At 61.7% G+C, this 57,671-nt stretch carries 45 protein-coding genes (1 of these 45 running past the window's edge); 25 read left to right on the top strand and 20 right to left on the bottom strand.

What is annotated here, in order from left to right:
* From HDC30_RS23555 to HDC30_RS23495, 13 genes are all read left to right on the top strand, one after another.
* Positions 1 to 1,170, top strand: partial view of a D-arabinono-1,4-lactone oxidase gene (locus tag HDC30_RS23555; RefSeq protein ID WP_183785361.1) — the 3' portion only. The gene continues 159 nt to the left of window position 1, outside the view; only the last 1,170 of its 1,329 coding nucleotides appear in the window; the start codon falls outside the window, past its left edge; it ends in the stop codon at positions 1,168 to 1,170.
* Between the two features lie 74 nt (positions 1,171 to 1,244).
* Positions 1,245 to 2,453 carry a DSD1 family PLP-dependent enzyme gene (locus HDC30_RS23550; protein ID WP_183785359.1) on the top strand — a complete coding sequence of 403 codons (1,209 nt, stop codon included), beginning with the start codon at positions 1,245 to 1,247 and terminating at the stop codon, positions 2,451 to 2,453.
* Positions 2,454 to 2,736: 283 nt separating this feature from the next.
* On the top strand, positions 2,737 to 3,348 hold the full coding sequence (locus HDC30_RS23545; protein WP_007969141.1) for a transposase: 612 nt from the start codon (positions 2,737 to 2,739) through the stop codon (positions 3,346 to 3,348).
* Positions 3,349 to 3,405: 57 nt separating this feature from the next.
* Positions 3,406 to 5,004 carry a ShlB/FhaC/HecB family hemolysin secretion/activation protein gene (locus HDC30_RS23540; protein ID WP_183785272.1) on the top strand — a complete coding sequence of 533 codons (1,599 nt, stop codon included), beginning with the start codon at positions 3,406 to 3,408 and terminating at the stop codon, positions 5,002 to 5,004.
* Positions 5,005 to 5,016: 12 nt separating this feature from the next.
* On the top strand, positions 5,017 to 6,816 hold the full coding sequence (locus HDC30_RS23535) for a DUF2341 domain-containing protein (RefSeq protein WP_183785270.1): 1,800 nt from the start codon (positions 5,017 to 5,019) through the stop codon (positions 6,814 to 6,816).
* A gap of 11 nt (positions 6,817 to 6,827) precedes the next feature.
* Positions 6,828 to 7,253 carry a biopolymer transporter ExbD gene (locus tag HDC30_RS23530; RefSeq protein ID WP_003224462.1) on the top strand — a complete coding sequence of 142 codons (426 nt, stop codon included), beginning with the start codon at positions 6,828 to 6,830 and terminating at the stop codon, positions 7,251 to 7,253.
* Positions 7,254 to 7,256: 3 nt separating this feature from the next.
* Positions 7,257 to 7,961 carry an energy transducer TonB gene (locus HDC30_RS23525; protein ID WP_027613761.1) on the top strand — a complete coding sequence of 235 codons (705 nt, stop codon included), beginning with the start codon at positions 7,257 to 7,259 and terminating at the stop codon, positions 7,959 to 7,961.
* Between the two features lie 39 nt (positions 7,962 to 8,000).
* On the top strand, positions 8,001 to 9,698 hold the full coding sequence (locus tag HDC30_RS23520; protein WP_150368097.1) for a putative porin: 1,698 nt from the start codon (positions 8,001 to 8,003) through the stop codon (positions 9,696 to 9,698).
* 18 nt (positions 9,699 to 9,716) lie between these two features.
* Positions 9,717 to 10,346: a DNA repair protein gene (locus tag HDC30_RS23515; RefSeq protein WP_183785268.1), complete on the top strand. Its 630-nt coding sequence runs from the start codon at positions 9,717 to 9,719 to the stop codon at positions 10,344 to 10,346.
* A gap of 17 nt (positions 10,347 to 10,363) precedes the next feature.
* Positions 10,364 to 10,834, top strand: coding sequence for a YbjN domain-containing protein (locus tag HDC30_RS23510; RefSeq protein WP_027613758.1), 471 nt, complete (start codon positions 10,364 to 10,366; stop codon positions 10,832 to 10,834).
* Positions 10,831 to 11,778 carry a peptidylprolyl isomerase gene (locus tag HDC30_RS23505; RefSeq protein WP_183785266.1) on the top strand — a complete coding sequence of 316 codons (948 nt, stop codon included), beginning with the start codon at positions 10,831 to 10,833 and terminating at the stop codon, positions 11,776 to 11,778. The genes HDC30_RS23510 and HDC30_RS23505 overlap by 4 nt, the downstream gene beginning before the upstream one ends.
* 166 nt (positions 11,779 to 11,944) lie before the next feature.
* On the top strand, positions 11,945 to 12,925 hold the full coding sequence (locus HDC30_RS23500; RefSeq protein ID WP_183785264.1) for a LysR family transcriptional regulator: 981 nt from the start codon (positions 11,945 to 11,947) through the stop codon (positions 12,923 to 12,925).
* 191 nt (positions 12,926 to 13,116) lie between these two features.
* Entirely contained in the window at positions 13,117 to 13,626 is a 510-nt protein-coding gene (locus HDC30_RS23495) for a GNAT family N-acetyltransferase (RefSeq protein WP_027613755.1), read from the top strand.
* A gap of 20 nt (positions 13,627 to 13,646) precedes the next feature.
* On the opposite strand, the gene HDC30_RS23490 is transcribed toward HDC30_RS23495, so the two are convergent.
* Positions 13,647 to 14,339 carry an aspartate/glutamate racemase family protein gene (locus HDC30_RS23490; RefSeq protein WP_027613754.1) on the bottom strand — a complete coding sequence of 231 codons (693 nt, stop codon included), beginning with the start codon at positions 14,337 to 14,339 and terminating at the stop codon, positions 13,647 to 13,649.
* Between the two features lie 205 nt (positions 14,340 to 14,544).
* Here HDC30_RS23490 and HDC30_RS23485 point away from each other — a divergent pair, with 205 nt between their 5' ends.
* The gene (locus tag HDC30_RS23485) at positions 14,545 to 15,036 is read left to right on the top strand and encodes a hypothetical protein (protein WP_027613753.1); all 492 of its coding nucleotides are present in this window, start codon (positions 14,545 to 14,547) and stop codon (positions 15,034 to 15,036) included.
* A 130-nt stretch (positions 15,037 to 15,166) separates the two neighbouring features.
* Here the strand turns inward: HDC30_RS23485 and HDC30_RS23480 are convergent, their stop codons facing one another.
* A complete protein-coding gene (locus tag HDC30_RS23480) occupies positions 15,167 to 15,385 on the bottom strand; it encodes a hypothetical protein (protein WP_027613752.1) in 219 nt (72 codons plus the stop codon).
* Positions 15,386 to 15,403: 18 nt separating this feature from the next.
* Positions 15,404 to 16,831, bottom strand: a complete 1,428-nt coding sequence (gene ccoN / locus HDC30_RS23475) for a cytochrome-c oxidase, cbb3-type subunit I (protein ID WP_183785262.1) — start codon at positions 16,829 to 16,831, stop codon at positions 15,404 to 15,406.
* A 349-nt stretch (positions 16,832 to 17,180) separates the two neighbouring features.
* Here ccoN and HDC30_RS23470 point away from each other — a divergent pair, with 349 nt between their 5' ends.
* The 3 genes from HDC30_RS23470 to HDC30_RS23460 all read left to right on the top strand — a co-directional run bounded on the left by HDC30_RS23470 (position 17,181) and on the right by HDC30_RS23460 (position 20,612).
* The gene (locus HDC30_RS23470; protein ID WP_183785260.1) at positions 17,181 to 18,854 is read left to right on the top strand and encodes a nitrite/sulfite reductase; all 1,674 of its coding nucleotides are present in this window, start codon (positions 17,181 to 17,183) and stop codon (positions 18,852 to 18,854) included.
* Positions 18,851 to 19,330, top strand: a complete 480-nt coding sequence (locus HDC30_RS23465) for a DUF934 domain-containing protein (RefSeq protein ID WP_096797324.1) — start codon at positions 18,851 to 18,853, stop codon at positions 19,328 to 19,330. The genes HDC30_RS23470 and HDC30_RS23465 overlap by 4 nt, the downstream gene beginning before the upstream one ends.
* 307 nt (positions 19,331 to 19,637) lie before the next feature.
* The gene (locus HDC30_RS23460) at positions 19,638 to 20,612 is read left to right on the top strand and encodes a hypothetical protein (protein ID WP_096797325.1); all 975 of its coding nucleotides are present in this window, start codon (positions 19,638 to 19,640) and stop codon (positions 20,610 to 20,612) included.
* Positions 20,613 to 20,744: 132 nt separating this feature from the next.
* Here the strand turns inward: HDC30_RS23460 and HDC30_RS23455 are convergent, their stop codons facing one another.
* Positions 20,745 to 23,105 (bottom strand): tetratricopeptide repeat protein, encoded by a 2,361-nt coding sequence (locus HDC30_RS23455; protein WP_183785258.1) that lies wholly within the window; start codon positions 23,103 to 23,105, stop codon positions 20,745 to 20,747.
* Positions 23,106 to 23,317: 212 nt separating this feature from the next.
* Between HDC30_RS23455 and HDC30_RS23450 the strand changes: the two genes are divergently transcribed.
* Positions 23,318 to 23,989 (top strand): DUF3313 domain-containing protein, encoded by a 672-nt coding sequence (locus HDC30_RS23450; RefSeq protein WP_103367474.1) that lies wholly within the window; start codon positions 23,318 to 23,320, stop codon positions 23,987 to 23,989.
* 48 nt (positions 23,990 to 24,037) lie between these two features.
* On the opposite strand, the gene HDC30_RS23445 is transcribed toward HDC30_RS23450, so the two are convergent.
* The 16 genes from HDC30_RS23445 to HDC30_RS23370 all read right to left on the bottom strand — a co-directional run bounded on the left by HDC30_RS23445 (position 24,038) and on the right by HDC30_RS23370 (position 44,066).
* Positions 24,038 to 25,042 (bottom strand): DUF3829 domain-containing protein, encoded by a 1,005-nt coding sequence (locus HDC30_RS23445; protein WP_285375694.1) that lies wholly within the window; start codon positions 25,040 to 25,042, stop codon positions 24,038 to 24,040.
* Entirely contained in the window at positions 25,039 to 26,667 is a 1,629-nt protein-coding gene (locus HDC30_RS23440; RefSeq protein ID WP_183785256.1) for a J domain-containing protein, read from the bottom strand. The genes HDC30_RS23445 and HDC30_RS23440 overlap by 4 nt, the downstream gene beginning before the upstream one ends.
* 100 nt (positions 26,668 to 26,767) lie before the next feature.
* The gene (locus tag HDC30_RS23435; protein ID WP_183785254.1) at positions 26,768 to 29,272 is read right to left on the bottom strand and encodes a fused MFS/spermidine synthase; all 2,505 of its coding nucleotides are present in this window, start codon (positions 29,270 to 29,272) and stop codon (positions 26,768 to 26,770) included.
* 193 nt (positions 29,273 to 29,465) lie between these two features.
* Complete coding sequence (locus HDC30_RS23430) at positions 29,466 to 31,055, bottom strand: arylsulfatase (protein WP_183785252.1); 1,590 nt, start codon at positions 31,053 to 31,055, stop codon at positions 29,466 to 29,468.
* A 71-nt stretch (positions 31,056 to 31,126) separates the two neighbouring features.
* Positions 31,127 to 32,149 carry an HAD family phosphatase gene (locus HDC30_RS23425; RefSeq protein WP_115989900.1) on the bottom strand — a complete coding sequence of 341 codons (1,023 nt, stop codon included), beginning with the start codon at positions 32,147 to 32,149 and terminating at the stop codon, positions 31,127 to 31,129.
* The gene (locus HDC30_RS23420) at positions 32,146 to 33,579 is read right to left on the bottom strand and encodes a BatD family protein (RefSeq protein WP_183785250.1); all 1,434 of its coding nucleotides are present in this window, start codon (positions 33,577 to 33,579) and stop codon (positions 32,146 to 32,148) included. The genes HDC30_RS23425 and HDC30_RS23420 overlap by 4 nt, the downstream gene beginning before the upstream one ends.
* Positions 33,576 to 35,156, bottom strand: coding sequence for a VWA domain-containing protein (locus HDC30_RS23415; RefSeq protein ID WP_183785248.1), 1,581 nt, complete (start codon positions 35,154 to 35,156; stop codon positions 33,576 to 33,578). Before HDC30_RS23415 ends, HDC30_RS23420 begins: the two co-directional genes overlap by 4 nt.
* Before the next feature lies 1 nt (position 35,157).
* Positions 35,158 to 36,150, bottom strand: a complete 993-nt coding sequence (locus HDC30_RS23410) for a VWA domain-containing protein (protein WP_183785246.1) — start codon at positions 36,148 to 36,150, stop codon at positions 35,158 to 35,160.
* Positions 36,137 to 36,736 carry a DUF4381 domain-containing protein gene (locus HDC30_RS23405; RefSeq protein WP_183785244.1) on the bottom strand — a complete coding sequence of 200 codons (600 nt, stop codon included), beginning with the start codon at positions 36,734 to 36,736 and terminating at the stop codon, positions 36,137 to 36,139. The genes HDC30_RS23410 and HDC30_RS23405 overlap by 14 nt, the downstream gene beginning before the upstream one ends.
* The gene (locus tag HDC30_RS23400; protein ID WP_183785242.1) at positions 36,733 to 37,668 is read right to left on the bottom strand and encodes a DUF58 domain-containing protein; all 936 of its coding nucleotides are present in this window, start codon (positions 37,666 to 37,668) and stop codon (positions 36,733 to 36,735) included. Before HDC30_RS23400 ends, HDC30_RS23405 begins: the two co-directional genes overlap by 4 nt.
* A complete protein-coding gene (locus tag HDC30_RS23395; RefSeq protein WP_027613737.1) occupies positions 37,665 to 38,645 on the bottom strand; it encodes a MoxR family ATPase in 981 nt (326 codons plus the stop codon). Before HDC30_RS23395 ends, HDC30_RS23400 begins: the two co-directional genes overlap by 4 nt.
* 22 nt (positions 38,646 to 38,667) lie before the next feature.
* Positions 38,668 to 39,618 (bottom strand): transporter, encoded by a 951-nt coding sequence (locus HDC30_RS23390; protein ID WP_027613736.1) that lies wholly within the window; start codon positions 39,616 to 39,618, stop codon positions 38,668 to 38,670.
* A gap of 12 nt (positions 39,619 to 39,630) precedes the next feature.
* A complete protein-coding gene (locus tag HDC30_RS23385) occupies positions 39,631 to 41,034 on the bottom strand; it encodes a DUF1254 domain-containing protein (RefSeq protein WP_183785240.1) in 1,404 nt (467 codons plus the stop codon).
* A 13-nt stretch (positions 41,035 to 41,047) separates the two neighbouring features.
* Positions 41,048 to 42,499: a DUF1254 domain-containing protein gene (locus tag HDC30_RS23380; protein ID WP_183785239.1), complete on the bottom strand. Its 1,452-nt coding sequence runs from the start codon at positions 42,497 to 42,499 to the stop codon at positions 41,048 to 41,050.
* Positions 42,500 to 42,509: 10 nt separating this feature from the next.
* Entirely contained in the window at positions 42,510 to 43,301 is a 792-nt protein-coding gene (locus tag HDC30_RS23375; RefSeq protein WP_183785237.1) for a hypothetical protein, read from the bottom strand.
* A 339-nt stretch (positions 43,302 to 43,640) separates the two neighbouring features.
* A complete protein-coding gene (locus HDC30_RS23370; RefSeq protein WP_183785235.1) occupies positions 43,641 to 44,066 on the bottom strand; it encodes a YciI family protein in 426 nt (141 codons plus the stop codon).
* A gap of 364 nt (positions 44,067 to 44,430) precedes the next feature.
* Between HDC30_RS23370 and tpx the strand changes: the two genes are divergently transcribed.
* From tpx to HDC30_RS23335, 7 genes are all read left to right on the top strand, one after another.
* Positions 44,431 to 44,931, top strand: a complete 501-nt coding sequence (tpx, locus tag HDC30_RS23365) for a thiol peroxidase (protein WP_041066982.1) — start codon at positions 44,431 to 44,433, stop codon at positions 44,929 to 44,931.
* Positions 44,932 to 45,106: 175 nt separating this feature from the next.
* Entirely contained in the window at positions 45,107 to 46,414 is a 1,308-nt protein-coding gene (locus tag HDC30_RS23360) for an MdtA/MuxA family multidrug efflux RND transporter periplasmic adaptor subunit (protein WP_027613731.1), read from the top strand.
* Complete coding sequence (locus HDC30_RS23355) at positions 46,411 to 49,506, top strand: MdtB/MuxB family multidrug efflux RND transporter permease subunit (RefSeq protein WP_183785233.1); 3,096 nt, start codon at positions 46,411 to 46,413, stop codon at positions 49,504 to 49,506. The genes HDC30_RS23360 and HDC30_RS23355 overlap by 4 nt, the downstream gene beginning before the upstream one ends.
* 142 nt (positions 49,507 to 49,648) lie before the next feature.
* On the top strand, positions 49,649 to 52,756 hold the full coding sequence (locus HDC30_RS23350; protein WP_027613729.1) for an efflux RND transporter permease subunit: 3,108 nt from the start codon (positions 49,649 to 49,651) through the stop codon (positions 52,754 to 52,756).
* The gene (locus tag HDC30_RS23345) at positions 52,753 to 54,222 is read left to right on the top strand and encodes an efflux transporter outer membrane subunit (protein ID WP_183785231.1); all 1,470 of its coding nucleotides are present in this window, start codon (positions 52,753 to 52,755) and stop codon (positions 54,220 to 54,222) included. Before HDC30_RS23350 ends, HDC30_RS23345 begins: the two co-directional genes overlap by 4 nt.
* 288 nt (positions 54,223 to 54,510) lie before the next feature.
* On the top strand, positions 54,511 to 56,592 hold the full coding sequence (locus HDC30_RS23340) for a bifunctional diguanylate cyclase/phosphodiesterase (RefSeq protein WP_027613727.1): 2,082 nt from the start codon (positions 54,511 to 54,513) through the stop codon (positions 56,590 to 56,592).
* 153 nt (positions 56,593 to 56,745) lie between these two features.
* Positions 56,746 to 57,492, top strand: a complete 747-nt coding sequence (locus tag HDC30_RS23335; protein ID WP_007968514.1) for an SDR family oxidoreductase — start codon at positions 56,746 to 56,748, stop codon at positions 57,490 to 57,492.
* The last annotated feature ends 179 nt before the right edge of the window (positions 57,493 to 57,671 follow it).

The following is a 57,671-nucleotide window of genomic DNA, read 5'->3' as shown; positions in this document are numbered from 1 at the left end:
CGCCCGGTCGGTTCGGCGCATTCGTTCAGCGCACTGGTGCCCACCGACGGCACTTTGCTGTCGCTGAGCTACTTCACCGGGCTGCTCGACCACGATCCGAACACCCTGCAGGCCGAATTCGGCGCCGGTACGCCAATGTCGCGCATGGGCGTACCGCTGAAGGACGTCGGCCAGGCCCTGCAGAACATGGCCGATATCGATTACCAGACTCTCGCCGGGGCAATTTCCACCTCGACCCACGGCACCGGGAAAACCTTTCCGTCGTACTCGGCGCATGTCTGCGGCCTGCAACTGGTGACGGCCAACGGCGAGGTGCTGGACTGCGACAGTCAGCGCCACCCGGAAGTGTTCAATTCCGCCCGGGTATCCCTTGGGGCACTGGGCGTGGCGACGAAAATCCGTCTGCAAAATCGCCCGGCCTACCGCCTGCGTGAGCGTCAATGGATTGCCAAGACCGAAGAGCTGCTGGAAGACCTCGACAAAAACACCCGGGAAAACCAGCACTGGGAAATGCTCGTCGTCACCCATTCCGACTACGCGCTGTCCATCGCCCTCAACGAAACCAGCGACCCGGCCACGCCGCCGATCCCGCCCGAAGAGGAGGGCGGCAATGAGTTCGTGACCCTGATCGAGAAAATCGACAAATACGGCAGCGACTTCCCCGAGCTGCGCCGCACGCTGCTCAACAGCCTGCGGCATCTGGCGAGTTTCGATGATCGGGTCGGCGACTCGTTTGACATCTACGCCAACGTGCGCACCGTGCGCTTCAACGAGATGGAATACTCGGTGCCCGCCGAACACGGCCCGGCGTGTCTGCGTGAAATCCTCAAGCTGATTCAGGACAAGGACCTGCGCACCTGGTTTCCCATCGAGTACCGCTACGTCAAGGCCGACGACATTCCGCTGAGCATGTTCGAGGGCCGCGACAGCTGTTCGATCTCGGTGCACCAGCATTACCAGATGGATCATCACAACTTCTTCGCCGCGGTCGAGCCGATCTTCTGGAAGTACAACGGTCGCCCGCACTGGGGCAAGTTACACACGCTCAACGCGAAGAATCTGCAACCGCTGTATCCGCGCTGGCGCGAATTTGTTGACGTGCGCCAGGCGCTGGATCCGAGCGGGCGTTTTCTCAATGCGCATCTGTCGTCGATTCTGGGGGTGAGCTGATGGCGGTCAATCGACGCAATTTTCTCCTCGGCACGCTGGGTGTCGGCGCTTTGTTAGTGGGCGTGGGCGCCTGGCTGCGACCGAGTGATCGTGGTGGCCCGTACAGCGAGTATTTTCGCGCGCTGAATAAAGAGTTGAAGGACAACGGCCCGATGCGCCCGGTGCTGTTGATCGATCTGGATCGCCTCGATCACAACATCGACGTGGTGATGAAGTCGGTCAAACGTGGCGGCAAGCAATTGCGTCTGGTGGAAAAATCCCTGCCGTCGCCGGGCTTGTTGAGCTACATCGCGCAACGGGCCGGGACGCAAAAACTCATGTCGTTTCACCAGCCGTTTCTCAATCACGACGCCGTCACGTTTCCCCAGTCCGACATCCTGCTCGGCAAGCCGTTGCCGGTGCGTTCGGCCGAGCTGTTTTATCAGACTCACAAAGGCCCGTTCGATCCTTCCAGGCAACTGCAATGGCTGCTCGACGGGCCTGTACGGCTGCAGCAATACCTGGCGTTGGCGCAAGGGCTGGGCACGCGGATGCGCATCAACATCGAACTGGATGTCGGCCTGCATCGCGGCGGGGTCAGTGATGTGAATGTGTTGGGGCAGATGCTCGCGCTGATCAGCGCCAACCCGCAGCATCTGCAGTTCGCCGGGTTCATGGGCTACGACCCGTTTGTGGGCATGGGCGTGCCGGGGATTCTCGGATCGCCAGAGGAATTGTTCGCCAAGGTGATGGTGATTTATCAGCGCTGCGTCGATTTCACCCGCCAGCAGTATCCGACGTTGTGGAATGACAACCTGTGCCTGAACACCGCCGGCAGCCCGAGTTATCGCATCCATGAAAACGAGCAGTTGAGCACCGAGGTTTCGGTGGGCACGGCGATGCTCAAGCCGACGCATTACGACCTGCCTTCTCTGGTTGACCACGTGCCGGCGACCTACATCGCCACGCCTGTGTTGAAGAGTACGGGGGCGGTGAACATTCCGGCGCTGGATGACAATTCCAAATTGTTTTCGTGGTGGGACCCGAATCAGCGGCAGACTTATTTCATCTATGGCGGCAACTGGATGGCCGAGTTCGAATCGCCGCCGGGGTTACAGAGCAATGGTGTGTACGGACGCAGCTCGAATCAGGAGATGGTCAACGGCTCCAACGCCGTGGGCCTGACCATCGAAGATCAAGTTTTCCTGCGCCCGGCCCAGACTGAAGCCGTCCTCCTGCAATTCGGTGATCTGCTGGCAGTGCGTGGCGGCAAGATTGTCGACACCTGGCCGGTCTACACCTGACCCGCAGCCACCACAAATTTCCTCTGTAGGAGTGAGCCTGCTCGCGATAGCGTCCTGTCAGCTGAACTGTATTTTGCTGATCCAACGCCATCGCGAGCAGGCTCACTCCTACATTAGATTGATGTACACCTGACATCCCGCGCCATCTCCCACATTCTGTAATGAAGCTTTTATGACAAAAGTTCGGTAGCACATAGCCAGTCCGGTCATGCCTATGGAACGCGCTTGAGGGGCCCAACGGGGCGCTTTTCACAAGCCGAGGCGGGACGCCGGGAGTGAGGCAATGGGGACTATGGAACGCTACTCGAAAGTGGGCATGCAGGAACTCGATCAGCGCCTGTCGAAGATCGTCGAGGCCGCGCGCAAGAAGCCGGTTTCGGTATATCGCTACGGCGCGCCGTGGGTCTGGATCGTCTCGCAGGATGACTGGCAGGGCGCCTTGAAAGAGGTCTCCAGCTACATTCCGCCAGGCCATTCGCTGGTATTGCTGCGCCCGCAGATCGACGACTTGCTCGACGCCCACCAAGGCCTGTTGCACGAGCTCAACGCCGAGCCGGGCATGCTCATCCCCGCGCAAACCGTCATGCACATCCTGCTCCTGCAACTGCTGTATTCGGTGCCCAGCGAGCAGCAACTGTATGAACAACTCAATTACAACCTGCTGTTTCGCTGGTTCGTCGGGCTTGGCCTGAACCAGAAAGTCTGGAGCTTCAACGTCCTCAGTCGCGACATCGCCACGCTGCTCAACAACCCGCGTGCGGTGCAGCTCATTCAAAAAATCATCGGCGAAGTGTTCTGCGGTGCCTTGCTGCAAATGCCCGAGTTCTCGTTGAACTTCGCGCTGCTGCACACCTGGCTCGGCAAGCACAGCGGTGCCTCGACAGTCAGCAACTGACGCAACACACAAGGCGCGCAACAGCGCCAACAGGTCATCGCGAATTCAGGGGGTAGTGTGGATCAGATTTTCACGTCACGGCTGGCGCTGTGGGGCTGGCTGCTAGTGACGGCCGGCGCGCAACCGGCATTCGCCGAAGAGGCCGCCCAAGGCGCCGCGCCGCAACGTCTGGTGGACGTCAACGAATACTTCGTGCGCGGCAACACCGTGCTCGACGCCCGGGCAATTGAAGAGGCGGTGTATCCGTTTCTCGGCCCGCAAAAAGCCATGACTGACATCGAAGGCGCTCGTGATGCCTTGCAGAAGGCTTATCAGCAGCGCGGCTACCAATCGGTGTTCGTCGAACTGCCGGAGCAAGCGGTAGCGGACGGCATCGTCTATCTGCAAGTCAGCGAAACCAAGGTCGGCCGGGTGCGTGTGGTCGGCGCCAAACACTATTCGCCGCTGGACATCCGCGACAACGTGCCGGCGCTGAAAGAAGGCGAGGTGCCGGATTTCGCCAAGGTTCAGGGCGAACTGGCGCAGCTCAATAAAACCCCGGGCCGCCAGGTCATGCCGCTGGTGCGCGAAGGTCAACGCCCCGGGACCATGGACGTCGATTTGCAGGTCGAAGACCAGAACCCGTGGAGCGCCAGCGTCGGCCTCAACAACGACTACAGCGCTGACACCGAGAAACTGCGCGCCGTCACCAGCCTCGGCTACAACAACCTCTGGCAACTCGGCCACAGCATTAACCTGACGTACTTCACCGCACCGCAGGACACCGACAACGCCAAGGTCTGGTCGGCTTCCTACACCGCGCCGCTGACCGAGCGCTGGAGCGTGCAGTTCTCCGGTTATCAGTCCGACAGCAACGTCGCCACCATCGGTGGCAGCAACGTGCTGGGCAAGGGCCATTCCTATGGCGTGTCGGCGATCTACACGCTGCCGTCCAGTGGCAACTGGTCGAACTCGCTGTCGGCCGGTATCGACTTCAAGGACTTCGACGAGCGTCTGACCCTGTCCGGCGAGAGCGACAAGGTGCCGCTGAAATACGCGCCGTTCACCTTCGCCTACAACGGCTTCCGCTACACCGAAAAGAGTCAGCTCGGCCTCGGCCTGAGCCTGGTCGCGGCCACCCGCAGCATTTTCGGCTACGGCAGTTCCGACGAAGACTTCGATTACAAACGCTACCGCGCCAACCCGAGTTTCGCCGTGGTCAAGGGCGACAGCAACTTCACCTGGACCTTCGACAACGACTGGCAGAGCGCGAGCAAAGGCGCGTTCCAATTGGCGTCGGGACCACTGGTGTCCAACGAACAGTTTTCCGCTGGCGGCGCGACCTCGGTGCGCGGCTATCTGGCGGCCGAGCGCACCGGCGATGACGGCGTGCTGCTCAGTCAGGAGCTGCGCACCCCGTCGCTGGCGAAATACGCCGGCAGCTGGATGCAGGAATGGCGCTTCTACGCCTTTGCCGAAGGCGCGCAACTGTATCTGCGTGACGAGTTGCCGGACCAGGACGCCAGTTATGCCCTGGCCAGCGTCGGCCTCGGCACCCGCGCCAGCCTGAGCAAATGGCTGTCCGGCAGCCTCGACTGGGGCTTCCCGTTACTCGAAGGGCCGAACACCTCGAAACAGGAATCGCGCCTGCACTTCAACCTTCAAGCCACTTTCTAAAGGAGCACGTTCATGCAGCGCCTCATTCTTTCGTTGTTGATCTGCCTGGGCTTCGTGCTCCCGGCCACGGCGCAGGCCTGGTGGCAGGACGACTGGCATTACCGCAAACAGATCGCCGTCGACACCACACCGCAGGGTGCCGGGATCAATCAGGCGCTGGGCCGCACCGCATTGCTGGTACGCCTGCACACTGGCAACTTCACCTTCGACGGGGTCAAGGAAGACGGCGCGGATTTGCGCTTCGTCGCCGCCGATGACAAAACCGTGCTCAACCACCAGATCGAAAGCTTCGACGCGCTGATGGGCATGGCGCTGATCTGGGTCGATGTGCCGAATGTCGAGGGCGGCCAGCGTCAGGACATCTGGATGTACTACGGCAATCAGAAGGCGCCGGCGACCGGCAACGGCCAGTTGACCTTCGACCCGAATTACACCGCGCTGTATCACTTCGACGGCGCCACCGGCACCCCGGCCAAGGACACCACCGCTTACGGCAACACCGCACAAAGCGCCACCGGCGCGGCGATTGACGGCGTGGTCGGGCGCGCCTTGCAGTTCAGCGGCCAGCCGTTGCTGCTGCCGGCCAGTCCGTCGTTGCAGCACAGCGCCGGCAGTGCGTTCACCTTCAGCGCCTGGCTGCGCCTGGATCAGGCCAATGGCGAGCAACTGATCCTTGCCCGCCGCGAAGGCGTCAACAGCCTGCTGGTCGGGGTCAATCAAGGTGTGCCGTTTGTGGAGATCGACGGCCAGCGCGCCGTGGCCTCTCAGCCGCTGAACCCCGGCCAATGGCAGCACGTCGCGCTGACCGCCGAAGGTTCGAAAGTCAGCTTGTACATTAACGGTCGTGAGAGTGCGACCCTTGCTCAAGCGATGCCGGCGTTCAATTCGGTGATGGCGATTGGCGGCGATCTGACCGCTGGCCCGTACCAGCCGTTCGTGGGCGCCATCGACGAACTGCGCCTGTCGAAAGTCGCGCGTCCGGCGCCGTTGCTGCTGGCTGATGCGACCTCGCAAGGCGCCGAGTCGAAACTGGTGGCCTACGGTGTCGATGAAGAACAGTCCGGTTTCGGCTTCGGCAGCCTCGGTTTCCTGCTCAACGCGGTACCGGTGGACGCCTGGGTGATCATCGCCGTGCTGGTGCTGATGATGTTCCAGTCGTGGATCATCATGCTGCGCAAGAACTACACCCTCAGCCGCGTGAGCAAGGCCAACGAGGATTTCCGCGAGCAGTTCGCCAAGGTCGGTACCCGTCTGGAGATGTTCGCCGACGACGCGCAACTCGCCCAGCGTCTGCAGCATTCGCCGCTGTGGCGTCTGTACTCGGTGGCAGTCAAGGAAATCCGCACCCGCCGCGAGCAGGGCGCCGATACCTCTTCGGTGTCCGCGGCAACCATTGAAGCGATCCGCTGCTCGATGGACGGCGTGCGCACCCGTGAGAACCAGGCGCTCAGCTCGAAACTCTCGACGCTGTCCAACGCAATCGCCGGCGGCCCGTACATCGGCCTGCTCGGCACCGTGCTGGGGATCATGGTGGTGTTCCTCGGCACGGCCATGGCCGGCGACGTCAACATCAACGCCATCGCGCCCGGCATGGCCGCCGCATTGCTCGCCACCGCCATGGGCCTGTTCGTCGCGATCCCGGCGCTGTTTGGCTACAACCGCCTGATCACCCGCAACAGGGAAGTCAGCGCCGACATGCGCGTGTTCGTCGACGAGTTCATCACCCGTCTGGCGGAGATGCACGGTGAGGGCCAGTCCAGCGAAGCGGCGCATCAGCGCGGCCATCACGCCAACCACACCGTACCGGCCTGAGGAGCACTGCCATGGCGTCCGTAAATGCCTCCCACGACGATGACGAAGATGCAGCGGTTGACAGCATCAACATCACCCCGCTGGTCGACGTGCTGATGGTGGTGCTGGTGATGTTCATCCTCACCGCCACTGCGCAGGTCTCCGGGATCCAGATCAACCTGCCCAAGGCCAGCGCCTCGGTGTCACTGTCGGAGGCCAAGACCAAGGCGATTTCGGTCAACGACGGCGGTCAGGTGTTTCTCGACGCCTACCCGGTGACCCTGGCCGAGCTGGAGGAACGCCTGCGTATCGAGAAGGCGCAGAGCCCGGACTTCCCGGTGATCGTGCGCGGCGACGCCACGGTGCAGTACCAGAAGGTCATTGAAGTGCTGGATCTGTTGCGCCGGCTCGAACTGTCTCAGGTCGGTCTGGTGACCGGCAAACCGACGCAGGGCTGAGTGATGACCGCACAACTTCCGATCGAGCCGTTGCCGGTGAAAAGGTCGCCGATGCGCTTTGTAAAGTGGGGCGCCGGGCTGCTGCTCGGCGCGCTCGCCGCGTGGTTCCTGTGGCAGTGGGCCAATGACATGAGCGGCGTGCGCCGTGAAGCGCCGAAGGTGCCGACGATCATTCCGTTGCCGCCACCGCCGCCGCCACCTCCGGAAAAACCACCGGAGCCGGAAACCCCGGTGGAAGAAAAAGTCGTCGAGCCCGAACCCACGCCCGAGCCGCAAGAGGTCAAGCCCGAGGAAGAGGCGCCGCCATCGCCAGCGGACGATCTGGCCAACCCGATGCAAATGGACGGTGACGCGCAGAGTGGCAACGACGCTTTCAACATCGGCGCCGGCAAGGGAGGCGGCATGGCTGGCGCGGGAGGCGGACGCCTGGGCACCGGTACTTACAGCCAGTTCCTCGCGTTCACTTTTCAGCGGCTGCTGCGCGAGAACCCCGACCTGCGCAACCTGGCTTTTTCGCTGCAGGCCGATGTGTGGCTGAGCAGCGTCGGCGAAATCACCCGGGTCGAGCTGGTCAAGTCCAGCGGCAAGCCCGAGATCGACACTCAGGTGCTGGCCGCATTGCGTAACGCGCCCCATCTGAGCGAACGGCCACCGGCCTCCATCACCTTGCCTGTGCGCCTGTCCCTGCAAGGGCGGCGTCCGGGTTAACCGAATTCATAAAGCTGTATGAAAAGGAGTTGTGTGCAGATGATTTCCAACGTGAATCGATTGTCCCTGGCGGTCGGCATGGTCATCGCGACCCTGGTCGGTCAGGCCGCGGCAGCGCCTGCGCCCTCGGAGAACGCCACGATCAATCTGATCCGCTTGCTGGTCGAGCAGGGCATTCTGAAACAGGACAAGGCCGACGCGCTGATCGCCCAGGCGCAGAACGAAGCCGCCCAGGCCAAGCAGGCAGCGGCTTCGACAGCGGTAGCGGCCGGACCGGTGGCGGCACCGGGCGATGTGCGCGTGCAGTACGTGCCCGCCGCGGTGCGCGACCAGATCCGCGATCAGGTCAAGGCCGAAGTCATGGCCACCGCCAAGCAGGAAAACTGGGCGGCGCCCAATACCTTCCCGGACTGGGCTTCGCGTATCAGCTTCGACGGCGACATTCGTCTGCGTGACGAGTCGCGCTACTACTCGGGCAGCAACAGCAACGAAATCGTCGACTTCGCCAAACTCAACAACAACGGTCCGTACGACGTGAACCCCAACAGCAGCACCAGTCTGCCGCCGTTGCTCAACACCCGTGAAGACCGCACCAACCAGTTCCGCCTGCGCGCACGGCTGGGCATGAAAGCGGTGATCTCGCCGGAATGGACCGCCGGCATCCGCATCGGCACCGGCTCGGACAACAACCCGGTGTCGACCACGCAGAACCTCGGCGGCGGCTTCGCCAAGAAAGATATCTGGCTCGATCAGGGCTACCTGAACTGGAAGCCGACCGATGAGCTGACCCTGACCGGCGGGCGTTTCGCCAACCCGTTCATGTCCACCGACATGCTGTATTCCAACGACCTGAATTTCGATGGCGTGGCGGCGATTTTCGACCACAAGCTCAACCGCGACTGGGGCGTGTTCGGCACCGTCGGCGCGTTCCCGGTGGACTACACCAACGACACCACCACCAGCAACGGTTTCGACAAGGAAGAGAGCGACAACAAATGGCTGTACGGCGCGCAGCTCGGCGCCAAGTGGGCGATCAACAGCAACAACCGCCTCAAGGGCGCGTTGGCCTACTACCGTTTCGACGACATTCAGGGGCAACGCTCCAGCCCTTGCGAACCGTGGGCCGGCGCTCCGGGCTGCGACACCGACGGCACGCGTGCGGCGTTCATGCAGAAGGGCAACAGCGTGTTCCTGCTGCGCGACATCACGCCGAACCCGGCCAACCCGACCACCACGCCGCAGCCGCAATTCGTCGGCCTGGCGTCGGAGTTCAACCTGCTCGACCTGAACCTGGTGTGGGATGCCGACCTGCCGCAAGACTTCAAGCTGCGCAGCCAGGGCAACTACATCCACAACCTCGGTTACGACGAAGGCGACATGCGCAAGCGCTCCGAGGGGCAGATCGTCAACAACCTCAACAGCAACGGCGAGATCGAAAGCGGCGCCAATGCGTGGATGGTGCAGTTCACCCTCGGCAATGCGCTGGACCTGAAGAAGCAGGGCGACTGGAATATGTTCGCCGGCTACAAATACATCCAGCCGGACGCCTTGCCCGACGGCTTCAACGATTCCTCGTTCCACCTCGGCGGCACCAACGCCAAGGGCTATTTCCTCGGCGGCAATTACGGTCTGGCGAAGAACGTCTACGCCACCGGCCGCTGGCTGAGCACCGAGGCGGTGTACGGCGCGCCGTTCGACATCGACGTCTTGCAGCTTGAGATCAACACGCGCTTCTAAGGCGCCGGGAGTACGGTCATGCACGCACGAGTTTTTCTGTTGGGGCTGAGTTTTTTCATTGCACAAGGCGCGCACGCCGAAGGCATGGAGGAGCGTCTGCGTACCCAGTTGCGCAGCACCACTCAACAGTTGCAGGCCCTGCAAAGTCAGCAGGCCCAGGCCGGCGCCGCGCAACTGGCGGCGCAGAACGAGGCCAAGGCCGCGCAGGCGCAGATCAAGCAATTGACCGCTGAACTGGCCAAGGCCAAAGGCGTCGCCGAGCAGTTGGCTGGCCAGCAGCAGAGCCTGCACAGCCAGGCGCAAGCGCAAGTCGCCGCCAGCAGCGAACAGGTCGGCAAGTTCAAGAAGGCCTACGACGAGTTGCTGGTCATGGCCCGTGCCAAAGAGGCAGAACGGTCTAAGCTTCAAACGCAATTGGCTGAACGTGACACACAAGTGCAGCAATGTTCAGTCAAGAATCAGCAGATGTATGGCGTCGCCAAGCAGATCCTCAGCGCTTACGAAAACATCGATGTCGCCGAGGTGATGAAGATCCGCCAGCCCTTTGCGGGCAGCGCCCGGGTCAAGTTCGATGAGCTGGCCCAGGGGTTTGGTGACGAGCTTTACAAGACTCAATTCGACGCGCCGCAAGCTGCGCTCTCGCACTGATAAACAAGGAAGAAGTCATGACTCAATTGATCAGCCATGTGTCCCCACAATCCCTGACCGACGTCCTGCAAGCGGCCGGTTATCGCGTCAACCAGACCGAACAGAACGGCATCGTGCAATTGCTCAGCGCCAGTCAGGGCATCGGTTATGCCGTGCGTTTCGGCAACCCGGCGGTGGAGCAGGGCAGCTACGTCGATTTCACTTTCAGCTGCGCGCTGCGGGTGCAAGGTGAGTTGCCACAGGGTGTGGCCGAACAGTGGAACGCCACCCGGCGTTTTGCGCGGTTGTCGTTGCAGGGCGAGTTTCTGGTGATGGAAATGGACGTGGTGCTGGCGGCCGGTGTGAGCAGCGATCACCTGCGCGGCAACCTGGAATTGTGGGATCGCCTGTTGCAGGAATTCATCGTCTATCTGCGTGATTTCAGCCAGGCTGCGCAAGCCTCGACGGCCAAAGTCGCTACCGCTGAGCAAGAGGAAGTCGCGCTGTGAAAAAGCCTGCCATGGTGATCGGCGCCGGGGCAGTGGCGCTGTTGGTGGTAGCCGTGGCGCTGGTGCTGCGACCGGGTGCTGACCCGGTCGCCGCCCAGCAATCGTCGCCGTTGGCGGCGGTTGCTGCGGGGCCTGCGGTAGCGCGGTTGGGCAATCAGCAGGTGACGCCGCAGGAATTGCAGGCGCTGCTGGCTACCGTCCCGCCGGCGACTCGCGAGCAATTGCGCGGCAACCGTGAAGCGCTGGAGCGCTGGCTGCGTACGCGGTTGGCGGAGAAAGCCGTGCTGGAACAGGCCGATGCTCAGGGCTGGGCGCAGCGTCCGGACGTGGTGCGGCAAACCCGCGCGGCCACTGAGCAGATCGTGTTTCGCGATTACCTGCGCTCGGTCAGCACGGTGCCGACGGACTACCCGAGTGCGGCCGAGTTGCAGCAGGCGTATGACGCTGGCAAGGGCAACTGGCAGACTCCGGCGTTGTATCGGGTAAGCCAGATTTTCCTCGCGGTGCCGGATGCCCAGAGCGCAGATACCGTGCGCAAGCAGGCGACCGAGCTAAGCAAGAAAGCCCAGGGCACGCCGGCGGATTTTGCCGCGCTGGCGACTCAGTATTCGCAGGACCGGCAGACTGCCGAACGTGGCGGCGACACCGGGCTGCAACCGTTGCAGCAACTGGTGCCGGAGGTACGGGGTGCGGTGGCGAAATTGAAGGTCGGTGCGGTGTCCGAGCCGGTGCAGAGCGCGGCGGGTTTCCATGTGATCAAACTCACCGAACAGCAACCGGCACGTACTGCGACACTGGATGAATTGCGCGATCAACTGACCCAAGCCTTGCGTGCGCAACGTCAGGAGCAGATTGCTCAGGCGTATCTGGACGGGATGCTCAATACCGCGACGCTGAGTATCGATGGGGCTGAGCTGAACAAGGTCCTCGAAACCAACCAATAACCCTGTGGGAGCTGGCTTGCCAGCGATGACGGAGTGTCAGGCAACACAGGGGCTGGATGTGAGTGCCCCATCGCTGGCAAGCCAGCTCCCACAGGATCTTCACAGGTTCAAAAGTTTCATACCGCGCTGGAAGCCATCAACAACAAAGATCGACAGGGAGTCATCGATGTCATTCACCGAACCCGCAGGACGACAGGGTAGCGCCGACTACCGCTGGGCACAGGGCGAGCGCGAACCATGGCTGGCGCAAGCCGCGACCATTGATGCCGAGGTCGCGCAATATTTTCTGGTCAGTGCCCGCTGCGGTTGCTTCATGCAGGCGGCGCGCAGCCTCAACGTGCGCTCGACCTTGCTGCGCAAGCAACTGGCGCAGCTGGAGCAAACGCTGCAGCACTCGCTGTTCAGCTTTCAGGGCAGCGCCCTGAGCCTGACCCGTGAAGGTCAGCAGTTGCAGGCGCAACTGGTGGCGCTGGCCCACGAACGCAAACTGCCGGTGGTCGAGCAGCCACTGGTGCGTTTGGCGGTGGCCGAATCGATCCTGCATGACATCCTCGGTCGCGACCTGATCGCGTTGCTGCGGCGCAATGCCAGCGTGCGCCTGGAGATCATCGCGCTGGACAGCGAACTGGCGTTGCGCGCGGTCAGTGCCGACGTGGTGCTGTGGCTGGCCCACGGCGAAACCCCCAGCCCCGGCCCGACTTTCACCACCAGTCAGCCGCAGGCCCTGGCGCGTCTGGATTACCTGCCGCACATCGCCAAACGCTATTCCCGGGTCACCGCGCGCCCGGCGAGTGCCGACGACCTCAGCGATTTCATGCTGGTGCAATGGCAGCACGACCGGCAGATCGACAGCTTTCGACCATGGAATGAGCTGGTCGAACAACGTTTGGCCGGGGTGGTGCAGATGCAGTCCTATGAGCTGATGCTGGAAATGATCCGCTGCAGCGCTTGCATCGGGTTGCTGCCGGCGTACATGAGCCGTTTCGATCGCGGGCTGATTGCGCTGCCGGGGCTGTTTGACGAGCCGATGCAGTTGCAGGCATGGCTGGCGGTCAACGCTGAATCCCGGGACGTCGCCGAGGTGCAAGCCCTGGTCGAGCTGATCCAGCACACCTTCAACGAGCGCCAGGAATGGTTCCAGACCTGATCCGATTCTGCCAACACCTCCAATCCCCTGTGGGAGCGGGCTTGCTCGCGAAAGCGGTCTGAAATTCAACATCTGTGTTGCCTGACACACCGCTTTCGCGAGCAAGCCCGCTCCCACATTTTGCTATTCGCCAGCCAGAGGCTCAACGGTTTAGAGTAAGCGGCCACCCATCGATCCAGGAAGGATCCGCCATGCCCGACCACAACCCCGCCATCACCCTCGAACGCTTCAACGAATCCCATATCGAGGCCGTTACCGCGCTGTACAACGATCCGGCCGTGACCCGCCAGGTGCTGCAGATGCCGTTTCAGTCCACCGATATCTGGCGTCAACGGTTGCTGGCGGAGAACGAGCGGATGGTCAAACTGGTGGCGCTGCATCAGGGCGCGGTGGTCGGTCATCTCGGGCTGGAAAACTATTCGCGGATCCGCCGCGCCCACGCCGGCAGTGTCGGCATGGCGGTCGCCGTGGCGTGGCAGGGCAAGGGTGTCGGGTCGAAACTGCTGGCGGCGGCGCTGGACGTCGCCGACAACTGGATGAACCTGCACCGGGTCGAACTCTCGGTGTACGCCGACAACCAGGCGGCCATCGGTCTCTACCGCAAGTTCGGCTTCGAGAACGAAGGCCTGTTTCGTGACTACGCCGTGCGCGACGGGCAATGGGTCGACACCCTGAGCATGGCCCGTCTGCGTCGTCGATAAGCCAAAAAATCCTGTGGGAGTCAGTTGCCCAGAGCGAACGCCACCGCCGACTGCGCATGCAGCTCGGTGGTGTCGAGCAGGGGCAGGGCGCTGTGTTCGGGTTTGACCAGCAGGCCGATTTCCGTGCAGCCGAGGATGATCGCCTGGGCACCGCGCGCGGTCAGCGCTTCGATCACCTGTTGATAGATTTTGCGTGATTCGTCACTGATCACCCCGACGCACAATTCGTCGTAGATGATCCGGTGCACGTCCTTGCGCTCGGCGTCGTCCGGCACCAGTACCGTCAGACCCTGCGCAATCAGGCGCTGCTTGAGAAAATCCTGCTCCATGGTGAACGCCGTGCCGAGCAGGCCGACCGTGCGCGCATCGATGGCCAATGCCGCCTGCGCCGCCGGTTCGGCGATGTGCAGAAATGGAATGCTGATCGCTGCCTGAATCTGCGCCGCGACCTTGTGCATGGTATTGGTACACAGCACCACGCATTCGGCGCCGCCGGCCTCGAGCCTGCGCGCAGCATCCACCAGAATCGCCGCTGCGTCGTCCCAGCGCCCGGCGTGCTGCGCCTGTTCGACCGGGCCGAAGTCGACGCTGTACATCAGGATTTGCGCCGAGCGCAGCGAGCCGAGCCGGTCACGAACCTGTTGATTGATGAGACGATAATATTCCACGCTGGATTCCCAGCTCATGCCGCCGATCAGGCCGATGGTGCGCATTGAAATTCCTCGAACAATGGCCCGTATTGGAAAAGTCGGGCTCCGGCCGAGTGTCCATCGGTTCAATGACGGATGCCAGTACAAAGCAACTGTACCGTTGATCCTGTTGCCAAGTGTCCCGGTGCCGGCGATCGAGGTTTAACGTACGCCGGCGCCTCGATCTGTCACTATCGACTATCGCAGGCTCTCCCCGAGGAACGTACCGATGAACGACGTACAACAACTGGGCGAAATGCTTCGTCACTATGCCGAGAGTGAAGCGCACAAGAAGCAATTGTTCGAAACGCAGTCACAGGCGTGGGCCAGCCGCATCACCGAGCTGTTCGGCCAGATCCAGCAATGGCTGGAACCGGTGCAGGCACCGAACCTGCTGGAGGTGAGCCGCGAGGCTTACGTCGCATTCGGGCCGAGCACGCCGGTGGAAACCTCGACCTTCAAGACTGAAAAACTGAGCATCGTGATTGCCGGCAAACCGGTGGAATTCGTGCCGGACGTGATGGGCAGCGCCGGGCAGATTTCCCTGGCGGTGATGGGCCTGACGGCGGCGCGCTATGGCAGCATTTCGCTGGTCGGGCTGCCGAACGGCGAGTGGCAATGGCGCAAGACCAATGGCCTGAAGGATCCCGACACCTTTGTGTTTGATGCGGATTTTCTCGCACAGCAGTTGCAGAGCCTGATTCCGCGCGATCGCGCCTAGATCTCAGGATTTGCACAAGTCCCCTGTAGGAGTGAGCCTGCTCGCGATAGCGGTATATCAGTCACCATACAGTTGGCTGAATGACCGCAATCGCGAGCAGGCTCACTCCTACAAAGGGGCGGTGGTGGGGTTACATCTCGAGGTTGATCCAGCCCGGTTTCGCCTCTTCCGGCGCCACGGCTTTCACGGTTTTACCGGTGGCCAACTCAACCCGCCGTGCCACCTCCGGATCATCAGCAAACGGCACCATGCTCGCATCATCCAGGCTCTCTGAAGTCTGATGGCGCAGGCAGTACTCCACCGCCAGCCACAGAAACACCACCCCCAGCACATTCAAGAAAATATCCATCCTCTGCGGCTCCCTGCCTCAGGCGATCTGCGCCTGGCTGCGTGCCAGCGCCACGTCGGCGACCCGCACCGTGCGCCAGACGTTGTAGGCCATCAGCAGCATGCCGCTGAGGAAGAACACCCCGCCGGCAAAGCGCACGATGAACCCCGGATGACTGGCCTGCAGCGCCTCGACAAACGAATAAGTCAGCGTGCCGTCCTCGTTGATCGCCCGCCACATCAGGCCCTGGGTGATGCCGTTGACCCACATCGAAGCGATGTACAACACCGTGCCGATGGTCGCCAGCCAGAAGTGCAGGTTGATCAGCGGCGTGCTGTACATCTGCTCGCGGCCGAAGACTTTCGGCACCATATGGTAGGTCGCGCCGAAGGTGATCATCGCCACCCAGCCCAAGGCCCCGGCGTGAACGTGGCCGATGGTCCAGTCGGTGTAGTGGGAGAGGGCGTTGACCGTTTTGATCGCCATCATCGGGCCTTCGAAGGTCGACATGCCGTAGAACGCCAGCGACAGCACCAGGAAGCGCAAAATCGGGTCGGTGCGCAACTTATGCCAGGCGCCCGACAAGGTCATCATGCCGTTGATCATCCCGCCCCAGCTCGGCGCCAGCAGGATCAGCGACATCGCCATGCCCAGCGACTGCGCCCAGTCCGGCAGCGCGGTGTAGTGCAAGTGGTGCGGGCCGGCCCAGATGTACAGGGTGATCAGCGCCCAGAAATGCACGATCGACAACCGATACGAATACACCGGGCGGTTGACCTGTTTCGGCACGAAGTAATACATCATTCCGAGGAACCCGGTGGTCAGGAAGAAACCCACCGCGTTATGGCCGTACCACCATTGCACCATGGCATCGGTCGCCCCGGAATACACCGGATAGGATTTGAACCAGTCCACCGGGATCGACAGGTGATTGACCACGTGCAGCATGGCGATCACCAGAATGAACGCGCCGAAGAACCAGTTGCCGACATAGATGTGTTTGGTCTTGCGCTGCACCACGGTGGTGAAAAACACGATGGCGTACGCGACCCAGACCACCGCCATCCACACCGCGCCGGAGAATTCGATTTCGGCGTATTCCTTGGTGGTGGTGTAGCCCAGCGGCAGGGTGATCAGCATGATCACGATCACCGATTGCCAGCCCCAGAAGGTGAAGGCCGCGAGCTTGTCGGAATACAGCCGCACCTGGCAGGTGCGCTGCACCGCGTAGTAACTGGCGGCGAATTGCGCGCTGCCGGCGAAACCGAAGATCACCAGGCTGGTGTGCAATGGCCGCAAGCGGCCGAAGGTGGTCCAGGGCAGGTCGAGGTTCATGCCCGGCCATACCAGTTGCGAGGCGATCCAGACCCCCATCGCCATGCCGACAACACCCCAGAAAACCGTCGCGATAACGAATTGGCGGACGACCTTGTAGTTATACGCCTGTCCGATTGTTGCTGTGCTCATGGTCAGTTCATCCACGGTTGCAAAGTCTTGCCAGGCCACCCTGGTCTGGCACGAGCTGCACTGTAGGAACACCACTGGAAACAAAACAGGCTCAGGAATCTTTCATTTGTACGGATCAGATTGAAGTGCTGCCTGCGGCGTTCTGCCGCGCCCTGATATGGTTTTTATCGTTTCAGGTGAATCTGTTGCGTGCTGCGCTGCACCTGCATAGTGCTGGCAAAATCTGTAGGAGTGAGCCTGCTCGCGATTGCGGTGTGTCAGTCAACAAATCAGTTGCCTGACACACCGCAATCGCGAGCAGGCTCACTCCTACAGGAATTGCGCACAATTCTGATGGGGTAGCCGCTGCATGTATCAATACGACGATTACGACCGCGCACTGGTGTTCGAGCGCGTTGGGCAATTTCGCGATCAGGTCGAGCGCTTCATGGCCGGAGAGTTGAGCGAGGAAGAGTTCCTGCCGCTGCGTCTGCAAAACGGTCTGTATATGCAGAAGCACGCGTACATGCTGCGGGTGGCGATTCCCTACGGCACCCTGAGTGCGGAGCAGATGCGTACGCTGGCGAGCATCGCCGCCGATTACGATCGCGGCTACGGCCACTTCACCACCCGGCAGAACCTGCAATTCAACTGGATCAAGCTGAGCGAAGTGCCGGACATTCTCGAACGTCTGGCGCAGGTCGACATGCACGCGATCCAGACCTCCGGCAACTGCGTGCGCAACATCACTACCGAGGCGTTTGCCGGGGTCGCGGCGGACGAGATGATCGACCCGCGCCCGCTGGCCGAAATCCTGCGGCAATGGTCGACGATCAACCCGGAATTTCTGTTCCTGCCACGCAAGTTCAAGATCGCCATCTGCTCGGCGAAGCAGGACCGTGCGGCGATCATGATGCATGACATCGGCCTGTATCTTTACCCGGGGCGCGACGGGCAGATGCTGCTGCGGGTGATCGTCGGCGGCGGGTTGGGGCGCACGCCGATCCTCGGTCTGCAGATCCGCGAAGGCTTGCCGTGGCAGCATCTGCTGTCCTACGTCGAAGCGATCCTGCGGGTCTACAACCGCCATGGCCGGCGCGACAACAAGTACAAGGCGCGGATCAAGATTCTGGTCAAGGCGCTGGGCATCGAGGCATTCGCCAAAGAGGTCGAGGAAGAATGGAAGCACCTCAAGGACGGCCCGGCGCAGCTGACCGAGGCTGAATACGAGCGGGTCGCCAGTGCCTTCGTGCCGCCGATCTATCACACCCTGGCCGATACCGATCTGGATTTCGGCACGCATCTGGCTGAAAGCCCGGCGTTCGCCCGCTGGGTCGCGCGCAACGTGCAGCCGCACAAGAAACCGGGTTACACCAGCGTGGTGCTGTCGACCAAACCGGGTCTGAGCGCACCGCCGGGGGATGTCACCGGATTGCAGATGCTGGCGGTGGCCGACTGGTCGGAGCGCTTCGGTTTTGGCGAAATTCGCATTGCCCATGAGCAGAACATCGTCCTGCCCGATGTTCGAAAGTCTGACCTGTATGAACTCTGGCAGTTGGCCTGCGGGCGCAATCTGGGCAGCGCCAACGTCGGCCTGCTGACCGACATCATCGCCTGCCCAGGCGGCGATTTCTGCGCGCTGGCCAACGCCAAGTCGATCCCGATCGCCCAGGCGATTCAGGCGCGTTTCGACAACCTCGACTACCTGCACGACCTGGGCGACATCAGCCTGAACATCTCCGGCTGCATGAACGCCTGCGGCCACCACCACATCGGCAATATCGGCATTCTCGGCGTCGATAAAAACGGCAGCGAGTGGTACCAGATCACCCTCGGCGGCGCGCAGGGTAAGCACAGCGCACTGGGCAAGGTCATCGGCCCGTCGTTTAGCGCGACCGAAGTGCCACAGGTGATCGAGCGGATCATCGGTACGTTTGTGCGTTATCGCGAAAGCGAGGAGTTGTTTGTCGACACCGTGGCGCGCATTGGCCTGGAGCCTTTCAAGGAACGCGTCTACCCGAAAGTGCTGGAGGCGTCGGCATGAACAATCTGCTGCGTCTGGAGCAAGGTGTCGCACGCCTGATCGAGGACGACCCATGGACGCTGGTTCGCGAGCCGGAGCAGGGCAGGCCGCAAGGGTTGCTGATCCTGCCGCTGGCGCACTGGCTGCAATCGCCCTCGACCCACGCGGTGTGGCTGGGGCCGGACGATGAAGTTGAAAGCGTGGTGCCGTGGCTGGCCTCGCTGCCGCTGATTGCCCTGGATTTCCCGAGCTTTCGCGACGGTCGTGCCTACAGTCAGGCGTATCTGCTGCGTAGCCGGTTTGGCTGGGCTGGCGAGTTGCGCGCGATTGGCGATGTGCTGCGTGATCAGCTCAGCCATATGCGCCAGTGCGGGTTCGACAGCTTTGCGGTGCGCGAGGACAAATCGGCTGAGGATGCGCTGAAGGGACTGGCCGGCATGAGCGTGCTGTACGGCCGCTCGGTGATCGAGCCACGGCCGTTGTTCCGCAGACGCTGAATATCCATTGCTTGATAGATACTTTGTGGTGAGGGGATTTATCCCCGATGGGCTGCGAAGCAGACCTGAAATCTGCCGAAGCATTTCTTCAGCTAAAACCTGTTGGCTGGTTCTGCGGCCGCTGCGCAGCCGGTCGGGGATAAATCCCCTCACCAAAATTGTCTAGCGGCCCCTTCTATACAGGGGAAACCCTTACATCCCGCACCATTCCCGGATTTTTCCTTGGGTCGATGCTGGCCTTTTGGTAGAGTCCCCGTCGCCAGCGGGTTTTCGGCTGGACGACGGAACGAAGAAGGGAGTCTGGGTAGTGAGTGCGGGCAAAAAGATTTTGGGCCTCACGGCGTTGCTGTTGATGCTGACGCTGTGGGCCAGTTACTTTTATGTGTTCAAGGAAAACCGTGACGGCCAGTTGGGCGGCGCCGGTGAAAGCACCGCCTGGTGCGGCGCGCCGCCGTCCACCGAAGCGGCGCTGTTGGGCAAGGATCAACTGACCTTGCGCGTCACCAACAACCTGCGCGGCGAGTTCATGCTCAGTGGCTCGCTGGTGGTCTCCGAACGCACCTTCAACCGCTACGACCTGGGCCGCAACGAACTGCGTCTGCGGCTGGAACCGTTGCAGTGGTCGTACGGCGTGACGCCGATCTTCCTCGAACAGGTCAAGGTTCAGCCGCTGAGCCGCAACCTCGCCTCACCGACCAAAAGCGCCTACGCCGAGCTTGAACCTCGCCCGATCGGCGTGCAGGGCCAAGTCACCGAATTCCCCTTCGACACCTATCGCTACGGCTACAAACCGGTGCTGTATTACCTCAAGGGCAGCGAGCGCATCGACCTGCGCTTCAAGAACATCACCACGCTGATGGAGATGTCCAACACCTTCACGCCGATTCAGAAATACAACCGCGTCGAGTACATCAACGAGAAGAACTCGATGATCCGCGACGAGGATTACAAGGCCTACGGCCCGCACGAATGCGCGTTCAGTGTCGAGCGCAAAGGCTCGTTCAAGGTCGTGGTGCTGTTGTTGCTGCTGGTGCTGTGCCTGCCGCTGCTGCACGTGTTCTATCGCGACGAGCCGGGGATCGATTTCCTCGCCACGCTGGTGACGATTGCCGTGGTTCGGGTGCTGCTGGTGGGGCCGGTGCAGGACTTCCAGCTGTACAACATCGACTTCCTGTTCGGCGCGGCGATCCTGCTGGTGGGCTCGGTATCGCTGATCAAGGCGATGCGCGCCAACAGCCGGCGCGAGATGGCGTTGAAGAGTGGGGCGACGTCGTCCTGGTAACACTCAGTGTTTGAGACCAATCACTGACCCTGTGGGAGCGGGCTTGCTCGCGAATGCGGTACATCAGTCACCCTTGATGTTGGCTGAGAGAATGCATTCGCGAGCAAGCCCGCTCCCACAAGGGATCAGCGCTCACTTCAGCGCCGGATCCCCCATGTTCATCTTCTTCCAGCCCTGCAACAGCACCTGTGCCTTCGGCTCCTGGCTGTTCTCCAGGTAGTACTGGATCAGTGACAACCGCGCATTGCGGTTCGCCGGTTGCACCTTGAGCAAACGCTCCAGCTCAGCACACGCCTCGCTCACCTTGCCGCTGTCGTGCAACGCCACCGCCAGCACGTAACCGTATTGCGCGTTCTGCGGCTCCAGTTGCGCGGCTTTGTGCAGCGCGCCCATGGCTCCGGCAGTCTTGCCGGCGCGGATCAAGGACAGGCCACGGGTGTGCTGCAACAACGCAGCCTCCGGGTGCGCCTTGAGGCTGTCGTCCAGCAGGCTCTGCGCTTCCTGACCTCGGCCATTGGCCTCCAGCCATTGCACCAGCGTCACCAGTGCCGGGTAGAAATCCGGATCGCGTTTGAGTGCCGTGCGCAGCAACCCTTCGACTTCGGATGCGCGGCCACTGGCCTGATACAACATCGCCAAGTTCAGGTTGGCCTCGGCCCGTTCCGCGAGACTGTTCTGCACCGCCTCATACTCGGCAATCGCCGCGTCCCAATTGTCCTGCGCGGCGCCGAGGCCGCTGTTGCGCGCGACGCTGAGCAGATCCCGCGCCGCGACGATGCGCACGGCTTTCACCGGATCGCCGAGCAGTGGCGTCAACAACGATGCGCGCTCGATGGGTGGCAGGAAGGCACTGATCGCCCGCACTGCGCTTTCGCGCACCTGCGGCGCCGGATTCTGCAGATCCCGGGTCGCCAGTTTCAGCGATTGATCGCTTGGGTACAGCGGCAGTTCGGCGAGTAACGTCGCACGCTGAATTGCCGGCAGATCGCTGCGCTGCAATTGCTCATGCAAAGCGTCCGCCGCACCCGGCTGGCCGTTGCGGATCAGCCACAGGCTCTCGTCATAGCGCGGTGCCTGCGGTGTCGATGCGGAGGCATTCCACAGCTTGAACTGCGCGGTGATCTTGTCACCGGCCTTGCCCTGATGGCAGCTGAGACACGCATCGGGCGTACCGAGTTTTTGCGCGCGTTCCGGGTTGGGGATGCTGAAGCTATGGTCATGGCGGAAGTCGTTGCCCATGTAGAACTTGCCGGGCATGTGGCAATCCACGCACTGCGAGCCGGGCTGGCCCAGGGTGTGGCGGGTGTGTTCGATGGAATCGTAGTTCTTCGCTTGCAGGCCCTTGCCGTCGACGCCAGCGACCGAAGTCTTGCCCGCCGTGTTGTGGCATTGCAGGCACACGGCGTTGCCCGGCGCCTTGAGTTCAGTGCTGTGCGGATTGTGGCAGTTGCTGCAGCGCACACCCTTGTCGAACATCTTGCTTTGCAGGAACGAGCCGTGTTCGAACACTTCATCCTTGATCTTGCCGTCCAGCGCATACAGTTCGCGGGTGAGGGTGCTCGGCAGGTAGTCGTCCATCAAGCGCTTGCCGACGGTGTAGCCATCGCCCAGCGGCGCCCGGCGCGCATGGCAGCGGGCACAGGTTTCGATCTCGACGCTGGCGTTCTTGTCCTTGAGGTCGACGACGAAACCCTTGTGGATCAGGTCGTCTTTTTTCTGCGCCCATTGCAGGTGATTCGAGGCCGGACCGTGGCAGGCCTGACAGCCGACACCGAGGCTGTTCCATTGGCTGTTGAACGTGTTGCTGGCCGCATCGAAATTGCGCTTGAAACCGGTGGTGTGGCACTCGACGCACATGAAGTTGGCGTTCTGGCTCGGCTTGCTCCAGTGCAGCGGATTCTTGAAGTTCACGCCCTGGCCGGGGTAGAGGTGAAACCAGCGGTGTTTCTCGGTATCCCACGCCACGCCAAGCGCCTGCAATCGGCCTTCGCCGACCTCGATCAGGTACTGCTGCAACGGGGCAATGCCGAAGGTGTAGGCGACTTTGAAGTCAGCGTTCTTGCCATCGATACCCGGCGTATTGACCCAGAACTCGTCGCCCTTGCGCGAGAAGCGGGTAGTCTCGTTTTCAGCCTTGAAGGTGACGTTGTTGAAGTCGCCGGGCATGGTTTCACCATTCGCTGCCTGCATCGCCAATTGGTGATGCGAGCCTTGCCAGTCCTTGACCTGCTCGGTGTGACAGCCCTGGCATTGTTGCTCATCGACCATGGTCGCGGGCTTCTGCGCCACAGGTTGCGGTTTGGCGACGACAGGCGCCGCCGCGCTGATCGGCGGGGCCGTGTACGGCGCGGGCGCGGGGCTGAACAGAAACCAGCCAATTCCCGCCACTGCGGCCAGCAGCACACCGATGGTGAGGGGGAACAGGTAACGTGAAAGGGGCTGTCGGGATGAATCAGGATCAGGCTGTACGACTTTATTTTTATGCTTGGGCATTACGACTTCCGTGGTCAGATGCATTGGCCTGCTGGCATGCGTTCAAGCTCGATGCAGCTTTGCCGGATGAGTCGCTGTCTGTCAAATGGCGGTTGTGATCAACTGCGCAACCACGTGTGAATCTTCAATGTTTGCAGGGCAAATACGCGGGCATTGGCTATAACTGTAACTCCCCCAAGCAATTTCTTCGGCTTTCTGACAGGAGTTACAGCATGAAGCTTGCACTGATGATGAGCACCCTCTGCATCGCCACGCTTGGAGTGGCGGGGTGTTCGAGTAAGGTTGTCGAGCCTGACCAGTACTCCGGATTTCTCAAGGACTACAGCCAGCTCCGGGAAGCCAGATCACCGTCCGGTGCCGAGGTAATGCGTTGGGTCGATCCGAAGCTCGACATCAACCGGTTTACCAGCGTCTACGTCGAGCCGACCCAGCTCTATCCCAAGCCGCAGGCGACGGTGAAGATTCCGCAACAGACCCTCAACGGCATCACCAGCTACTACGATCAAGCGCTAAAGCGCGAAATCAGCAAGTCCTTGCCATTGGCCAACGGCCCTGGCCCCGGTGTAATCGTGGTACGTGCGGCGATTACTGCCGTGAGCAGCAAGACCGAAGGCCTCAAACCGTATGAAATCATCCCGGTTGCGCTGGTTGCGGCAGCGGTCAGCACGGCTAGCGGTATCCGCGATCAGGAAACCACACTCGCCACCGAAGCGGTGTTTCTCGACGGCGGCAGCAATAAGGTTGTGGCCCAGGTTGTGCGCAAGGGCACTGGCAAACCATTGGCAAACGACACTCAGGTAATGAAAGCCGATGACGTCAAAGCGGTGATCGATGGCTGGGCGGCGGACATGCATCAGTCCTATCTCAAGCTCAAGTCGAAGTAAGATCCGCCAGCGGGATCGTTCAGGGCGAACGATCCCGTGCGTGTTTCATCAGAACTCGGCTCGGGCCTGGCGGTTGTAATGACTGAGCAGACCGTCGTAACTCCGGTTGACTGCGTGGAAGTCGTCGCTCAGTTGCTGCGGTGGTGCGTGGTCCTGCCAGTCCTTGTGCAGTGTTTTCAACGCCGCCAGATAGCGGGTCGCTGGCTCGCCGATGTGGAACCACAGATCCCGCGCCGCGTCCGTCTTCGTCCTGAACGCGTTGTTTTGCGAGACGAGGAAGGGTGCCCGACGATCCCATGCCTGCTGCAGCTTTGCCGTGGTGTCGGCCAGCAATTGTGGCGTCAGTGTGCGGTTTCTCATGCCTTCATCGAGCAAGTCGATAGTTTCTCGGGCCTGGATCATGTATGCCAGTAAATACCAATGGATATCCTTGCCCAGACGCGCTTCCATCCGTTTCAGCTGTTCGGGGCGTTGCGCGGCGTCCAGTGGCAGCAAGGCTTCTCTCAGGGCCGTTGACGCCTTGATGTAACCGCTCGCAGCGGACTCGATGAATGCAGATTCGACAATGATGGCCGCCGGGTTTTGCGACCCGGTCGAAAAGCTGGCTTCCCTGTAAATCCGGCCGACCGGAATCACCGTCGCGAGTGTATTCAGCGAGCGGGCGTATTCAGTTGCCTTTCGCGCCAATTCGGGCTGGTAGGCCAGTAATTGAAGTTTTTCGGCGAGGCCTTGAGAGCAGACGTCGCGCTGTATGTCACGCACATTCAACGCATCGCTGTCGTCGAAATCCTTGAGGCCAAGCATCCATTGCTGGTTGTGAGGCTGAGGCGGCTGGGGACTCTTGTAACGGTCGTAAGCCACTCGCCATTGCACGTCGACCCGGTTGACGCAGCTGATGAGCGGGCTCAGGGCATTGGCCTGGGCGGTGATCGGCGCATCGCGTCCGTCCAGCCAGAGGTCGAGTTGTGAGAAGGGCCGACTGGCCCCCATCAATCCCATCACGACAACGGCGATCACCAGACCAATGGGGAACAACAAGTTCGCGTTTTTCACGGTCGCGCCTCCTTGCCGTACCACTGCTCAACGGTGGCCGGTGCGTTGCATTCGGTGGTGGTCGCCGGCATACGGCTGCACGAACGTTCAGTCCAGGGTTGCAACCCCTGATTACGGTTGACCGTGCCTTGGCTGGCGATCACGTTGATGACACCCAGCACAACGACCAGAACCACTATCCCCAGACTCGTCAGACAGATTTTCAGAATTGGGCTGCTCTGCTCCCAAGAGACCTGCGGTTTGACCTGGCGCCGCCGTACCAGCCCGAAAACTGCGAGGGTTGCGGTGTATACAACGCCAGCGATCGGACCGAAAAGCCAACTGAGTCCGGCTGCCATCAGCGCACAGGGAATGAGGTCGCGCAGAACTCCGAACGGCGGCGAGTCGGAGCGCAAGCCCAGGCGAAGGCGTGCACTGAGCCGGTCATCCAGTAACCACCAGCGATGGGCCAGGTCATGCACCAGCCAATTGAGCCCGGCTGCGATCACGGCAAATACGACCGTCGTGATCATGACAATGTTGATCAGCCCGCTGACGCGCAGGCCCTGCGGGATGAAGTGGGTAAAAGAGCCGATCAGACAAGCCAGCACGACACCCACGTATGTCGGCCAATCGTTGAAACTCAATTCCCAGTCGCGCCAGAAGAACGCGGTGCCACCGGGCATCTCCGCCCAGACCTGTGGGTTATTGGCGTACAGCGCCGAGCTCAACTTACGGCACTGGGCCCAGTCTTCTTCGCGCAGGCGTCGGGCCAGAGCGCGACGTTGATTGAAGGGGCCGTTGCCCAGGAGCATGCGCGCGGCGCGGTGTTCAGGCGTGGCGAGCGGTGCCTCGGCAAGCTGGCGCTGCCGCGCGAGAAAAATCGGCGCTTCATGACGGGCGAGCAGGCGCGTCCATTCACTCTCGGGGCAACGGTTGGTTGGGCCTGGGTGCCAGCCCTGGCCGGCGCATACCTGTTCGAAAAGGTTTGAGGACCAGTAACGGCTATCCAGCAGCAATTGACTGAGGAGCAGGTTGAGCCATTGCCGGTGCACTTCTGCTTCGAGCCACAGGTACTGCGTGCGAGACTTGTACGCCTGCAGAAAATCTTCGTCGTCCTCTAGTTCAAGGGCGTCACGCAGGGGGCGAGCGATACGCTCGCGCTGCTGAGCGAGCAGAAGCGTGATCGATTCCTCGTCCAGTTCAAGGCGCTGCCAGGCACTGAACCAGTGAAATGTGGGAATCGCCCAGTCCACCAGAGATTCCGATGTATCGGGATGCTCGATGCAGTGCTGCAGGACAGTGTCTTCGAGGATATGCGCGCAACCCTGTTGAACGGCCATCGCATGACGCTGGACCAGTTCGTCGAGGCTGATGCCCGCCAGCGAACGCGTCACCTGCTGCAACGCGTCGACTTCTACTACCGTCAGACCGGTAAGGTCCCAGTTGCCGTCGTCATCCTGCTGGTCGTCGTTGAACTGTGCCCATTCTTTGTAGTTGAGGGCCTGCTCATACGCGTCACGCAGGCGCTGAAAACCTTCGGCGTCGTCGTCCGGACGGGTCTTTTTGAAGAGGGCAGCGTATTGGCGTTTGATACTGCGCGTATCGGCGTCGGGCGTCAGGCCCAGGACGGTCCAGCAACTCATTGCGTATACAACTCCATGAAAACCTGCGACGCGACCCAGTGATGGCAATTTGATTTTGCGCACCCTACCTGTTTCGCGTCGAAAAGTCCTCAGCCGTTGCTCATTTGCCGACGAACCAGCGGAAGTATGGATTGCCGCCGTCGCTCTGCATCACTTCGCTCATGTCCCGCCCCAAGGCATCGCGGTCGCCGTTGTAGGCATGCAGGCTCGCGCGGTAGAACTGCAGCAGACGCTGGCGGTGGGTCTCCATTCGCTCAGTGAACCCGGTATCGGCATTCACCAGTGGCGGCGGCACATACAGATCCAGCAGCGCCGGCAGCACCCGGGTGATTTCCTTGCTGCGCACCCACGGCGCGTATTCGATTCGGGGCTGATCGTCAGTCACCGCCGGCGCGTTTACCGCAAAGCGTTCAAGGCCTGCGCGGTCGGTGACCCAGGTCGCGAGCAACGCTGGTGCCGAGCCAATCCCGACATCCTGCAAGGTGCTGCGTACGCTGGCCTGCTGGAAGCGCTCGGTGATTTTCGCCGCGTCCAGTTGCATCGGCTGCAGCGAACCGACCAGCAGCATCTCGTGGAACTCACTGGTCCACAGCGAGGCATACGGGAACACGTCGAGGAAGCTGCGTACCAGTGCGCGCGAATCGTCGATGTTCTGGGTCGGCAGCGGCAGCCACTGCGCGACGATGCCTTGTTGCTCCAGGCGACTGGCCGCTAGTTGATAGAAATCCCGCGAGTACAGATTGACCACACCGGCCGCCGATGGCGGTGGCGGTTCGAGGGTGATCAGGTCGTAGGTCTGCGGGCTGCGCAACAGTTCCTGACGACCATCGCGCAGGCGCACCTCGACGCCGGGATCGTTGGCAGCGTTGAAGTTGCCCTTGAACAGAGGCGCGGCCTTGACCACCGATGGCAGCAGTTCGGCGACCACCCGCTGTTCCAGGCCCGGATAGCGCAGCAGGGCGCCGGCGGTGATCCCGGTGCCGAAGCCGATCACCAGCGTCGAGCGCGGCTCGCCGTTATGGATCAGCAGTGGCAGCAGCGCCTGGATGCGCATGTAGCGCAGCGACGGCATGGCGTCGCCGGTGTTGGACACGCCTTGAATGTACAGGCGGTGGAAGCTGTTCTCACCACGGCCCTGAGCGACCACCGCCACGGTGCCGCCACGGCCTTCCTCGTAGAACGCCAGCGTGCCGTTACGCGCACCGGGCAGCAGACTGGCGAGTTTGTCCACTGGCGTCAGTACGGCCAACGCCACCGATACCAGTCCCAGCGCGACCACCGCCTGACGCCGGCCTTTTTTGACGTGATGCCCCTTGCGCACGGCCACGTAGCCGATGCCGGCCGCGATGATCGCCAGCAAGCCCAGCGTGCGCACCAGCCCCAGCGGCGGGATCAGCAGAAAACCGCAGAACATCACCCCGACAATCCCGCCCAGGGTGTTGAACGCAACCACGGCCCCGACATCGCGGCCGACCCGCTCACGACCGACACTCAAGCGCAGCGCCAGTGGAAACGCCGCGCCGAGCAACAGCGTCGGCACAAACACGATGCTCAGCGCCGCCACTGCGAAACGTGCGCTCATACCGGCCAGTTCGCTGGCGCCCAAGGCCAGCAGCCAGCTCTCGGCCTGACTCTGGGCCAACACCAGCCAGCGCCCGAGCAGGGCAATTTCCAGCAAGGCGATCAGCCCGGCACCGGCAATCAACAGACCGAACACGCCCCATGGATCGCGAATGCGCTCGACGCGGCGGGCGAGCAGGGCGCTGCCGATGAACAGCCCGGTGAGATACGTCGCGAGCACCACGGCAAAAGCGTAGGTGCGGGTGCTCATGAACTGCACGATCGACTGCGACCAGACCACTTCATACCCCAGCGCCACGCCGCCGGCGATGGCGTACAGCCACAGTGCGGTGCGGTCCGCGGCTTTCTCGGTGTGATGTTTGACCGCAGCCGTAATCGGCGTCGGCACCTGACGCTGCAACCACAGCGCACCGGCTGCGGCCAGCAGATTGAGCATCGCCGCAAACAGCGCACTGCCACGCACACCAAGAGTGACGATCAGCACGAACGCGGCGAGCAGGGTGCCGACAATCGCGCCGAGGGTGTTGGCCGCATACAGCTGACCGCCGGCCCTGCCCGGATCCGCGGCCAGCGAGCGCACCAATACCGGGAGCGTGCCGCCCATCAACACCGCCGGAATCCCCACCAGCGTGAACGGCAAGCACCAGGCGAGAAGGCCGACATGACCTTGCAACCAGGCAAACGGGCTCGCCGCCAGGCTCATCGCAACCGTGGTGCCAACACCAAGAATCGCCACCAACACTTCCAGCCCGGCGTAAAGCAGCACCGGTTGCTGAAAGCGATCAGCCCAGCGCCCGAACAGCCAGCCGCCAATGGCCAGCCCGGCAAAAAACGCGCTGATGCCGGTGGTGATGGCATAGACCTCGACGCCGACCACCAGCGACAACTGCTTGATCCACAGCACCTGATACACCAGCGCGGCGGCGCCGGAGATGCACAACAGCAGGGCGGGGATCAGCAGCGCCGGGGTGGCGGCTTGAGTGGTGGGTATGGCCGACGGCTTGCTGGCGATACGTGAGGACATGCGGATTGCCTTATTTCAATTCGGAAAATGCTGTGTCGGTGCCGGCCTCTTCGCGAGCAGGCTCGCTCCCACACTGGACTTGTGTCCACCACAAATCCCCTGTGGGAGCGAGCCTGCTCGCGAATGGGCCGATACGATCCCAGATTGGAAACAGGGCCGCCCGCCAATGAGGGCGGACGGCAGTTCAACGGTCTTACTGCGCAGCCGGAGCCGCTTTCATTTTCTCTTCAATCTTCGCGTCAACCGCAGCACGGATCTGGTCGATGCTGAAACTCGCCGGTTTCTGGCTTGGCGGGTACTCGATGAAGGTCTGCAGGAAGCGGGCTGCCTTGGTTGTCGCAACGGCAACCAGGTAAACGTTTTTGGTCGACCAGTCGTAGTATTGATCGGAAACCACGTCGGCCCGCTCGTACGGGTCCATTCTCAGGTTGAAGATCTTGGGCACGCGCAAGGGCGTGAACGGATTGCTCCACACCGCAAAACCACCCGGCGCTCGCTGCTCGGCGAAAACGGCCTTCCAGTTGCCAAAGCGCATTGAAACCAGCATGCCGTCGTCGTTGAAGTAGTAGAACTCCTTACGCTCACCGTTGGGTTGCTGGCCGGTCAGATAGGGCAACTGGTTGTAACCGTCCAGATGCACTTTGAAGTTGTTGCCTCCGGAGGTCGGCGCCCAGCCCTTGAGCAGCTTGTCTTTCACCTCGGTGTCACCGGCAGCAGCGAGCAAAGTCGGGAACCAGTCCAGGCCCGAGAACATCTCGTTGGACACTTCCCCCGGTTTGATCTTGCCCGGCCAGCGAATCATCGCCGGTACACGGTAGGCGCCTTCCCAGTTGGAGTTCTTCTCGTTACGGAACGGCGTGGTCGCCGCGTCCGGCCAGGAGAACTGGTTCGGGCCGTTGTCGGTGGTGTAGACCACGATCGTGTTGTCGGTGATTTTCAGGTCGTCGAGGGTCTTGAGCAGTTTGCCGACATCTCCGTCGTGTTCCAGCATGCCGTCGGCGTATTCGTTGCCGGGCATGCCGCTCTGGCCCTTCATCGAGTCACGCACGTGGGTGAACAGGTGCATGCGCGTGGTGTTCATCCAGACGAAGAACGGCTTGTCGGCCTTGGCCTGTTTCTCGATGAACGCTTGCGCGGCAGCGGTGGTTTCGTCGTCGATGGTTTCCATGCGCTTGGTGGTCAGCGCGCCGGTGTCCTCGATCTTGCCGTCGGCGAAACTGTGGATTACGCCCCGTGGCGAGTTGGCTTTGACAAAGTCCGGGTCATCCTTGGGCCAGTAGGGGCGTTCGGGTTCCTCTTCGGCGTTCAGGTGATAGAGGTTGCCGAAGAACTCGTCGAAACCATGGTTGGTCGGCAGGTATTCATCTTTGTCCCCAAGGTGGTTCTTACCGAACTGACCGGTGGCGTATCCCTGAGACTTGAGCGCCTGAGCGATGGTGATATCGCGCTTTTGCAGGCCCACCGTCGCTCCCGGCGCACCGACTTTCGACAGGCCGGTACGCAGCGGCGTCTGGCCGGTGATGAACGAGGATCGTCCGGCGGTGCAGCTGTTCTCCGCGTAATAGTCGGTGAACATCATGCCTTCTTTGGCAATCCGGTCGATGTTCGGGGTCTTGTAGCCCACCACGCCCATGGAGTAGGCGCTGATGTTGGTCTGGCCGATGTCATCACCAAAGATGACGAGAATGTTGGGTTTCTCAGCCGCTGTGGCCGTTGCCGACAGCGCCATCACCGAGGTTGCCACCAGGGCGAGTTTCGGTAGCCACTTGCGTATGCGAGTCATCTGACTTGCTCCTTATCGCGGGGGTCGTTGTTGCGACTTACGTTTCTTGCAGTCCTGCATCACGCTTTTTCTTATTGCACCTGCCCGGTTGCCGGTGGCTCGAACGGGTAGATCCGGCGCCATTCGGTCGCCATGTCCACCACGGTCCAGCCACGGGAATTTGCTTCGTCGAGGGCTTTGTCGAGTCGCCCGATATCGGATTTTCGGTCGTAGGCCCACTCGCGTCTGGCGTCGGTGTGGTGCACCAGCCCCATGAAGCGTTTGCCGGGGCCGGCGGCGATCCACTGCAGCATCTGCAGGTCGCCGTCGGAGTTGCCGAACGCGAGGATCGGCCGTTTGCCGATCACTGCATCAATGCTTTCCGGTTTGCCCGGGCCGTCGTCGTTGTGCGCCAGTTTCCGGGTGCGCAGGATCGAGGCCTGGCCGTCCTTGAACTGGAACGCGGTGACGAACGTGGTGCCGATCACCTGTTCCGGCGGGATGCCGTAGACCTTCTCGGCAAAGGCGCGCATGAACGCGGTGTCGCCGCCGGAAACGATGTAGGTTTTGAAGTCCTGGCTGCGCAGGTAGTCGAGCATTTCCAGCATCGGCTGGAAGATCATTTCGGTGTAGGGCTTGCCGGTCTTCGGATGTCGGGCCTGACTCAGCCAGGTCTTGGCGTAGTCGTCGAAAGCCTCGGTGGTCATGCCGGTGTGGGTGGCGCCGAAGATCTTGATAATCCCGTCCATGCCGGCGGCGGCCAGTGCCTTATGATCATTTTCCAGCACGGCTTTGAATGGCTGGGTGGTTTTCCATTCCGGGTGCTGCGGCGCATTGCGCTTGACCTCATCGAGGGCGAACAGCAACTCGAAATACATCGGCTGCTCGCTCCACAGGGTGCCGTCGTTGTCGAACACGGCAATGCGATCGGCGGGTTTGACGAAATCTTTGCCGGACTGATCGGTGACCGCTTGCACAAACTCGATGATGTGTTTTTTGGCCGGGCCGTCGTTCCATGACGGCAGTGGCTCGCTGGCCTGGGCCAGCAGTGGCAATGCCAGCGCAAACACCAGCGCAAGGCTGAAACGTTGACGCTGCTGCGGTGGATGGGTCATGGGAAATCCCTTTCATGAACGGGGTTGAGCGGGCGCAGGGCCGACGCCGGTTTGTGCGCCTGTTGTTCGGCCTGATTGTGAAGCGTAGTCAACGATTCACGCAGTTGAGCGAGTGTTTGTGCAGTCTGTGGATCACGTCCATAAAGCCCGCGCAACAGGCCTTGCAGGCGCGGGCCGGCATTCACCAGTTGCAGCCCGAGGCGACTGCGCCGCAGCCACAGATACAAGGCGCTCAATTGCGCCGGTTGTGCCTGCAGCTGCGGGTTGATCTGCTGCCAGGCGAAGTCCGCCGATTGCTCCCAGGCCAGTTGCCGCGCGTACTTGCGCGCCTGCCATTGGTGCCGTGCACGCAACAGCGCCGGACGCAGCCAATAACCGACGCCAATGCACACGGCGAGCAGCGCCAGCCACAGCAACCAGCGCGTGGAAAAATGCGGGTTGTTGCGGCCGAGCTGCTGGAGATCGTCGGTGATCGAAAACACCGGTTTGTAGGCGCTGTTGGCTGCGGCTTCGAAGGTCACTGCCGGCACTTGCGCAATGCGGCTCTGCTGCGTTTTGACGTCCCACCATTTCACCGCGATGGCCGGCAGGGTGTAGGCGCCAGCCTTGTCGATGCGGTAGATGACGGCGTCGATCCGCTGACCGCCGAGCACGTTGCCGCGGCCGTCATCCAGGCGGGTGACTTGTGGGGCCTGCAGGTAACGACTCAGGCCGGCCACGTCAGCCAATGGCGGAACCGGGAGCGCCATCGCCAGTGCGCCATCGGCTTGCAGGAGCAGTTGCCGGGTGATGCTGTCACCGGTTTTCAACGGGGTTGCCGAGTTGGTCAGGCTTTGGCTCAGGCGCACACCGCTGGCCACCAGCGGCGTTTCTCCGGGTTTGAAGCCGGGTGGCTGGGTGGTGCTGAAGTGCAACGGTTGGCTTTGGGCGCTGATCGCTGTGCTGGCCTGACCGGGTGTCGCACTGACCGTCAACGGCGGAATATCGAAGCGGCGGGCGACATTCGGGGTGATCAGGTAGCTGTAGCGCAAGCCGCTGAAGGATTGCCCGTCGATGGTCTGATTCAGGTGTTGGGCCTGGCCGTCCGGCGGCGTGACCAGGGCGCCGTCGAGTTTCAGTTCGGGCAGGGTGGCGGCGCTGGTGAACCAGGTGTCGGTGAGCACGTCGACTTGCAGCTCGAGCAGTCCGCCGACCATCGCGCCTTCGGCGGGTTGCAGGTGCGCCTGGATTTTCAGTTGGGGTTCGGCGGCAGAGGCATTCAGGCTGAGCAAGCCGGTCATGAGCAAGGTGCAGATTTTTTTGCTGGCAGATCTGGCCTCATCGCTGGCAAGCCAGCTCCCACAGGGGGTGTCTGTGTTTTCGCCAATCGAGTTAACAGCGCAAAACCTTGTGGGAGCTGGCTTGCCAGCGATGAAGCCAACCCGGTTCATGGCCTGGCCCCCGACTGATCCTGCAAACTGAATTTCTGCTTGAGAAACTTCGCCGGCGAGGTGCTCAGGTTCTGCAGCCACAACGCATCGGACGTCGCCTGCTCGGTCTCGACCTTTTTGCTCTGGCCCTTGCCCGGCGCCTTGTCGAATTTCACTTCGTCCGGTTTGGTCTCGGGGGCGTTCTTTTCGGCGCTGTCGGTGTCCTTGAGCAACGCCTGCGCCAGCGCCAGATTGGCCGTGGCTTCAGGGAACTGCGGTTGCCGTTGCAAGGCTTGGGTATAGGCGGCGATCGCCTGATCGAACTTGAAGCGCCGCACGTAAATGTTGCCCAGGTAGAACCACGCTTGCGCCGTGTCCAGCCGGGCGAAGGTCGCCAGTGCGAGGTCGTAATCTGCTGCGTGATAGGCCGCCACGCCTTTCCAGTACGGATCGACAAACAGCGCCGCCGCTTGCGGCCAATGCTCATGCTCGGCGGCCCAGCGCCCTTGCTGATCGCGGGTGAAGAACGCGTCGGTCAGTGCGCTGGCCTGGGCGGGTGCAGCAGGCCAGCCAAGGCTTGTGGCCAACAGCAGCGCCGGTACCCAGTTGATGCTCCAGCCCTTGCGCACACCGAGCAGCGCCAACAATAGAAGAGGCCAGCACAGCCAGTAACCGGCGTCTTTCCAGTGCAATTGCTGTTGTTCGGCGCTGGCACTCTGGAAATGTTGTTGCGCGTGCAGCTCAATCCAGTCCAGATCATCGTCGTCGAGGGTGAGGCTGCCCAGCGGCGCGTCAAGGGCGGCGGCCAATTGCTTGAGTGCCGCCGGATCGAAATGGCCGAGCAGCGGACGCCCGTTGCTGTCGACTGCCGGCTGGCCATTGGCGCCCTGAATCACGCCGCCATCCGCGTTGCCCACCGCCAGTACCAGTACCTGCAATTGGCTGTCGTCGAGTTGTTTGCCGAGACCATCGAGCTGTGCAACGTCAGCGCCGTCGGTGATCAACAGCAGGCTGCCCGGGGTTTGCTCGGCGCTGAGCAGGCGTTTGGCCTGCTCGATGACGGCGCTAACGTCCTTGCCCGGTTTGTCGATGAGACCTGTGCCCAGCGCCTGAATGAAGGTGTCGAGCAGCGCCGGATCGTCGGTCGGCGGCAACACCAGATGCGCGCTGCCGGCATAGGCGATCAGTGCGGTGCGGGCGCCGGCGCGACGCTGAATCAGGTCGTGGAGTTTGTGCTTGGCCGCTTCCAGGCGCGTCGGTGGCACGTCGCTGGCGTCCATCGATGGCGACAGATCCACGGCGACGATCAGCGGCGCGCGATTCTGCAGAAAGTCCGGGCGATCCTGCTCCCAGGTCGGCCCGGCGGCGGCGAGCGCCCCGAGTGCCAACACCGCGCACAGCCAGTGCACCGGGCGCAGACGCTGCTGATCCGTTGGCGTGACCAGCAGGTGCGGCAGCAAGTGTTCGGCGATGTTGCTGCGCAGCCGCCGTTGCAAGTCGCGGCTGCGGCGCCAGAGCAGCGGCAGCAGCGCGGCGAACAGCGCGAGCAGCAACCACAGCGGGCGTAAAAAGTGGAAGTCGCTGAGATTGATCTCCATCTCAGGCCTCCTGCCGCTGGCGGGCCAGCGCCAGGCGCGGGCGCAGCAGGGCACCGAGGTGATACAGCGCCAACAGCGTCAGCGCCGCGCCCAGCGGCCAATGAAACAACTCGCGTTGCGGCTGATGGCTAAGGGTTTTCACTTGATGCGGCGTGAGGCGATCGAGGGTGCTGTAGACCTGATCCAGTGCCGTACGATCTTCGGCGCGGAAGAACTGCCCGCCAGTGGTTTGGGCGATCTGTTGCAGCCCGCGCAGATTGACCTGCGCCTCGCCGGACGCCGTCGGGTCGCCGATGCCGATGGTGTGAATGACCACGCCTTTGTTGGCGGCCATTTCCGCGGCGTGGTCGGGGGTGATCGCGCTGCTGGTGTCGTTGCCGTCAGTGAGCAGGATCAGCACCTTTTGCTGTTCGTGCGCCTGGTCGAGCAGCTTCAGACTCAAACCGATGGCATCACCGATGGCGGTGTTCGGCCCGGCCATGCCGATGCCGGTATCGGCCAGCAAAAGCGCAAGGCTGGCGTGATCGAGAGTCAGCGGCGCCTGCGGATAGGCACCGCTGCCGAACTCGATCAGACCGATGCGGTCATCCTTGCGCTTGGCGATGAAGCCTTGCACCACCTGTTTGACGGCGGCGAGGCGATTGATTTTCTGGCCATCGGCATTGCTGAAATCTTCAGTCTCCATCGATTGCGAGAGGTCGATGGCGAGCATCAGGTCGCGTACCGGTTGCTGGCGTTCGATGGGCTTTTCGACGAACACCGGGCGCGCGGCGGCGAGCAGGATCAACGTCCACACCAGAAGATTGAGCAGCATTTGCCAGGGGTTCTGACGATTGCCGACCCGGCTCGGCGCTTCCCCGACGGCGCGGCTCATGGCGCCGAAAAACGGCACGCGCACGGCGCTGCGCGCCTCCTGATACGCCGGTAGATAACGCAAGGTCAGCCACGGCAATGGCAGCAGGAGCAACAACCACGGGTAATCAAGCTGCCACATGGTGCTGCTCCACCCAATGTTGGCAGGTGTCGAACAGCGCCTGGCGCTGTTCGGCGGGGAGGGCGCGCAAGGTGGCGTCGGGGGCGTAGGCGAGTAGGGCCAGTTGTGCGCTGAAGTCGTCGGGCAGCCTGGTTTTGCAGTGCTGCTGCAGAAAGGCTTGCCACTCATCTTTCCCCAGCGCCGCAGGACTCTGTGGGAGCGGGCTTGCTCGCGAAAGCGCTGTGTCAGGCGCCATCAATGTTGGATGTGCCGACGCCTTCGCGAGCAAGCCCGCTCCCACAGGGGTTGCGTTCCAATTCCGGGATTGGGTTGGCATCGAAAGGGCCACGCGTTTGAGCAGTTCGGGCAACTCGCGCAGGGCATTGAGATCATCACTGCGCTCACGCAACTGCGCCAGCCGCACCAGCGCTTCGCGCCGATACTGATCCCGTCGCCACTGCACATAACGCCGCACGCCAACCATCAACGCCAGCACAACCAACAACGCCAGCAACAGCCACCAGCCCCAGGTCTGCGGCGCATAACTCACCGGCACCGGCAGGCTCAGCTCCTTGAGCTGGCTGATGTCGGGGATATTCGGGTTCATCGCCGTGGGCCGGCAGACTTGCCAAGCTCGGCGCGCAATTGCGCGTGGGCCTCTTCGGCGGTGCTGAACATCATCAGCGGCACCTGACTGCGGCGCAGCAGGGTGGCGACGTCCTTAAGGCGGCCACCGAGATAATCACCCAACGGCTGATGCACGCTGCGTTTCTCGACAGCCAGTTCCACCTGCAATTGGCCTTGGGTGACCAGCAGCCGGCCATCGCTCGGCAGCTTCAAGGCCAGTGGATCGTAGACTTGCAGGGCAATCACGTCGTTGTGCGCGCGCAGTTGCCGCATCAATTGCAAGGTGCGTTCACCCGCCCCGGCGAAGTCGCTGACGATGCAGATCAAATGGTCATGCCCGGCCAGCGCCAGGCAACGCTGCAAGGCCTTGTCCAACTGGTCCTCGTCTTCGGCGTCGGGATTGGCCGCGTTCAGCGCCTGATTCTGTTGCGCCACGTGGCTGAGCAAGGCCTCGACCCGTTTGCGGCTGCGCAACGGCGCGATGCTGTCGATGCGCTGATCGTTGAACACCAGACCGCCCACCCGGTCACCGGCGTTGAACACCATCCACGCCGCCAGTGCCGCCAGTTCAGCGGCGAGGGCGGATTTGAAACTGCGTTGCGAGCCGAAGAACATCGACATGCGCTGATCGACCACGACCAATGCCGGGCGATCGCGTTCTTCAGTAAAAGTGCGAACCACCGGTTTGCCTGTACGCAGGGAAGCGCGCCAGTCGAGGTGGCGTAAATCATCACCGGGCTGATAGCGGCGCAACTCATCGAAGTTCAAACCACGGCCACGCAGGCGCGAGGCATGGTTTCCGGCAAGGATGCTACCCTGGGGCTGGCGCGCCAGAAAACTCAGGTCACGGGCCTTGAACTCCAGCGCCATCAATTGCGCCAGAGACACGTAGACCAGACCGTCCGTGTTCACGCCGGAATCGCCACTTTATCCAGCAAACGGTCGAGCACCTGATCAGCAGTCACGCCATCCGCGACCGCGTCGTAGCTCAATTGCAGGCGATGGCGCAGCACCGGATGCACCACGGCGCGCACGTTATCCGGCGAAACAAAATCCTGGCCCTGCAACCACGCGTCGGCCCGCGCACAACGATCCAGGCCGATGCCGCCACGGGGACTGGCACCGATGCTGATCCAGCGTCCGAGGTCTTCGTCGTAATCGGCCGGGTGGCGAGTGGCGTTGATCAGGTCGATCAGATAGCGGTCGATGGCCGGTGATACGTGCACCGCGCTGACCTCCTTGCGCGCAGCGAAAATCACTTCCTGTGACAGGCTGAAGCCCTTGCCCGGTGCGGTGTTCGCACCCTGGGCAAACTCCTCGGCGCGCAACAGGCGCAGCACCTGGCTTTCATTGTCGGCGCTGGGGTAATCCAGCAGCACCTTCATCAGGAACCGGTCCATCTGCGCTTCCGGCAACGGATAAGTGCCTTCCTGCTCGATCGGGTTTTGCGTGGCGACCACAATGAACAGCTCCGGCAGCACATGGCTGGTGCCGGCCACGGTAATCTGCCGTTCCTCCATGGCTTCCAGCAGCGCCGCCTGCACCTTGGCCGGGGCGCGGTTGATCTCGTCGGCGAGGATCAGATTGCCGAACAGCGGGCCTGGCTGGAAGCGGATCTCGTTTTGCCCGGCGACCTGATGCAGCACTTCGGCGCCGGTGATGTCCGAGGGCAGCAAGTCGGGGGTGAACTGGATGCGGCTCATCTTCGCGTCCAGATGCGTGGCCAGCGCCTTGACCGTGCGCGTCTTGGCCAGCCCCGGCAGGCTTTCGAGCAGCAAATGCCCGTTGGCCAGCAGGCCAAGGAGGATCTGCCGAATGACCTGATCCTGGCCGAGTACGGCTTCGGCGATGCTCGCTTGCAGGGCATTGAGGTCGGTGAGTGTGGTCATGGGACAGTCCTTTGTGGCCGGTCTAGAAAAACGCCAGGGTCATGTTGACGGCAATTCCGTTGCCTTCAGGGCGGTTCTTGGTGTCGAACTCCGGCACCCAACGCGCACTGATGTTGGCCTGAGCGTCAGCGAATTTTCCGGCCCAGGCGACCACCGGCCCGGCGCCGACGGAGCGTCCACGGAAGCCATTCAGGCTGTCGGCGGTCTGCCCCTTGTCGTCGGTGATTTGCTGGATATAACCCGCCGCCAGACCGGCGCTCCAGCCACTGCCGAAGCCATGAGTCCACAAGGCGTCGAGGGTGAAAATATTGCCGTTGCGGTAATCGGTGGCGGTGTTTTCGGTGTAGAACTCCAGGCCACTGGACAGGGTGAACTCGCCACCCTTGCCGTCCAGATGGGTGAAGGCCACGGTGGGCATGAACGTGTAATTGTTCTGCCCCGGGTTGGCCAGGCGATTGTCGTTGTAGGCGCCGGTCGGCACGTAGATCGGCAGGGAGAACGCGATGTGGTTCAACTCGTCGAAGTGGTAGCCGGCGGCAATCGGGGTGACCAGCGCGTCGGCGAACTGAGTCCCGGAATCGCTGGTGCCGAGGGTGCGTCCGCGCGGGCCGGTGATGGCTGCGTCAATGTCGGTGTACTGCACTGGAACGCCGATTGCCGAGGCGAAGTTCCATGGGCCTTTGCCGGTGTCCCAGATGTGCGTCAGGTTGGTCATGGTGTAGGACACTTTCATGTCGATCCCGGCACTGACTTCACCGGAAATCGGCGCGCCGCGACTGCCCTTGAGCGATCCGTCGTACCAGATGCTGGTGACCGAGACTACCCAGCCCGGTTCGGGCGGGATGATCCCGGCGTTGGAATACACCTGTTGCCCGGTGATTGGCCGGCCCACGCCACCTTCAGCTGCATAGAGTTGAGTACTGCCGATCATGCACAGCGCCAGCAGCGGACGCACAACGTAAGGCTTGACCATCACTGGCTCCGTTTATTGTTTTGAGTTGACCGGGTTGAGCAGCGGCATCTTCCATTCGCCGCTGGCCACTTCCGGCTTCGGCAGGTACAGGCGCAACACGCCGTAGAACGGCCCGTTCGGTGCCGGCAGCCAGTTGGCCTGCTTGTCCTTGCCGGGATTTTTGTGCTGCACGTAGAGGGTCAGCCCGCCGTCGGCATCGAGCTTCAAGTCGGGCAGCATCCGCGAGTTGATCAGGTAGCGATTGAGCGGGTTGGCCACCAGCAATTTGCTCTTGCCGTCATACATGGTCAGCGACCAGAAGGCGTCGGCCGGGGGCAGGGCGCCTTTGTCGAAATGCAGGGTGTAGTCGTGTTTCGCCGCGTCGACCGGCTGGCCGTCCTTGTCGACGAAATAACCGATGTAGTTCGCCTCTTCGGCAGAGTTGCCGAAAATGCCCATGTTGGCGCCGGCGTAGCGATACAGGTAATTGCCCTTGAGGTGATCGCGGGTGCCAAACAGGTCACCACTGCTGATTTCGTGCGTGTCGACCTTGTCTTTCTTGAACGCGGCGAATTCCGCTTTGGCATCACTGATGCCGTCTTCAAGGGCCTTGCGTTGCTCGGCGCTGAGCTGTTTCAGGTCGAATGGCTGACCGGCACCGATGCCGATTTTGGCGAAGCGCGCGAGCAGGTCTTTTTCGACGTCCTGCGGCGGAGTGAAGGCGAGCATGAAGTTCAGGTAGCGAAACAGCTCCGGCGTTTCGCTCATGGTCGGCGTCGGTTTCGGCCAACTGACTTTCGGTGCTGGCGCCGGAGCTTTCTGTTTCACGTATTTGCTCAGCGGCTCGACCTTGTAGCCTTTCTGGATCTGCCTGACCTTGCCCAGATCTTTTTCGTCGAACAGCTGCGTGCGGTACAGCGCGTAGGCGATGTTGCTTTCGCTGCGCACCAGGCGGTCGATGTTGATCGGCTGCTGACCCTGCCAGTCAGGCCCGGCGATCATGAAATGGCCACCGTTATTCCCGGTGCTGCGGGTGCCCAGATAAGCGAAGTTCTGCGTGTAGGCGTCGATCAGTTGTACCGAGTAATAACGGTGCTCTTCGATCGGCGGCAAGGTCAGGATCAGCGGTTCGCTGCGCAAGTCCATCCAGACGAACGAGTAGGGCGTGTCGGCGTTCGGCGTGACGAACGCGGTGTCCTTGGCGGTGAAGGCCTTGGCGGTATTGCCGATCTGGTTGAACGGTGCCTTGAAGTTCGGGCTCTTGCTGTCCACGGCCTGGGTGTAGAGGGTCTTGTACATCTCCACGACCGGGAAGCCATACAGATAAGCGTCCTTGGCGATGCCTCGGGCTTCTTCGGGGCTGGCGCTGAAATCGGCCCAAGCGCTGCTGCTCAGGGCGAGGGTCAGAGCGGTCAGCCATAGATTGCGTGTGTTCATGCGGCGTCCTTATTCATTGCACGACCGTGATGTCGTCGAGTTTCCAGCTCTTGTCGAAATAGGCTTCGGTCGGCGCGTACAGGCGGAAGTAGCTGAACCAGTGCTTGCCGGGCACGGTTTGCACCCAGTTGTTCTCGAAGCCTTTGGGTGCGCTTGGGCCGAAGTACAGGTCCACCGAGCCATCGGCGTTTTTCTTCAGATCCTGGCGCGAGGACAGATCGGCCTTGCGCTGCGGATTGTCGATCAGGCAACGGCTGTCGATGTCGTACACGGTCATCGACCAGAACTGCTTGGCCGGCGGGTTGGCGCCGACGTGCAGGCGATAGGTCTTGCCGCCGTCGAGCCAGTCACCCTTGGCGTCGGTGTAGGCACCGAGGTAGGTCTGACCGAGGCCCGGGGTCTTGGAAACCATGCCCTTGGTGTTGGTCACCGCTTCATAAAACCAGGCGCTGCGTTCCCACAACTGGTCGTAATAGGCCACGCGTTGCGACGGTTCGGCGATGTTCAACACCGTGTCCCAATGCCGGTCGGGCCAGTACTGCGCGTCAGGAAAGCGCTTGGCAAAGGTGTTGGCCTTGGCGATCAGTTCACCGACCTGCGCGCCGGACTCCAGGGCCTGACGCTGCTGGGTGTTGGGGTTGAAGGGTTTGTCCTTCTCGATGCCGAGACTGGCGAGCATCGCCATGTAGAAGCGGTCACGTTCATTCACCGGTTCTTTCTGGATGATCTGATGCAGCCGCTGCCAGTAAGCGATGCCGCGCGGCTGGGTGCCCGACCACTTTTTACCGTCAGGCGAAAGCAGGCGGGTCTTGCTCGGCTCGGCGCGTTTGGCGTACGGGTACATCTTGAATTGCTCGACCAGCGCCTTGCCTTTGGCCGGATCCGGATCCAGCACCCGGAAGCCCACCAGCACGTTCATGGTTTCCGATTTGGCCAGGTAATACTTGTCGGCATCGGCCGGTGGCTCCGCGCCTGGCGGCAGCACCAGGTATTTGCCGCCCTGGCCTTTGTCCGGGCCGGTCTGGCCCATGTCGATGATCGCCCGCTGCCAGAAATCGCCGATGCCGCCGGCGGTCGGTCCCGGTGGCAGTTCAATCACCAGCGGCCCGGTTTCGCTGAGGTCGACGAAGCCGAGAATGTACGGCGTGGTGGCATTGGCGGTGATCACGCCGAGCTTGTCTTCGTAGCTGTCGAGCACCAGCAGATCGCCGCTGCGCGCGCCGAGCTTGTCGCGAAATTCTTCCTGCCACTGCGCGTAGGACACCAGCGGCAAGGCCCACAGGTAACTCTGGGTCGCTTGCTGGAAATCCAGCTCGGCGTAGAGTTTGGCGATCGACTCATGGGCCGGCAGTTCGCCCTCCATGGCGATCTTGCCGATACGCGTGTCGAGCTCCTGAGCACCGACGCCGCAGCTGGCGAACAGGGTCATCAGGCTGAAACCGGCGGCGCGTAAAGCGATGTGCATGGCGATGTCCTTATTTTCCGAATGTCACGTTGATCCCGGCGAACAGGGTGAATTGCGGCACGCCATCGCCTTTGCGTTCGACGGTCCACTGCGGTTCGAGGAAGGCGTTGAGAATATTGCTCCCGGACTTCCAGACTTTGCCCGCACCCAGGCCGATCGGGATGTAGTGAGTGTTGTTCTTCAGGTCGAACGTCCAGGTGCCGGTGGAGCGCAGGTACCAGCCTTTTTCCAGGTTATGAATGATGAACGGCTGCAGGGTTGCGGTTTCGACATGCGCGCGGTCGTGGTCACCGGCGAACGAGCTCTGGTACTGCACCAGCGCACCGAGCAGGCCGCGCGGCGACGAATCGATCGCTACCGCAGCGAGGCCGGCCTGCCACTTGCCGGTGCCCAGTTCGTCCTCGGCAGCGGTCGGCGCGGTGATCTGCGGGCCAATACCCAACTGCACGCCGTCGGTCTTGAGCAGAAAGATGTCGAACAGATTGAGATCGCCGATGCCGGTGCTGTAGCCGCCGCGCGGATCGGGGCGGGTGCTGATCGGCATCGTTGCCCGCAGCAATTGCGGCACACCGATGAAATCGTTGGGCGCAATCGGCAACGTGCCGCGCAGCAAAGCATCGTTGGTGTGCAGGTTGCTGTCGAACAGCTTCGGCGTGTAGTAATCCTGCAGGTTTGCGCCGGGCGCGAGGTTCAGCGGGTTGTTGCTTTTGTTGGCCTCCTCGGCGTTATTTGCCAGGGCACAAACCACAGGCGCCAGCGAACTCGCCAGCAGCAGGGCGCGAATCCCCAATTTTTTCGACATGATCCCCGTTTCCCTGGTGGCTACTGCATGGACGACCCGGCACTTCTCGGCCGTTGGACGTAATTCCTTTCTTAATCAAGCCTGTAGGACACGTCTGATTCACGCTAGCAGCTAATCGGGAGTTAGCCAGTCGAAGGGATTAATTCTTTGGTTTTGTCTAAGGGGTCTCAGTCGGGTGGTGAGCTGATCAATCAAATGTGTGTTGTCAGTGCTGACGCTTTCGCGGGCAAGCCACGCTCCCACAGGTATTGAAGCGTTCACAAATCCTGTGACCGACTCGATGTCTGTGGGAGCGTGACTTGCCCGCGATGGCAATTTCAAATTCAACCCGGCATGGGATCAGGCATTTTTCTTCGCTTGCTCGCGAACACGCTCTTCCTGCGCCCGCGCCTCAGGCGTGAACTCGGCGCCGAAATCCTCTGCGGAGAAGATCTGGCGGATTTCGATATCAGAATCGCCTGGCATCGGATTCGGGCAGCGTTTGACCCATTCGATGGCTTCTTCCTTCGACTTCACTTCCCAGATCCAGTAGCCGGCCACCAGCTCCTTGGTTTCGATGAACGGGCCGTCGATGACCGTGCGCTTGTCGCCGGAGAAATGCACGCGCGCGCCTTTGCTGCTCGGGTGCAGCCCATTGGCGTCAATGAGGATGCCGGCCTTGACCAGTTCTTCGTTGAAGTTGCCCATGGCGGAGATCAGCTCTTCACTGGGCATGATGCCGGCTTCGGAATCGGCGCTGGCTTTGACAAGGATCATGAATCGCATGGTGGTTTCTCCAGGGAATGGGGTTGATTCACTGCTTAGTCGAACGGGCAGGGCGTGAATCGACACGTCTCTGAATAAAAGATGCAGTCCGGCGTTTTAACAAGCAGCAAAAGCACTACAGACCACACGGATCCTCTGTAGGAGTGAGCCTGCTCGCGATGGCGTCATTTCAGTTAGCGAATAGCTGCCTGATACACCGCCATCGCGAGCAGGCTCACTCCTACAGAGGATCGTTGCGCGGTTGTATACAATTTTTCGCGCAGGCCCCTGACAATTTTCAGTCAGGGCATAGGTCGTCGGACAATTTCGTGGTTAACTTCGGCCTCTTGCATGCTCAATAACCACGTTAAGAAGGACTAAAGTCATGGCTCAAGTCACCCTCAAAGGCAACCCGGTTCAAGTCAACGGCCAGTTGCCACAAGCCGGTTCCAAGGCGCCAGCCTTTTCCCTGGTTGCCGGCAATCTGTCCGACGTCACCCTGAAAGACTTTGCCGGCAAGCGCAAAGTGCTGAACATCTTCCCAAGCGTTGATACCCCGACCTGCGCGACTTCGGTACGCAAGTTCAACGCTCAGGCCAACGAACTGAACAACACCGTGGTGCTGTGCATCTCGGCTGACCTGCCATTCGCCCAGGCCCGCTTCTGCGGCGCCGAAGGCCTGGAAAACGTGCAGAACCTGTCGACCCTGCGCGGTGCCGAGTTCATCGAAAACTACGGCGTGGCCATCGCTGACGGCCCGCTCAAAGGCCTGACCGCCCGTGCCGTGGTAGTTCTGGACGAGAACGACAACGTTCTGCACAGCGAACTGGTCAAGGAAATCGCTGAAGAGCCGAACTACGACGCAGCACTCGCCGTTCTGAAATAAGCGCTTTTACAATTGTTAACGGCCTGGCCCTGTCCAGGCCGTTTTCATTTGTGTATCAGTGTTTTGCCTCACACCTTGAAACGTAAGTTGAAGGTAAATTGCCGGTAAAGCTGCTTTGCTTAAATCCCATCAGTGCTTATCGTTCAGCCTCCCGTAAAAGAAGCCCACGCGCCCAATGGTTAATCAATCCATGCAATCGTCCCCTCGCAACTCCCGTCGCTGGCTGATCAGCCTGCTCGTCCTGTTGGTCATCGCCGTCCTGTGCTGGAAATTCTGGCCCGCCGGTTCGGCCCACAAGGAGGGCGCCGACAAGGCTGCGAGCGGCCATGCCGGACGTTCGGGGATGATGCGGCCGGGCTTCGGTGGCGCGGCCGGGCCGATTCCGGTGCGTGTGGCGCCGGCGGTCACGGGCGACTTCCCGCTGTATTACAAGGCACTGGGCACGGTGACTGCGCTCAACACCATCAACGTGCGCAGCCGGGTCGGCGGTGAACTGGTGAAGATCAATTTCGAGGAAGGGCAGATGGTCAAGGCCGGCGACCTGCTGGCAGAGATCGATCCGCGTCCGTACCAGAACGCCTTGCTCCAGGCTGAAGGCACCTTGCTGCAGAATCAGGCGCAGTTGAAAAACGCACAGGTCGACGTCGAGCGTTATCGCGGCCTGTACAAGGAAGACAGCATCGCCAAGCAGACCCTGGACACCGCCGAAGCGCTGGTCGGCCAGTACCTGGGCACGGTCAAGACCAATCAGGCGGCGGTCAACGACGCCAAGCTCAATCTCGAATTCACCAAGATCCGTGCACCGATTGCCGGTCGCGTCGGTCTGCGTCAGGTCGACGTCGGCAACCTCGTCGCCGCCAACGACACCACGTTCCTTGCGGTCATCACTCAGACCCAACCGATCAGCGTGGTCTTCACCCTGCCGGAAAACAGTCTCGAAACCGTATTGGCGCGCTACCACAGCGGCGCCAAACTGCCGGCCGAGGCATGGGATCGCGGCGATACCAAAATCCAGGCCAGCGGCGTGCTGCAAAGCCTCGACAACCAGATTGACGTCGCCACCGGCACCCTGAAATTCAAGGCCCGTTACGATAACCGCGACCAGTCGCTGTTCCCCAATCAGTTCGTCAACGTCCATCTGCTGGCCGATACCTTGAAAGGCGTGGTACTGGCACCGTCGGCGGCGATTCAATTCGGCACCAACGGCACGTTCGTTTACGCGTTGGACGGCGACAAGAAAGTCACCATCCGCCAACTGAAGATCGGCGCCAGTGACGGCACCAACACTGTGGTCACCGAAGGCCTCGCCGCGGGCGATCGCGTGGTGCTGGAAGGCACCGACCGCCTGAAGGAAGGCAGCGAAGTGGAAGTGGTCAACGACAGCAATGACGTGCCGACCACCCCGACCGGGCACCTGCAGGGCAAACCCGCCGCCAGTGCACCGGACGCCGCCGCGGCTGACAAGGCCAAGAAGGGCGCATGAACATTTCGCGGCTGTTCATCCTCCGTCCGGTAGCCACCACCCTGAGCATGCTGGCCATTGTTCTGGCCGGCCTGATTGCTTATCGCCTGCTGCCGGTCTCGGCATTGCCGCAGGTCGATTATCCGACCATTCGCGTCATGACCCTGTACCCCGGCGCCAGTCCGGACGTGATGACCAGTGCCGTCACCGCGCCGCTCGAACGCCAGTTCGGGCAGATGCCGGGCCTGACGCAAATGGCCTCGACCAGTTCCGGCGGCGCTTCGGTGCTGACCCTGCGCTTCAGCCTCGACATCAACATGGACGTCGCCGAACAGCAGGTGCAGGCCGCGATCAACGCCGCGACCAACCTGCTGCCGACCGACTTGCCGGCGCCGCCGGTGTACAACAAGGTCAACCCGGCGGATACCCCGGTGCTGACCCTGGCGATCACCTCGAAAACCATGCTCCTGCCCAAGCTCAATGATCTGGTCGATACGCGCATGGCGCAGAAGATCGCCCAGATCAGCGGCGTCGGCATGGTCAGCATTGCCGGCGGCCAGCGGCAGGCGGTGCGGATCAAGGTCAACCCGGAAGCCCTCGCGGCGAACAGCCTGAACCTGGAAGACGTGCGCACGCTGATTGGCGCGTCCAACGTCAACCAGCCGAAAGGTAACTTCGACGGCCCGACCCGGGTCTCGATGCTCGATGCCAACGACCAGCTGACGTCGCCCAAGGACTACGCCAACCTGATCCTCGCCTACAAGAACGGCGCGCCGTTGCGTCTGAAGGATGTGGCGGAAATCGTCGACGGCGCGGAGAACGAACGTCTCGCCGCGTGGGCCAACCAGAATCAGGCAGTGCTGCTCAATATCCAGCGTCAGCCGGGCGCCAACGTGATCGAGGTGGTCGACCGGATCAAGGCGTTGCTGCCGAGCATCACCGACAACCTGCCGGCCGGGCTCGATGTCACCGTACTCACCGACCGCACCCAGACCATCCGCGCCTCGGTGACTGACGTGCAGCACGAACTGCTGATCGCCATTGCGCTGGTGGTGATGGTGACGTTCCTGTTTTTGCGGCGTGCCAGCGCGACGATCATCCCGTCGGTGGCGGTGCCGCTGTCGCTGATTGGTACGTTTGGTGTGATGTATCTCGCCGGGTTCTCGGTCAACAACCTGACCTTGATGGCCCTGACCATCGCCACCGGTTTTGTGGTCGACGATGCGATCGTGATGCTGGAAAACATCGCGCGCTTCATCGAGGAGGGTGACAGCCCGATGCAGGCGGCGCTCAAAGGCGCGAAGCAGATCGGCTTCACCCTGATCTCCCTGACCCTGTCGCTGATCGCGGTACTGATTCCACTGCTGTTCATGGCTGACGTGGTCGGACGGCTGTTCCGCGAGTTCGCCATCACTCTGGCGGTAGCGATCCTGATTTCCCTGGTGGTCTCGCTAACTCTGACGCCGATGATGTGCGCGCGCTTGCTCAAACGTGAGCCGGAAGCCCACGAGCAGGGCCGCTTCTACCGGGCCAGTGGCGCGGTCATCGACTGGATGATCGCCGCGTACGGGCGCAAGTTGCAATGGGTGCTCAAACACCAGCCGCTGACCCTGTTGGTGGCTATCGGTACGCTGGCGCTGACCGTGTTCCTTTATATGGTGGTGCCCAAGGGCTTTTTCCCGGTGCAGGACACTGGGGTGATCCAGGGCATTTCCGAGGCGCCGCAGTCGATTTCCTTCGCCGCCATGGGCGAGCGCCAGCAGGCGCTGGCCAAGGTAATCCTTGAAGATCCGGCGGTTGAAAGCCTGTCGTCCTACATCGGTGTCGACGGCGACAACGCCACGCTCAACAGCGGTCGTCTGTTGATCAACCTCAAACCTCACGGCCAGCGTGACCTGAGCGCCACCGAAGTGATCGCGCGCCTGCAACCGCAACTGGACAAACTGGTCGGCATCCGTCTGTTCATGCAGCCGGTGCAGGATCTGACCATCGAAGATCGAGTCAGCCGCACCCAGTATCAATTCAGCATGTCCTCGCCGGATGCCGAGCTGCTTAGCCAGTGGAGCGGGCGTCTGGTCGAGGCTTTGGCCCAGCGTCCGGAGCTGACCGACGTCGCCAGCGACTTGCGGGACAAGGGCTTGCAGGTCTATCTGGTGATCGACCGCGATGCGGCTTCGCGCCTCGGTGTCTCGGTGCAGAACATCACCGATGCGCTGTATGACGCCTTCGGTCAGCGGCAAATCTCCACCATTTATACGCAGGCTAGCCAGTACCGCGTGGTGCTGCAGGCGCAGGCCGGGGAGAAGATCGGCCCGGCGGCGCTGGATCAGATTCATGTCAAGACCACTGACGGTGCGCAGGTGCGCCTGTCGAGCCTGGCCCATGTCGAAGAGCGTCAGGCGCAACTGGCAATCACCCACATCGGCCAGTTCCCGGCAGTGATGATGTCGTTCAATCTCGCACCTGGTGTGGCGCTGGGGCATGCGGTGGACATCATCGATCAGGTGCAGAAGGACATCGGCATGCCGATTGGCGTGCAGACCCAGTTTCAGGGTGCGGCCGAAGCGTTCCAGGCGTCGCTGTCGAGCACATTGCTGCTGATTCTGGCGGCGGTGGTGACCATGTACATCGTGCTCGGCGTGCTTTACGAAAGTTACATTCACCCGATCACCATTCTCTCGACCCTGCCGTCGGCGGCGGTGGGTGCCTTGCTCGCGTTGCTGCTCAGCGGCAACGATCTGGGGATGATCGCGATCATCGGCATCATCCTGCTGATCGGTATCGTCAAGAAAAACGCGATCATGATGATCGACTTCGCCCTCGACGCCGAACGCACCCAGGGCATGGCGCCGGAGCAGGCGATCTATCAGGCGGCGCTGCTGCGCTTCCGGCCGATTCTGATGACTACGCTGGCGGCGCTGTTCGGCGCGGTGCCGTTGATGCTCGCCACTGGTTCCGGGGCTGAGTTGCGTCAACCACTGGGTCTGGTGATGGTCGGCGGTCTGCTGGTGAGTCAGGTGCTGACCCTGTTCACCACGCCGGTGATCTATCTGTACTTCGACCGTCTCGGTCGGCGCTTTGGCAAGACCAATGCCGAAGAGGTATCGGTATGACTATCCGTACACATACCCCTTGTAGGAGTGAGCCTGCTCGCGATAGCGGTGTGTCTGTCCCTATCGATATTGAATGTGCCGACCTCATCGCGAGCAGGCTCACTCCTACAGGGGAGTGCGGTGAAAGTAAGGATCTTGGTCAATGAACCTCTCCGGTCCTTTCATCAAGCGCCCGGTCGCGACCATGCTCCTGAGTCTGGCGATCATGCTGCTGGGCGGTGTCAGTTTCGGTCTGTTGCCGGTGTCGCCGCTGCCGCAAATGGACTTCCCGGTGATCGTGGTTCAGGCCAGTCTGCCCGGCGCCAGTCCCGAGGTGATGGCGTCCACGGTGGCGACGCCGCTGGAGCGCTCGTTCGGGGCGATTGCCGGTGTCAACACCATGAGCAGCCGTTCCAGCCAGGGTTCGACCCGGGTCATTCTGCAATTTGACCTCGACCGTGATATCAACGGCGCGGCGCGGGAAGTGCAGGCGGCGATCAACGCTTCACGCAACCTGTTGCCGAGCGGGATGCGCAGCATGCCGACCTACAAGAAGGTCAACCCGTCGCAGGCACCGATCATGGTGCTGTCGCTGACCTCGGATGTGCTGGAAAAAGGCCAGCTCTACGACCTGGCCTCGACCATCCTCTCGCAGAGCCTGTCCCAGGTGCAGGGCGTGGGTGAAGTGCAGATCGGCGGCAGTTCGCTGCCGGCGGTGCGTATCGAACTTGAACCGCAGGCGCTGAACCAGTACGGCGTGGCGCTCGATGATGTGCGCAAGACCATCGCCGGGGCCAACGTGCGCCGGCCCAAGGGCTCGGTCGAAGACGGCGAGCGCCTGTGGCAGATCCAGGCCAACGACCAGTTGGAGAAGGCCAAGGATTACGAGTCGCTGATCATCCATTACAAGGACGGCGCGGCCCTGCGCCTGAAGGACGTGGCCAAGGTCAGCGACGGCGTCGAAGACCGTTACAACAGCGGCTTCTTCAACGATGACGCGGCGGTACTGCTGGTGATCAATCGTCAGGCCGGTGCCAACATCATCGAGACGGTCAACGAGATCAAGGCGCAGTTGCCGGCGTTGCAGGCGGTACTGCCGGCCAGCGTCAAGCTGAACCTGGCGATGGATCGCTCGCCGGTGATCAAGGCCACGCTGCACGAAGCGGAAATGACCCTGCTGATCGCCGTGGCGCTGGTGATTCTGGTGGTGTTCCTGTTTCTCGGGAATTTCCGCGCCTCGCTGATTCCGACGCTGGCAGTGCCGGTGTCGCTGGTCGGCACCTTTGCGGTGATGTACCTCTATGGCTTCTCGCTGAACAACTTGTCGCTGATGGCGCTGATTCTGGCTACCGGACTGGTGGTGGACGATGCCATCGTGGTGCTGGAAAACATTTCCCGGCACATCGACGAAGGCGTCAAACCGATGCAGGCTGCCTACCTCGGGGCCAAGGAAGTCGGATTCACCTTGCTGTCGATGAACGTGTCGCTGGTGGCGGTGTTCCTGTCGATCCTGTTCATGGGCGGAATTGTCGAGAGCCTGTTCCGCGAGTTTTCCATCACCCTGGCAGCAGCCATCGTGGTGTCGCTGGTGGTCTCGCTGACCCTGACGCCAATGCTCTGCGCGCGCTGGCTCAAGCCGCACACGCCGGGCCAGGAAAACCGCCTGCAACGCTGGAGCCGTCGCGCCAACGACTGGATGGTCGGCAAATACGCGACCAGCCTCGATTGGGTGCTGCGCCACCGCCGTCTGACTTTGCTCAGTCTGATCATTACGGTCGGGGTCAACGTTGCGCTGTACGTAGTAGTACCGAAGACCTTCATGCCGCAGCAGGACACCGGCCAGTTGATCGGTTTCGTCCGGGGTGACGACGGTCTGTCGTTCAGCGTGATGCAGCCGAAAATGGAAACCTTCCGCCGCGCCGTGCTCAAGGACGAAGCAGTGGAAAGCGTCGCCGGGTTCATCGGCGGCACCAACGGCACCAACAACGCGTTCATGCTGGTACGCCTGAAGCCGATCAAAGAGCGCAACCTGTCGGCGCAGAAAGTCATCGAGCGCCTGCGCAAGGAAATGCCCAAGGTGCCCGGCGCCCAGTTGATGCTGATGGCGGATCAGGATCTGCAATTCGGCGGGGGTCGCGAGCAGACCACCTCGCAATACAGCTACATCCTGCAAAGCGGCGATCTGGGGGCGTTGCGCGAGTGGTACCCGAAAGTGGTGACCGCGCTGCGCGCACTGCCCGAGCTGACCGCCATTGATGCTCGCGAGGGGCGTGGCGCGCAACAGGTGACGTTGATTGTCGACCGTGACCAGGCCAAACGCCTCGGCGTCGACATGAACATGGTCACCGCAGTGCTTAACAACGCCTATAGCCAGCGGCAGATTTCGACGATCTACGACAGCCTCAACCAGTATCAGGTGGTGATGGAGGTCAATCCGAAATACGCGCAGGATCCGGTGACGCTCAATCAGGTGCAGGTGATTACCGCTGACGGTGCGCGGATTCCGTTGTCGACCATCGCCCATTACGAAAACAGCCTGGAAGACGACCGCGTCAGCCACGAAGGCCAGTTCGCCTCCGAAAGCATCGCGTTCGACATGGCTGAAGGCGTGACCGTGGAGCAGGGCAGTGCCGCGATCGAGCGGGCGATTGCCAAGGTCGGTCTGCCGGAAGACGTGATCGCGAAAATGGCCGGCACCGCCGATGCCTTTGCCGCGACGCAGAAGAGTCAGCCGTTCATGATCCTCGGTGCGCTGCTCGCGGTGTATCTGGTGCTGGGTGTGCTGTATGAAAGCTACATTCACCCGTTGACGATTCTCTCGACCTTGCCGTCGGCCGGGGTCGGTGCGCTGTTGTCGATCTATGCGCTGGGCGGCGAGTTCAGCCTGATCTCCCTGCTCGGATTGTTCCTGCTGATCGGGGTGGTGAAGAAAAACGCGATCCTGATGATCGACCTGGCACTGCAACTGGAACGCCATCAGGGCCTGTCGCCGCTGGAGTCGATCCGCAGCGCCTGCCTGCAACGGCTGCGGCCGATTCTGATGACCACCCTGGCGGCGATCCTCGGCGCCTTGCCGTTGCTGCTTGGCCGGGCGGAGGGCGCGGAAATGCGCCAGCCATTGGGCCTGACCATCATCGGCGGCCTGATCTTCAGCCAGGTCCTGACCCTTTACACCACGCCTGTGGTTTACCTCTATCTCGACAAGCTGCGCCACCGCTTCAACAAGTGGCGCGGCGTGCGTACTGACGCCGCTCTGGAAACTCCGCTATGACTGACCGTTCGCTTCTCAATCTGGCCACTGCGCGCGGTTCGCGCCTGTTGAGCCTGTCGCTGTGCGTGGCGATGCTCAGTGCCTGCGCCGTCGGCCCGGACTATCAACGTCCGCAGACCGCCGAGGTCGCGCAATACAAAGAGGCCGAAGGCTGGCGTCAGGCTAATCCGAGCGACTCGCTGGCGCGCGGCGCCTGGTGGGAGTTGTACGGCGATCAGCAGCTCAATGGCCTGATCGAAAAACTCAACAGTTCCAACCAGACCGTCGCGCAATCCGAAGCTCAGTTCCGTCAGGCCCAGGCTTTGGTGCGCAGTGCCCGTGGGGCGTTTTATCCCAGTGTCGACCTGAGCGTGGGCAAGACCCGGTCGAGCCAAGGCACCGGCAGCAGCAGCTCAAGCCTGAGCAGTTCGGCCAGCGGTATTCGCGATACCTACAACGCGCAGTTGGGCGTGAGTTGGGAAGCGGATATCTGGGGCAAATTGCGCCGAGGCCTGGAAGCCAACGAGGCCAGCGCCCAGGCGAGCTTCGCCGATCTGGCCGCGATGCGCCTGAGCCAGCAGTCGGAGCTGGTGCAGAATTACTTGCAATTACGGGTTATCGATCAGCAGAAGCGTCTGCTCGAAGCCACCGTCGCGGCCTACGAAAAATCCCTGCAAATGACCCAGAACCAGTACCGCGCGGGGATTTCCGGGCGTGATGCGGTGGCGCAGGCGCAGACCCAGTTGAAAACCACTCAGGCCGATCTGGTCGACCTGATCTGGCAGCGGGCGCAGTTTGAAAATGCCATCGCCGTGCTCACCGGGCAGGCGCCGGCCGAGTTCAGCATTGCCGAAACGCAGAACATTCCAAATCTGCCGCAGATTCCCCTCAGCCTGCCGTCGCAGTTGCTGGAGCGACGTCCGGACATTGCCTCGGCGGAACGCTCGGTGATCGCCGCCAACGCCAATATTGGCGTGGCGAAAGCGGCGTACTACCCCGATCTGACCTTGAGCATGAGCGGCGGCTACAGCAGCAGTACCTCGAAAAATCTTTTAACGCTGCCGAACCGTTTCTGGTCGGTCGGGCCGAAACTGGATTTGCCGATATTCGACGGTGGTATTCGTTCGGCCGAGGTTGACCGTACCGAGGCGGTGTATGACCAGACCGTTGCCAAGTATCGCCAGACCGTACTCGATGGCTTCCGTGAAGTGGAAAACTATCTGGTGCAACTGAAGGTGTATGAAGACGAGGCGGCGGTGCGTCAGGAAGCACTGGATGCTGCACGCGACTCGCTGCGCCTGACCCAGAACCAGTACAAGGCCGGGTTGATTGCCTACATCGATGTGGTTGTGGTGCAAGCCACGGCGCTGAGCAACGAGCGAACTGTGCTGAACATTCTGCAGAACCGCTTGATCGCCAGTGTGCAATTGATTGCGGCGCTGGGTGGCGGCTGGGACGGACAACTCGATGTCAGCGACAATCGCTGATCCGTTAGAGCGAGCCTGCTCGCGAAGGCGTCAGTTCGGTCGATATCTGCGATGAACGTGCTGGCTTTTTCGCGAGCAGGCTCGCTCCCACATCAATCGCGCTGATTGCCGGAATCCTGGGAACGAGGCCCGGGCCAGAGCCTCGCAAAACCATCAAACAAGCGTTTCATCGGCTTGATGGCAAAATGATTACTTTGTCAGTGCGTTCTTCTGCGCAATCAGTACAATCGCCGCATTTGCCCGGCCGAGAATGGACGCAGTACGGCGCGGGTGGTCGCGAGAATCTTCATGCTCATCGGTAATTATTCCTTCACCCTGGTTTTCATTTCTTTGTGTGTGGCGATCCTCGCGTCCTACACCGCGCTCGATCTGACCGGGCGCATCGCCAGCGCCCGTGGGCGCGCAGTGCATTTCTGGACGGCCGGCGGTGCACTGGCGATGGGGGTCGGCGTCTGGTCGATGCACTTCATCGGCATGTTGGCCTTCAAGCTGCCGATCGACTTGGGCTACGACATTGCGATTACCGCGCTGTCGCTGCTGATTGCCGTGCTGTCCTGCGGGTTTGCCCTGTGGCTGGTCAGCCAGCCGAAACTGCCGATTTGGCAATTGGCCTTTGGCGCTTTGGTCATGGGCGCCGGCATCAGTGCAATGCATTACACCGGCATGGCCGCGCTGCGCATGACGCCTGGCATCGATTACGACCCGACCCTGTTCGGCGCCTCATTGCTGATCGCGGTCGGGGCCTCGGCGGCGGCGTTATGGATCGCCTTCCGCCTGCGCCAGCACTCGCCTTATGTGCGTCTGATTCGTGGTGGTGCGGCAGTGATCATGGGCATCGCGATTGTCGGCATGCACTACACCGGCATGGCCGCCGCGCAATTTCCTGACGGCAGTTTCTGCGGTGCAACGCTCGACGGCCTCAAGGGCAACGGCCTCGACAATCTGGTGCTGATCACCACGCTCGCGGTGCTGTCGATCGCCTTGCTCACTTCGATTCTCGATGCGCGCCTTGAAGCGCGTACCGCCGATCTGGCGCATTCGCTGACCCTAGCCAACCGTGAACTGACGCAACTGGCATTGCACGACACTCTGACCGGCCTGCCGAACCGCATGCTGCTGGACGACCGGATCAATCAGGCGATGAAGAAGGTCGAGGAGCAGGGCGGTTGTTTTGCGTTGATGTTTATCGATCTGGACGGTTTCAAACCGGTCAACGATGCCTTCGGCCACCACATGGGTGACCAGTTGCTGCGTGAAGTCGGGGTGCGCCTGCGCGAAGATCTGCGCAGTCAGGATACGCTCGCGCGAATTGGCGGCGACGAGTTCGTGCTGCTGGTGCGTCTGAGCGAACCCGACGATGCTCTGGGGCTGGCCGCGCGTCAGGTCGGGTTGCTCGGTCAGGCGTTCCGCGTGGCCGAGCACGACTTGCAGATTTCTGCCAGCGTCGGCATCGCCCTGTACCCGGGTAACGGCCTGAGCGCCCAGGAACTGCTGATGAATGCCGACGCGGCGATGTATCACGCCAAGGGCAGCGGCAAAAACGGTTACAGCTTCTTCGATGCTTCGATGAACAGCAACGCGCGCAAGCAGCTGCAGCTATTGCAAGATCTGCGCGCCGCGCTGGAACACAGTCAGTTCAGCCTGTATTTCCAGCCCAAATTCGACGCCATCAGTGGTCGTCCGGTCGGTGCCGAAGCGCTGCTGCGCTGGCAGCATCCGACCCAGGGCATGTTGCTGCCCGACAAATTTATCGATCTGGCAGAGAAGACCGGCCTGATCATCGCCATCGGTGAATGGGTGCTGAATGAAGCTTGCCGGCAGATGCGCGAATGGTACGTGCTCGGTTACACCGACTGGCGCATTGCGGTGAACCTATCGGCCTTGCAGTTCTGCCACGCGGGGCTGGTGCAGAGCGTGGCCAAGGCGCTGGCGACCCACCACCTGCCGGCCAACAGCCTGACCCTGGAAATCACCGAAACCACGGCCATGAGCGACGCGGATGCGAGCATGAAGGTGTTGCAGGAGTTGTCCGACATGGGCGTCGACCTGTCGATCGACGACTTCGGCACCGGTTATTCGAGCCTGATGTACCTCAAGCGTCTGCCGGCCAACGAGCTGAAGATCGACCGCGGTTTTGTCCGCGATCTGGAGCATGACAGCGATGACGCGGCCATCGTCTCGGCGATCGTGGCGCTGGGCCAGGCACTCGGTTTGCGCATTGTTGCCGAGGGGGTGGAGACCGGCGTGCAGCAGGATTTCCTCACGCAGTTGGGCTGTGATTCGTTGCAGGGCTATCTGTTGGGGCATCCGATGCCGGCGGACGCGTTCATGCAGAACATTGCCCGTGGAGAGGCTTTGGCGGCAGTCTGACTGCATTCTGTGGCGAGGGAGCTTGCTCTCGCACCACAAAAAACATCTCAGTCTCATGCAGGGTTTTGTCTTTGACAGAGCCCATGCAAAACCGCCCAATGGCGGTTATTCTTCAACCCGACTGTTACGTGTGCATTGGGGGGAAGGGCCAGCATGGATAAAGTCATGGTAATCACCGGTGGCGGGCGCGGAATTGGCGCCGCTACGGCGTTGTTGGCTGCCGGGCAGGGCTATCGGATCTGCATCAACTATCAGTCGGATGAACAGGCCGCGCAAAGCGTGCTGGAGCAAGTGCGGGCGCTGGGGGCGCAAGCCATTGCGGTACGCGCCGATGTCAGCATCGAAGACGAAGTGATCGCGCTGTTTCAGCGGGTCGACACCGAATTGGGGCGGGTCACCGCGCTGGTGAACAATGCCGGCACCGTCGGGCACAAGTCGCGGGTCGATGAAATGTCCGAATTCCGCATTCTCAAAATCATGAAAACCAACGTCCTGGCGCCGATCCTCTGCGCCAAGCACGCGATCCTGCGCATGTCGCCCAAGCACGGCGGGCAGGGCGGCAGCATCGTCAACGTCTCCTCGGTCGCCGCGCGCCTGGGTTCGCCCAACGAGTACGTCGACTACGCCGCGTCCAAAGGCGCGCTCGACACCTTCACCATCGGTCTGTCCAAGGAAGTGGCGGGCGAAGGGATTCGGGTCAACGCGGTGCGTCCGGGCTATATCTATACCGATTTCCATGCATTGAGTGGCGATCCGGATCGGGTCAGCAAGCTTGAATCGGCGATCCCGATGGCCCGGGGCGGGCGCCCGGATGAAGTGGCGGAGGCGATTGTCTGGTTGTTGTCGGACAAGGCTTCTTATGCGACCGGGACGTTTGTTGATTTGGGTGGAGGGCGTTAAGTCCAGAGAGTTTCGCTGTCAGGTCGGCCCTCTTCGCGAGCAGGCTCGCTCCCACATTGGTTCTGTGTCCTGCACAAATCCAGGGTGGGAGATTCTATGTTGCTCAGCAACCCTAGAATCTCAAACTGATCGGTATTCGCCCTGATTCTTCATCAGGGTGAATGCCACTCGGCAGAGCT

It is taken from the genome of Pseudomonas sp. JAI115 (genome assembly GCF_014200835.1).
Lineage (GTDB): Bacteria > Pseudomonadota > Gammaproteobacteria > Pseudomonadales > Pseudomonadaceae > Aquipseudomonas > Aquipseudomonas putida_A.
The sequence above is the reverse complement of the archived record's forward strand: the minus strand, read 5'-3'. Positions and strand labels throughout refer to the sequence as shown.

Bases quoted from the DNA above. Each gene is read 5' to 3' on its own strand.
- HDC30_RS23545 (WP_007969141.1), top strand. From the start codon at position 2,737: ATGGGGACTATGGAACGCTACTCGAAAGTGGGCATGCAGGAACTCGAT.
- HDC30_RS23535 (WP_183785270.1), top strand. From the start codon at position 5,017: ATGCAGCGCCTCATTCTTTCGTTGTTGATCTGCCTGGGCTTCGTGCTC.
- HDC30_RS23530 (WP_003224462.1), top strand. From the start codon at position 6,828: ATGGCGTCCGTAAATGCCTCCCACGACGATGACGAAGATGCAGCGGTT.
- HDC30_RS23525 (WP_027613761.1), top strand. From the start codon at position 7,257: ATGACCGCACAACTTCCGATCGAGCCGTTGCCGGTGAAAAGGTCGCCG.
- HDC30_RS23520 (WP_150368097.1), top strand. From the start codon at position 8,001: ATGATTTCCAACGTGAATCGATTGTCCCTGGCGGTCGGCATGGTCATC.
- HDC30_RS23515 (WP_183785268.1), top strand. From the start codon at position 9,717: ATGCACGCACGAGTTTTTCTGTTGGGGCTGAGTTTTTTCATTGCACAA.
- HDC30_RS23510 (WP_027613758.1), top strand. From the start codon at position 10,364: ATGACTCAATTGATCAGCCATGTGTCCCCACAATCCCTGACCGACGTC.
- HDC30_RS23500 (WP_183785264.1), top strand. From the start codon at position 11,945: ATGTCATTCACCGAACCCGCAGGACGACAGGGTAGCGCCGACTACCGC.
- HDC30_RS23495 (WP_027613755.1), top strand. From the start codon at position 13,117: ATGCCCGACCACAACCCCGCCATCACCCTCGAACGCTTCAACGAATCC.
- HDC30_RS23490 (WP_027613754.1), bottom strand. From the start codon at position 14,339: ATGCGCACCATCGGCCTGATCGGCGGCATGAGCTGGGAATCCAGCGTG.
- HDC30_RS23485 (WP_027613753.1), top strand. From the start codon at position 14,545: ATGAACGACGTACAACAACTGGGCGAAATGCTTCGTCACTATGCCGAG.
- HDC30_RS23480 (WP_027613752.1), bottom strand. From the start codon at position 15,385: ATGGATATTTTCTTGAATGTGCTGGGGGTGGTGTTTCTGTGGCTGGCG.
- ccoN (WP_183785262.1), bottom strand. From the start codon at position 16,831: ATGAGCACAGCAACAATCGGACAGGCGTATAACTACAAGGTCGTCCGC.
- HDC30_RS23470 (WP_183785260.1), top strand. From the start codon at position 17,181: ATGTATCAATACGACGATTACGACCGCGCACTGGTGTTCGAGCGCGTT.
- HDC30_RS23465 (WP_096797324.1), top strand. From the start codon at position 18,851: ATGAACAATCTGCTGCGTCTGGAGCAAGGTGTCGCACGCCTGATCGAG.
- HDC30_RS23455 (WP_183785258.1), bottom strand. From the start codon at position 23,105: ATGCCCAAGCATAAAAATAAAGTCGTACAGCCTGATCCTGATTCATCC.
- HDC30_RS23450 (WP_103367474.1), top strand. From the start codon at position 23,318: ATGAAGCTTGCACTGATGATGAGCACCCTCTGCATCGCCACGCTTGGA.
- HDC30_RS23440 (WP_183785256.1), bottom strand. From the start codon at position 26,667: ATGAGTTGCTGGACCGTCCTGGGCCTGACGCCCGACGCCGATACGCGC.
- HDC30_RS23435 (WP_183785254.1), bottom strand. From the start codon at position 29,272: ATGTCCTCACGTATCGCCAGCAAGCCGTCGGCCATACCCACCACTCAA.
- HDC30_RS23430 (WP_183785252.1), bottom strand. From the start codon at position 31,055: ATGACTCGCATACGCAAGTGGCTACCGAAACTCGCCCTGGTGGCAACC.
- HDC30_RS23425 (WP_115989900.1), bottom strand. From the start codon at position 32,149: ATGACCCATCCACCGCAGCAGCGTCAACGTTTCAGCCTTGCGCTGGTG.
- HDC30_RS23420 (WP_183785250.1), bottom strand. From the start codon at position 33,579: ATGAACCGGGTTGGCTTCATCGCTGGCAAGCCAGCTCCCACAAGGTTT.
- HDC30_RS23415 (WP_183785248.1), bottom strand. From the start codon at position 35,156: ATGGAGATCAATCTCAGCGACTTCCACTTTTTACGCCCGCTGTGGTTG.
- HDC30_RS23410 (WP_183785246.1), bottom strand. From the start codon at position 36,150: ATGTGGCAGCTTGATTACCCGTGGTTGTTGCTCCTGCTGCCATTGCCG.
- HDC30_RS23405 (WP_183785244.1), bottom strand. From the start codon at position 36,736: ATGAACCCGAATATCCCCGACATCAGCCAGCTCAAGGAGCTGAGCCTG.
- HDC30_RS23395 (WP_027613737.1), bottom strand. From the start codon at position 38,645: ATGACCACACTCACCGACCTCAATGCCCTGCAAGCGAGCATCGCCGAA.
- HDC30_RS23390 (WP_027613736.1), bottom strand. From the start codon at position 39,618: ATGGTCAAGCCTTACGTTGTGCGTCCGCTGCTGGCGCTGTGCATGATC.
- HDC30_RS23385 (WP_183785240.1), bottom strand. From the start codon at position 41,034: ATGAACACACGCAATCTATGGCTGACCGCTCTGACCCTCGCCCTGAGC.
- HDC30_RS23380 (WP_183785239.1), bottom strand. From the start codon at position 42,499: ATGCACATCGCTTTACGCGCCGCCGGTTTCAGCCTGATGACCCTGTTC.
- HDC30_RS23375 (WP_183785237.1), bottom strand. From the start codon at position 43,301: ATGTCGAAAAAATTGGGGATTCGCGCCCTGCTGCTGGCGAGTTCGCTG.
- HDC30_RS23370 (WP_183785235.1), bottom strand. From the start codon at position 44,066: ATGCGATTCATGATCCTTGTCAAAGCCAGCGCCGATTCCGAAGCCGGC.
- tpx (WP_041066982.1), top strand. From the start codon at position 44,431: ATGGCTCAAGTCACCCTCAAAGGCAACCCGGTTCAAGTCAACGGCCAG.
- HDC30_RS23360 (WP_027613731.1), top strand. From the start codon at position 45,107: ATGGTTAATCAATCCATGCAATCGTCCCCTCGCAACTCCCGTCGCTGG.
- HDC30_RS23355 (WP_183785233.1), top strand. From the start codon at position 46,411: ATGAACATTTCGCGGCTGTTCATCCTCCGTCCGGTAGCCACCACCCTG.
- HDC30_RS23350 (WP_027613729.1), top strand. From the start codon at position 49,649: ATGAACCTCTCCGGTCCTTTCATCAAGCGCCCGGTCGCGACCATGCTC.
- HDC30_RS23345 (WP_183785231.1), top strand. From the start codon at position 52,753: ATGACTGACCGTTCGCTTCTCAATCTGGCCACTGCGCGCGGTTCGCGC.
- HDC30_RS23340 (WP_027613727.1), top strand. From the start codon at position 54,511: ATGCTCATCGGTAATTATTCCTTCACCCTGGTTTTCATTTCTTTGTGT.
- HDC30_RS23335 (WP_007968514.1), top strand. From the start codon at position 56,746: ATGGATAAAGTCATGGTAATCACCGGTGGCGGGCGCGGAATTGGCGCC.